We start from the raw sequence: 54,928 nt of genomic DNA, 5'->3' as shown, positions 1-54,928 counted from the left end.
TGGTGACCAGCAACGGTCGGTCGGCAAAAGGTCTTGTCATTGTCTGTTCGTCTCGCAGGGCTCGCGGAGCCACCGGACGCCTGGCGTCGGTGGGGAGCAATCGCGGATGAAGGGGAATGGGGTGACGTGACGGCGGTCGCGCCCCGGCGTCGGACCGGTCTCATCGACACGGTCGGACGGATCGACCAACCCGGTACCTCGACAGCGGCCGGAGCCCTCGGCGCAGCGTATGCAGGTCGCCTCATCGCTGTGCGCGGCGGCACTGGTCACCGGCGCATAAGCGCAAAGGTGACCGACTGCGTCAGGCCGTTGAGGACGACGGGAACGCCACGCGGCGGGTTTCGTTCATGAGACCCAACCGAGGGCGCGGGCGTTTTCGAGGTGCGGAATGGGCGACGGGGAAGTGGCGCCGTTGTTAAGCGGCGTGAGGAGGGGCGCGCACGGCTGGGCGAGTACCTGTCCGTGTCGGCTGGGCCTCGGTGGCGGCGCGACAGGGGAGGGCGGCACCGGGAACGCCGAAGGGCACGATCGGCCCGGCACTGGGCGCCATCGGGGCGGCCCCGTCTTCGGTCGGCAGGTCGCCGGTTGAGAACAGCAAATGGGCTTCGCTGACCACATCGTCGTCGGCGAGCAGTCGCCCGGCGTCCACTTCGCCCAGAGTGAACAGAGTGAGCGCGCCCAGCAGAACGGCCTGGAGCAGTTCCGGGATCAGACTTTTGGGACGACTGATGGCGCGACGGTTGGGCATAGTTGCACCATATCAGCTTATTTGCATCACAACAATCGGTTCCTGCCCGACGGTCCGTTCAAAAAAACGCGATCGCTGCATGGGACGCCACCTTTGCGGGATCGGGGCGAGCCGTCCCAAGGACCGGTTCAGGTCGATCGTGATGCGGACGGGGCTCTTGTTCCGACACGGGCTCTCAGCCCTGGGCGTTGACCTGATTCCTGGATTGTCTTCGATCAGACGTTAAGTCTGTTCCGGGGTTGGTCCCTCTCTGAGCGATCAAAGTGTTCCTGCGGTGTGAAGTCGCGGTTCGATAAGCCTTGAAGGCGGCGCAATGCCCGGCCTAGGGAAGGCGGCGTGGCCATCGTTTGGGAGGTTGAGCTTGTGGCGGCCGTCAGTTTGATCATCGGCGCTGCCCGGTCGGGCAAGAGCCGACATGCCGAGGCGAGTGTGCGCGCCATCGGCGGCCAGCCCATCTACGTGGCCACCGCGCGCGCCTATGACGATGAGATGCGCGCGCGTATCGTCCACCACCGGACCCAGCGCGGCGCCGGCTGGCGCACCGTCGAGGAGCCCATCGACTTGGTCGGCGCGCTGGATCGGAGCGACGGGCAGGGACCGCGGCTGGTGGAATGCCTGACCCTGTGGCTGTCGAACCTGCTGCTGGACGGGCGCGACTGGTGTGGGCCCGCCGACGCGCTGCTCGACGCGCTCGATCGCCAGCGCAGCCCGGTGGTTCTGGTCGCGAACGAAGTCGGTTGGGACCCAGTGCCCGACAACGCCCTTGCCCGCGCGTTCGTCGACGCCCAAGGCGCGGTGGCCCAGCGTATCGCGGCCCGGGCCGAAACCGTCGTCTATGTGGTCGCCGGGGTGGCCCTGCCGGTCAAAGGCCCGACCGCCGCCACGCCCGCTTGACAGATCGCGGCCGGCCCGGCACCAGGAGGGGAGCGCGTTCTGGTGCTCCCCACCCCTTGGGGAGTGAAAAGGGAAGCCGGTGCGAAACCGGCGCTGCCCCCGCAACTGTAAGCGGCGAGCCTCCGCCCGAAAGCCACTGGCCTTGCGCCGGGAAGGTGGGCGGCGCGGCCCCGACCCGCGAGCCAGGAGACCTGCCAGGACCGATGAACTGACCCCGGGCGGCGGGCCCGGAGGCTGGGGTGCACGCCGGCGGCTGCGACCGCCGCGTGCGGCCGTCGTCTCCGCCCATCAACCCCCCACGGTCGAAGGTCGAGCCCATACCCCCGCGTGTGGGCCGGCCACCCACGCCCCGGCGCGGGTCCGCGCGGTCATCTGCGCGCCGCCCCCGGGACCGGACCGGAGAGGAGTTGCCTGTGCAACCCAAGGACACGACCACCAACGATCGCTTCAAGGGCTTCACCAACACCGACTGCCCGTTCCTGCCCTGCCATCAAGGCGTCCAGCGCGAGTTCAACTGCCTGTTCTGTTATTGTCCGCTGATCGCCTATGAATGTCCCGGCCCCTATCAGACCTTCACCGACAAGAACGGCCTGACGCGCAAGGACTGTTCGGCCTGCACGCTGCCCCATGACGGCTATCTGAAATCGTGGAACTTCATCCAGCGCTGGTTGGAATACCCGGTTCCCTGGTCGGGCAAGCCGCAAACCGAGCCGCCGACCCGCCGCCCCAAGCCGTCCGGCCAAGCCGGCGATGATGGCGCCCCTGGCGACGACACCGCGGACCAGGGGTCATGAGCGGCCCCTAGCGCGCGATCGCCAGCAAGGCGTCCAGGTCGATATCGGCGGCCAGGTCGTCGGCGAAGGCGTCGAGCGCCCGGTCGAGCCGTTGGTCATGGTTCAACGCGCCGGCGGTGGCGCCTTGGTCGGCCAGCCAGTGGCGGCGAAACCCGTCCGAGGCGAACAGGCCGTGCACATAAGAGCCCATGACCCGGCCGTCGGCCGACACCGCGCCTTCGGGCTCGCCGTCGAGGCTCAGCCACGGCCGGTCGAGCCCGGCGCCCTCGCTGACGCCCATATGCATCTCGTAGCCGGTGACCCGCGCGCCGCTGCGCCGCTCTTCGGCGTCGACCTCGACCAGCCGCTTGGTCGCGGTGATCCGGGTGTCGATCGCCAACAGGGCGAGCCCCGGCGTTTCGCCCGCCGGTCCCTCGATGCCGCCGGGGTCGCGCACCGTTCGGCCGAGCATCTGGAAGCCGCCGCACAGGCCCACTACCCGGCCGCCGCGGCGCACATGGGCGGCGATGTCCACGTCCCAGCCCTCATCGGTGAGCGCCGCCATGGCCGCGCGCGTCGCCTTGGTGCCCAACAGCACCACCACGTCGGCCTCGGCGGGGATCGGCTGGCCCGGGCGCACCCAGCGCAGGTCGACGCCGGGCTCGCCGGCCAGCGGGTCCAGATCGTCGAAATTGGCCAGGCGCGGCAGTTCGGGCACCGCCACCACCAGCGCGCCGGCGCGCCCGCGCCGCCGGCCGATGCCGAGCGAATCCTCCTCGGGCAGGGCGCGCGCGGCTGCCGACCAACGCACCAGGGCAAGCACCGGCCAGCCGGTCTCGGCGGCGATGTCGGCGGCGGCCGGCGCGAACACCGCCGGGTCGCCGCGAAACTTGTTGACGATCACGCCGGCGACACGCGCGCGCTCGGCCTCGGTCCACAGCCGATGATGGCCGACCGCCGCCGCCGTGACGCCGCCGCGCGCCTCGTCGCCCACCAACACGGCGGGCAGGTCGGCGGCCTCGGCCAGGCCCATGTTGGAAATGTCCTGGCGGCGCAGATAGCGCTCGGCGCCGCTGCCCGCACCCTCGACCAGCACCAGGTCGGCCTCGCCCGCCAGCCGGTCGAGGCTGGCGCACACGCTGCCCAAAAGCGCGGGCTTGATCTGCTGATAGGCGGCCGCCGAATAGCGCCCATGCACCCGCCCGTGCACCACCAGTTGCGCGTCCACGTCGGTTTCGGGCTTGAGCAGCACCGGGTTCATATGCACCGACGGCGCCAGGCCGGCGGCGCGCGCCTGCAACGCCTGGGCGCGACCGATCTCGCCGCCGTCGGCGGTGACCGCGGCGTTGTTGGACATGTTCTGGGCCTTGAACGGCGCCACCTTGAGGCCGCGCCGGGCATAGGCGCGGGCGAGCCCGGCGACCAGCAGGCTCTTGCCCACGTCCGAGCCGGTGCCGAGCACCATCAACCGGCGGCCGGTCATCGGGCCAGGGCCAAGAGCGTGTCGAGGTCCAGGTCGGCCTCCAACTGGTCGGCGAGCGCGTCGAGGGCGTCGTCCACCTGGGCCTGATAGTCGAGCCCCGAGGCGCGCCCGCCCATGGCGCTCAGCCAATGGCGGCGGAAGGCGTCTGAGCCAAAGACGCCGTGCACATAGGAGCCCATGACCCGGCCGTCGGCCGACACCGCGCCTTCGCCCCGGCCGTCGAGGTGCAGCCATGGCCGGTCGAGCCCGGCGCCGTCGCTGACGCCCATATGCATCTCATAGCCGGTCAGGCGGGTTTGGCTCGCCGCATCGAGCGCGTCGATCTCCACCAGGCGCTTGGTCGCGGTGATCCGGGTGTCGATCGCCAACAGGCCGAGCCCCGGCGTTTCGCCCGCCGGGCCTTCGATGCCGAGCGGGTCGGACACGGTCCGGCCGAGCATCTGGAAGCCCGCGCACAAGCCCACCACCCGGCCGCCGCGGCGCACATGGGCGGCGATGTCCACGTCCCAGCCCTGGGCGTAGAGCGCGTCGAGGGCGGGGCGCGTGGTCTTGGCGCCGCACAGCAACACCACGTCGGCCTCGGCCGGGATCGGCTGGCCCGGGCGCACCCAGCGCAGGTCGACACCGGGCTCCGACGACAGGGGGTCGAGATCGTCGAAATTGGCCGCGCTGGGCAGCTGCGGCACCGCGACCACCAGCGCGGGCTCGGGCCCGGTGGCGCCGGCCGGCGGCCGTTCGAGCGCCAGCGCGTCCTCGGCCGGCAGGCGGGCGGCCAGGTCGAACCAGCGTGCGACGCCCAACAGCGGCCAGCCGGTGGTCTCGGTCACGGTCCGGCAGGCGGGTTCGTAAAGCGAGAAATAGCCGCGGAACTTGTTGATCAGATAGCCCTGGATGCGCGCGCGCTCGGCCTCGCTGTGCAGCAGCCAACTGCCGACCAGGGCGGCCATGGCGCCGCCCCGGTCGTTGTCGGTCAGCAGCACCACCGGCAGGTCGGCTGCGTCGGCCAGGCGCATGTTGGTGATGTCGCAATGGCGCAGATAGGTCTCGGTGCCCGCGCCCGCGCCCTCGACCAGCACCAGGTCGGCCTCGGCGGCGACGCGCGCATAGCTGTCCATGACCGCCGGCATCAACAGCGGCTTGAGATTGTGATAATGGCGCGCCGGCCAGTTGCCGAGCGCCCGGCCGCGCAGCACCACCTGCGACCCCACCAGCGCCTGCGGCTTGAGCAACACCGGATTCATATGGATCGACGGCGCCAGGCCGGCGGCGCGCGCCTGCAACGCCTGGGCGCGGCCGATCTCGCCGCGCGGCCGCCGGCCCGATGCGTCGGGCGGCAGGTCGCTGTCGACCGTGACCGCGGCATTGTTGGACATGTTCTGGGCCTTGAACGGCGCCACCTTGAGCCCGCGCCGGGTATAGGCACGGGCGAGCCCGGCGAGCAGCAGGCTTTTGCCCACGTCGGAACTGGTGCCCTGGATCATCAGCGACCGGCCCCGGCGCGGCGGGCACGGGTCGAGCAGCGGCACGTCGAGGGACGGCATCGGCGGCGGCGCGTCGTCGGCCGGCAGATCGGCGGGCGGGGTGACGGACGAGCGGGCGGAGGGGGCGTCGGTCATGGCAATCCTGGACAACGCGGAGGGCTACGGGAATGCCGCCGGCATGGGCGGCGGGGCGGTTGCTTGTCAAGCGCCATGCCCGGCTGGCCGCTGGGCGGGCTCGGGGGGGCAGGAGGGCCGAGCCAGGGACGGCGCTCAGCGCAGTGCGCGGGTGATCCGGGCGGCGGCGGGCAGGGCGCGGGCGACCGCCTCGTAGCGGTCGGTGGCCACCAGGGTCACGCCGTGGGTGATGCGGCGATAGAGCCGGTCGTCGCCGAGCATGCGGATGCGGTTGTCCCAGGAGCCGGTCCACATACCGAGGGTGGCGAAGGCCGATTTGACGCCGCGCTCGGCCAGGGCCGCATAGAGCCCGGGGCGCGGTATCTCGGTGCCGGTCCAGGCGAGCAGCCGGTGCGGCGCCACGCCGGCGGTCAACAGCGCGTCGAGATGGGCCATGTCCTCGATCGGGGCGGCGATGGTCGCCGGCGGTGCCCGGCGGGCCACGGCGATGGTGTCGTCCAGGTCGTAGGTGGCGAACAAGACCCGGTCGAAGGCGTCGCGGGCCGCCACGGCGTCGACCAGATCGGCCAGCGTCACCGGCGCCTTGGCGTCGAGCGCCAGCACCGTGCGCCCGGCACTCCAATCCAGCAGGTCGTCCAGGGTGGGGATGCGATAGGGCGTCGCCCGACCGTCATTGTCGACCAGGTGCAGCCGGCGCAGTTCCCGAAAGGTTCGTTCGGCCACCGGGCCCGAGCCGGTGGTGGTGCGGTCGAGGGTGTCGTCGTGCATCAGCACCAGCACCCCGTCGGCGCTGCGGGTCACGTCCACTTCCAGCATGGCGGGCAGGCGCGCGAGGGTGTTGCGGCAGGTCTCCAGCGCGTTCTCAGGATAGCCGGGCACCGCGCCGCCCCGGTGCGCGCAGACCAGCACCGCCCCCTGTCGATGCAGCCGGTCGAACAAACCGGGCAGGCCGGTGTCGGGCGGTGCAACCAGGGCGGCGCGGCTGGGCCAGCGTTGGCCCAGCGGCGACCGGCGCCAGGGAGAGCGAAACAGACTGGGGATCAAGAGGCGACCTGAGGTGGTGAGGCGATATCCTTGGCTAACCGCTTGGCGGGAGGCTTGGCAAGGTGTGGCTGGCCGGCGGACGCCGGGCGGGGTCGGCCTTGGGCTGGTTTGCGGGGGCTGCGGCGCGTTGGGCGGCCAGGGCTTCGACGGCGGCGGGGAACGCCGGGCCGCCGCACATGGTCAGGGCGCGCGACAGGTAGAGCCGGCGGTCGCGACCATAGAAGCGGTCCAGCGCGGGGTGGCCAAGGACGGCGCTGCCTTGGTCGCCTGCGCCGTCGTGCGGGCGGTCGGTGACGATATAGTCGGGGCCGAGCATCAGCAGCGTTTCGAGTGACACCCGGCCGAGCGACCGCCTGCCCGCCTCGCCAGCCAGGTTGCGCAGGCCGGCTTCGGCCATGATCGCCGACACCAGCGACCGCTCGCCCGACACGAAGCCCCGGCGTTGATAGTGCAGGGCGCTCGGGTGCGGGCTTGCCTCGGTGTTGGCGCGCACGGCGGCGAGGCGGCGGCGCACCTCGGCGACCAGCGCCCGGCCGCGTGCCGGGTGACCGATGGCGGCGGCGATCTTGTGCGTCTGGGTCGCGATGTCTTCGACGGTATGGACCCGGCCGAGCTTGAGGATCGGGTGACCGAACTGGCGCAAAAGCGCCTGGGTTTCGCGCCGCCGATAGGGGCTGGCGATCACCAGGTCGGGGGCCAGCCGGAGCAGTTCCTCGCCCGCACCGGCGCTCTGCGGATAGCGCTGGGCTGCGTCGGCGAAGAACGACAGGTCGGGGTCGGTGGCGTAGTGGGTCAAGGCGGCGATCTGGTCGGGATCGGCCAGCGCGATCAGATACTGGTCGGCGCACAGGTTGAGCGACACGATCCGGTGCGGTCGCGCGGGCTCGGTTTGGGGCGTGTCGGCCGCGCCCGTCGGCATCGCCAGGCCGGCATACACGGCCGCCAGCGAGATCCAGCGGCGCCACGCCGCTGTGCGTGTGACAGGGCGGCGCACCCGCCCCCCCATGCGCGCTCTTGCCTCGCTCGATCTGGCCACCTAACACTCCGCGTCGAGCTTCCGACCTGCGCCTGCCGCGACGGAAGCACCAAACCGCACAGACCTGGACGAGGTTTGCACACCATGTCAATCGTCGCACCGCCCACGGCGGCCGCGCGTCGGGCTTTGCACGCGCGGCGGATCGGGTTGTTGTGCGGTGCGCTGACCGTGCTGTCGTTCGTGTCGTTAGCGGTCGGTCCGGCGGCTATGGGCCCGGGCGAGGCACTGGCCGGGCTGGTCGGTGCTGGCGACGCGGTGACCAACACGATCGTGGCGGAGATCCGCCTGCCGCGGACATTGCTGGCCGGTCTGATCGGCGCCCAGTTGGGCATGGCCGGCGCGGCCTTGCAGGGTTTTTTGCGTAACCCGTTGGCCGAACCGGGACTTTTGGGGGCATCCAATGCCGCCGCTCTGGGCGCCGTTGTGGCGCTGTACTTCGGCCTGGCGGGCACCGTTTTCTTCGCCCTGCCGCTGTTGGCCGCCGGCGGTGCGGTGACCGCCATGCTGGGACTTGTGCTGCTGTCGCGGCTGTTGCCCCAGCAGCAACCGTTCGCCACGCTGACCCTGGTGCTGTGCGGTATCGCGGTGTCGTCGCTCGCCGGGGCGTTGATCTCCTTGCTGCTCAATCTGTCGCCAAATCCGTTCGCGGCCATGGAGATCAGCTTCTGGCTGCTCGGCTCGCTCGAAGACCGCAGCCTGGCCCATGTGGCGTTGGCGGCGCCCGCGATCGCCGTGGGCATGGCCGTGCTGGCGGTCAATGGCCGTGCGCTCGACGCCTTGTCGCTGGGCGAGGACGCGGCCGCCACGCTCGGCGTTGACCTGGCCGCGGTGCGCACCCGGCTGATTGTCGGGATCGCGGTGGGCGTCGGCGGTGCGGTCTCGGTGTCCGGCGCGATCGGCTTTCTGGGCCTGGTGACGCCGCACCTGGCGCGGCTGTGGTTCGGCGCCCAGCCGTCGCGCTTGTTGTGGCCCTCGGCGCTGTTGGGGGCGCTGATCCTGCTCGGGGCCGACATGGCGGTGCGCGTTGTGCCCACCAACAATGAACTCAAGCTCGGTGTCGTCACCGCGCTGATCGGCGCGCCGTTTCTCATTCACCTGATGATCCGCTTCCACCGCGCCTGATCTGCGTTGCCCGGTCGGGGGCTTGCATTCGCCTGACCCGGTGGCTATCGATGGCGATCAGATGGTGCCCGCCTGCAGAGGCGGGATAATAGGGAACGCAGTGCGCGCCCATGGCTTCGGCCGGCGCAAATCTGCGGCTGTACCCGCAACTGTGATTGGGGAGTTCGGTCACGATAGACCACTGGGGCTTGTCTGCCCCGGGAAGGTGTGGCCCGAACGACGATCCAAGAGCCAGGAGACCTGCCATCCCATCGCCCGCCCGCCGACCGGGAATAGTCGGAGGGAGCGGTTATCCGTAGCGGCGATACCACCTGAAACCGGGTGGAAACGGATGCGGGTAACACGTGCGGGCGGCGGCCATCGACGGTCGCCATCGCTTCTTTCCACATCGGTTTCCGCCCAAGGCGCGGCTTGCGGGCTTCTGGCCCATCGCAACGGATCTGATGTGATATGTGTGCTTTTTCCAATTCATCCTGGTCTTTTTACGTTACCGCCCTCGTCGCTGCGGCAGGGCCCGTGGCCTCTGCGACGGCCGCCGAGGCTGGGGCGTCCGGCACAACCATGGTCGAGGAGGTGGAGGAAGTGGTCGTCACGGCGACCCGAATTCCCACCACGCTCGGCCGGACCGGCGCCTCGATCAGCGTCATAGACGATGTGGCGATCGAGCGGATGCAGGCGCGGTTCGTGCTTGACGTGCTCGATATGACGCCCGGTCTGAGCGTGTCGCAGTTCGGCGCGCGGGGCACGGATTCGAGCGTCCGTCTGCGCGGCCAGGGGCCCGAGGGAACGCTCGTGCTGCTCGACGGCATCGAAGTCTCGGACCCCAGCCGCAGCCAGACCGCCTTCGACTTCTCGCAGTTGATGAGCGGCGGACTGGCCCGCATCGAGGTACTGCGCGGGTCGCAAAGCGTGCTTTACGGCGGCGACGCGGTCGGCGGCGTGGTCAATATCACCACCAAGCGCGGCAGCGGGCCGGCGACCGGCTCGTTGCTGGCCGAATATGGCAGCTTCGACACCTATCTGGCCGGTATGCAGGTACGCGGCGGCGTCGCCGACGACCGCTTCGGCTATTCGATCAACGCGCAGTATCTGAACACCGACGGTTTTTCCGCCGCCGACGAGGACCTGCCCGGCAACAGCGAGGGCGAGGACTACAACAATGTCTCGTCCAACGGCCGGTTCGATCTGCGGGTCGTCGACGGGGTCGATCTGCGTGCCGTGTACCGTATCGCCAATGGCACGCTCAATTATGACCGGTGCGGCGGCCCCAATTGCGACGACCCCGACCGGGGCGACGATTTCCTGCAGTATTCGGGGCGCTTTTCGGCCCATGTCTCGGCGCTCGACGACCGTCTGACCGCCGAGATGGGCGCCGCATACGCGCGCAACGAACGCGAAGGCTTCGACGACGGCGCCGACAGCTTTTTCTACTATGGCGACCGCACCAAATTCGACGCCAACGCCCGCTATGCGCTGGCACGGGACCACGACATCGTCGCCGGCGTCGATATCGAGAACGAAGCCTATCGCTCGGACGGCGACCCGGTCGGTGCCGATGTGAACATTCGCGGCTATTATGCGCTCTATCAGGGCACGTTTTTCGACCGGTTGACGATTTCGGGCGGCGTGCGCCTGGACGATCACGAGTTGTTCGGCACCTTCGACACCTATCGGGTCACCGGCGCCTATCGCCTTGGTCCGATCGGCACCAAGCTTAAGGGCAGCTATGCCACCGGGTTCCGGGCGCCGAGCCTGTTCGAGTTGTTCGGCACCTGTTGCGGTGATCCGCAACTGGGCAATCCCGATCTGGAGCCGGAGCAAAGCACCAGTTGGGACGTCGGCGTCGAACAGGCGCTGTTCGCCGACCGGCTGCGCCTGGAGGCGACCTATTTCCGCATCGAAACCGACCGCGAGATCATCTTTGGCGGCGCGCTCGGCAATCCCGAACCGAACTATTTCAACACCGGCACGCCGACCACGTCCAAGGGCGTCGAAATCAGTGTCGATTGGGCGGCCAGCGAGACGGTCGATCTGGGCGGCACCTACACCTACAACGACGCCACTCTGGAAACCGGCGAGCGGTTGCAAAACCGGCCGCGCCACACCGCCAGCGCCTATGTGAACTGGGCGTTTTTGCGCGGGCGGGGCAATGTCAACCTGTCCGCCAACCATTTCTCCGACAGCGTCGACAGCGATTTCAGCACCTATCCCACGACGCTGCGCTCGCTCAAGGCGGATGCGATCCTGCGCCTGGCCGCCAGCTTCGACCTGACCGAGCGCCTGCAGCTTTCGGCCCGGATCGAGAACCTGCTGGACGAGAATTATCAGAGCGAAGCCGGCTACGGCACCGCGCCGATCAGTGCCTATGGCGCGATCCGCTACCGCTTCTGACCCTTGCGCGCCCCCCCCCTGACCCATGAAGGAGACGTGACCCATGTCCACCACTGAACAGCCCTCTGCGCAAGCCCCGCGCCCGACCCCGATGGCGACGGTGACCGACCATGCCACCGGGCGTCAGGAGCATGTCTGGTCGTTGCCGGTCGACGAGGCGTTCCTCGATGGCTTTTTGCGCCACCTGTTCGAGACCCATCATGACAAGTTGACCTTCGGGCCGATGATCCAGGGCGCCGCCTATGAGATGAAGGCGCCGGGCAAGCCCAAGCGGATCACTCTGGGCGACGGCTATTGGACCGTCTTCTGGCACGGTGGCGGCCATTTCCACCTCTGCCTGGGCACCAATTACGGCACGCCCGACCATCCGACGCCGCCGGCGTTGATCGCCAAGCGGCGGCCGGGCCGGGCCGAGTTGTTCCGTGGCCTCGACCGCGCCGGCCACCCGGTGACCTGGGGCTTTCGCATGTTCAACGGCGACAAGGATCCCCAGATCACCATCTTCTTCCCCAACCCGTTCATCACCGACGAGGACGAGATCGCCGCGGCGCCGGACTGGTCGCGCTTGGCGCTGTGGCACGAGATTTTGGAACGCTATACCGGCCACGCGCCCGACGGCCTGGACACGACCGGGAAGGGTTTCGGTCATGGCTAGGCGGTTGTGTCGACGCGGCCGGCCGCCGTGGCGCGGGCTGGGCTCGGCGGTTGCGGGCCTGGCCGGCCTGGCGTTTCTGGCCGCGCCGGCGCTGGCCGGGGCGGCCGGGGCGGCGGCGCTGCCGCGCGTCGCCTCGGCCAGCGTTTGCGCCGACCAGTATGTGCTCGCGCTCGCCGACCCCGAGCAGATCGTTTCGGTGACCGAACGCGCCGCCGGGCCGCTGTCCTTCTATGCCGAGCGGGCGCAGGGATTGCCGACCAATCGCCGGGCGCTTGAGGAGTTTCTGGTGCTCGATGTGGACGTGGTCGTGCTCGACACCCATGACGTGCCGCAGTTGCGCCGCACCTTGCCGCGCTTTGGCGTGTCGGTGGTCGATCTCGCCACCAGCGCCGCGCACTTTGACGCCGTCTATGACGAGATCGCCAAGGTCGCGCGCGCGGTTGGCCAGCCGGCGCGCGGTGAGGCGCTGGTCGCCGACATCCGGCAACGCCTGGCCGTGCTGCGCGACCGGGCGGCCCAAGCGGTCGGGTCGGATCGGCGCCGGTTGGTCAGCTATTTTCGCCCCGACGGTGGCGGCGCCGGTCGCGGGACCTTCGTCCACACGGTCCTGGACGCGGCGGGCTTCGAGAATCTTCAGGCCCGACTCGGTTTCGACGGCTGGGGCGGCATTCCCATGGAGCAACTGGTCCTGACCCCGCCCGAGGCCGGGGTGACCAGTTTCTTCGATCTGCGCCCCAATGCGGTCGGCAACCGTTTCGGCTCGCACCCCTTTTACCGTCATCTGGCGCGCAACGATGCCTTGGTGCCGATTCCGGGCCGCCTGTGGCCGTGCGCCGGGCCGATGCTGATCGATGCCGCCGAGGCGCTGTTCGAGGCCCGTGACCGCTACACCCCGCTTGAGGAGGCGCGGCCATGAGCGTGTCGGTTTCGGCGTCAGCGTCGGCGGCGGCGCCCGCGGCGCGCCCGCTATGGCCGCTGCATCTGGGCCTTGGCGGGCTGATCCTGGTGTTGTTCGCCCTGTCGCTTCAGTTCGGCTATGTGGATGTGGCACCCGGTCGGGTGGTGGCGGCGGCGTTCGGCATCGGCGACGATAAACTGGTCACCATCGTGCAGGATCTGCGCCTGCCGCGCACCTTGCTGGCGTTGATGATCGGCGCCGCCATGGGCATGTCCGGGGCGGTGCTGCAAGGCTTGTTGCGCAACCCTCTGGCCGAGCCAGGCGTGCTCGGCGTCACGTCGGCGGCCGGTCTCGGTGCGATCGTGGCGATCTACTTCGGGCTTTCCAAGATGCTGCCCTATGCGGTGCCGGTGTCGGCCATGATCGGGGCCGGCGTGGCGACCGCGACCCTTTACGCCATCGTCGCCGCCGGTCGATCGGGCTTGACCCTGATCCTGGCCGGGGTCGCCATCTCGGGGCTTTGCGTCGCCCTGCAGTCGCTGGCGATGAACCTGTCGCCCAACCCCTGGGCGGTCAATGAGATGGTGTTTTGGCTGCTCGGTTCGGTGAAGGATCGCAGCTTCACCGATGTGGCCCTGGTGGCGCCGTTCATCGCTCTTGGCACCGTGGTTCTGGTCACCGCAGGGCGCGCGCTCAATGCCCTGACCTTGGGCGAGGATGCGGCGCTCAGCCTTGGGGTCAGCCTGTCGCGGGTGCGCTTGGCGGCGGTCGTCGGTACCAGTTTGGCCGTCGGGGCCAGCGTCGCGGTCGCCGGCGGGATCGGTTTCATCGGCTTGGTGGTGCCGCACCTCCTGCGCCCGGCGGTGGGCCATCTGCCGAGCCGCCTGTTGGTGCCGAGCGCGCTCGGCGGTGCCGCCTTGTTACTGGCCGCCGACATGGCTGTGCGGCTGATCCAAGAGGGGCCGGAATTGCACCTGGGGGTGGTGACCTCGCTGCTCGGTGCGCCGTTCTTCCTTTATTTGATCCTCAAAACCAAAACGGGGCTGTCATGACCGTCTTGCAGACCCAGGGCCTGGCGGCTCAGCTGGGCCAGAAGCGAATCCTCAGCGATGTGTCGGTGTCGTTTAGCGCCGGCCAGGTGACCGGGTTGATCGGCCCCAACGGAGCCGGCAAGTCGACGCTGATCAAGGCCTTGTGCCGGTTGATCGAGCCTGCGGCCGGCACCGTCCAGTTGGATGGTGCGCCGCTCGCCGGCTATGCCCGGCGCGATCTGGCGCGGCGGCTTGGCTATCTGCCCCAGGGCCATACCACGCACTGGCCGTTGTGCGTCGAGCAGGTGGTCACACTCGGTCGGCTGCCCCATCTGGGCCCGTTCGAGGCGGCGGCGCCGGAAGATGCCCGGATGGTCGAGGAGGCCATGGCCAAGACCGATGTGCTGGCGTTGCGCGATCGCCGTGTCGACACCTTGTCCGGCGGCGAACGCGCGCGGGTCATGCTGGCCCGGGTGTTGGCCTCGCAGACCCCGGTGTTGCTGGCCGACGAGCCGGTTGCCGCCCTTGACCCCTATCACCAGCTGCACCTGATGGATTTGCTCGGCCAGTTGGCCGCCGAGGGCCGGCTGGTGGTTTGCGTCCTGCACGATCTGGCGCTGGCGGCGCGCTTTTGCGACCGGTTGGTGCTCATGGACCGGGGCCGGGTGGTGGCGACGGGGCCTGCTGATCAGGTGCTGGCGCCGGGCCATCTGCGCGACACCTACCGGATCCGCGCCCTCTACGGCGCCGAGCAGGACGAACCCTATGTTTTACCCTGGCGCCGGGTCGCCGCCTCGGCGTCGTCCAACCGAGTTCGAACGGAGGTCTCCCCATGGTCACATTGAAACCCGCGGCCGAGGCGGCGGTGGTCGTCTGCCGGACGTGCAAATACGCCGCGGACAATCGCGAAGGCCCCGACGGCCGCACCGGCGGCGCCCACCTCGCCGAGGCGTTGCGCCAGGGGCGCGACCGGGCCGGCGACGACGCGCTGGCGATCGAGGAAACCGACTGCCTGTTCGCCTGTTCGCGCTTTTGCACCGTGCACCTGCGCGCGCCGGGCAAGGTGAGCTACGTGCTCGGCGGGTTCGAGCCGACGCCCGCCGCCGCCGACGCCATCCTCACATTCTTTCGTCACTATCTCGACAGCGACGGCGGCGCGGTGCCGTTCAAGCTGTGGCCCCAGGGCGTCAAGGGCCGGTTCATCACCCGCCAGCCACCGCCGGGCGCGGTGGTCGAGCGCTGACCGCGTCGCCACGCCATCACCCGATCATCGCCCAGACCAACAGACCAACAAACTACAGGAGGACACCCCATGCATATCGAACCGGGCATCGTTCACGGCGCCAAGATGGCGCTGGCCTATGGCACGGCCGCCGGCGCTGCGGGGCTGACCCTGCGCGCCGCCTGGCGCCTGGTGGCGGCCGAGGGCCTGGCCGCGCTGGCGCTGCGCTCGACAATCGCGGCCGTGGCCGTGCTGGCCTTCTTCCAACTGCTGCCGCACACCCAGGCCGGGATCTCGGAGGTGCACTTCATCTTCGGCACGTCCTTGTTGTTGATCCTGGGGGCTGCGCCGGCGGCGATCGGTCTGGCTGCCGGCTTGCTGGTTCAGGGACTGGCGTTCGCGCCCGCCGACCTGGCCATGTACGCGGTCAATGTGACGACGCTGCTGCTGCCGCTTTTTGCCATGGCGGAACTGGCACGGCGGTCGATCCCGGCGGGCCGGGCTTATGTGGATCTGGGCTATCTGGACGTGCTCAAGCTGTCGGCGGCCTATCAGGGCGGCGTGGTCGCTTGGGTGGCGTTCTGGGCCTTCTATGGCCAGGGGCTCGGCGCCGGCGTGCCGGCGGGCGTGGCCAGCTTCGCCCTTGGCTATTGGATCGTGTTGGCGGTCGAGCCGCTGGTGGACCTGGCCCTTCTGGCGCTCGCCAAGGCGCTGTCGGGTCGCTTGTCCCGGCCCTTGGTGGCGCCGCGTCTGTTGCAGGCGGCCTGACCGACTGCCGCCGCCGTCGCTTGGACCGAGCGGCGGCGGCGCTGCGACCGGATCGGCCGGGGGATTAGTACTCGACGCCCGGCTGGGCCTTCACGCCGGCGCGGAACGGGTGTTTGACCAGCGTCATCTCGGTGACCAGATCGGCGGCGTCGATCAGGGCGTCGGCGGCGTTGCGCCCGGTCAGCACCACATGGGTGTCGGCGGGCTTGTCGTGGGCCAGGAACGCCAGCACCGCGTCCAGGTCCAGATAGCCGTAGCGCAGCGCCACATTGATCTCGTCAAGCAGCACCATGCGCACCGCCGGGTCGCGGATCAGCCGCTTGGCGGTTTCCCAGCCGGCCTCGGCCATGGCCATGTCACGCGCCTTGTCCTGGGTGATCCAGGTAAAGCCCTCGCCCATGGTGTGAAACTGGCACAGGTCGCCGAACCGGTCCTCGATCAGCCGGCGTTCGCCGGTGTCCATGCCGCCCTTGATGAACTGCACCACCGCGCAGCCCATGCCATGGGCGATGCAGCGGAAGATCATCGTGAAAGCGGCCGAGCTTTTGCCCTTGCCCTTGCCGGTATGGACGATGATCAGGCCCTTTTCCTCGGTCTTGGTGGCCATGATCTTGTCGCGCGCGGCCGCCTTCTTGGCCATCTTGGCGGCGTGATCGGTACCGCGGCTTTGGGCATCGCTGGGCGTGTCAGGCATTGGAGCTCTCCTGGTTGGGGGCGGCGGCCTTGAGGCTGTCGAGCAGCGCCGGCACCGAGTTCGCCTTGGGGTGCCACAGGCCGCGCGCGATCGCTTCGTCGAAGCGCTCGGCCATCTCGCGCAGGGCATCGGGGTTGGTCTCGGCCAGAAACGCCCGGGTGTCGTCGTCTTGCAGATAAGCCTGGCACACCAGGTCGAAATGGTGATGGCGGACCGCGTGGGTGGTGGCGGCGAAGGCGAACAGATAGTCGACCGTGGCGGCCATCTCGGCGCCGCCCTTATAGCCGTGGCGTTTGACCCCGGCGATCCATTTGGGGTTGGCGGCGCGGGCGCGCACCACGCGGCCGATCTCTTCGTCCAGCGTCCGGATCACCGGGCGTTCGGGGCGCGAATGGTCGCTGTGGAAGACCTCGGGCGCGGTGCCGCTCAGATGCTCCACGGTGGCTGCCATCCCGCCCTCGAACTGGTAATAGTCGTCGCTGTCGAGCAGGTCGTGTTCGCGATTGTCCTGGTTTTGCACCACCGCTTCGACGCTCGCCAGCCGTTCGGCCAGTTGCGCGCGCGCCGGCCGGCCCTCGGCGCCGTCGCCATAGGCATAGCCGCCCCAGTCGAGGAAGCTCTGGGCCAGGTCGGCGCGGTCGCGCCACAGGCGTTCGTCGATCAGCGCCTGCAAGCCGGCGCCATAGGCCCCGGGCTTGGCGCCGAACACCCGATAGCCGGCCAGGGCTGCGGGGTCCTTGGCGCCGCTGGCGGCCAGGCGCGCGCGGTCGCGGGCGAAGCGCGCGGCGGCGGGGTTGTCGGCTTCCGGTTCGTCGAGCGCCATGACCGCGCGCGCGGCGCTGTCGATCAGGTCGATCTGGGCTGGGAAGGCGTCGCGGAAGAAGCCCGAGACGCGCAGGGTGACGTCGACGCGCGGCCGGCCGAGCACCGAGGCGGGCAGGATCTCGAAGCCGATCACCCGACGCGAGCCGGGGTCCCAGCGCGGCCGCACGCCCATCAGCGCCAGCGCCTGGGCGATGTCGTCGCCGCCGGTGCGCATATTGGCGGTGCCCCAGGCGGTCAGGGCCAGTCGGCGCGGCCAGTCGCCATGGTCCTGGGCGTAGCGCTCGACCAGCCGGCAGGCCGACTTCCAGCCGAGCGCCCAGGCCGCCTCGGTGGGCACCGAGCGGGTGTCGACGGAGAAGAAGTTGCGCCCGGTGGGCAGCACGTCGGGGCGCCCGCGGGTCGGCGCGCCGGCCGGTCCCGGGGCCACGAACCGGCCGTCGAGCCCGGCGAGCAGGCCGGCCATTTCCGCCCGCCCCGACGCCGCCACGGCGGGCCTGAGCCGGCCGTCGATGTCGTCGAGCACGGCGCGGGTGTGGGTCCAGGCGTCGGGCGCCGGGCGGCCCTCGATCAGGGCTGCGGCCAGTTGTTCCAGGCGCTCGACGGTATCGCCATGGCTGCGCCAGGTGCCGGCGTCGATCTCGGCCAGGGCGTGCGGGCGCGGGCCGGTCCAGGGATCGCCCAGGCGGCAGTCGAGCGGGTCGAAGGTTTCGTCCAAGAGCCCCAGGTCGCGGGCAAGGGCGCGGATCAGCGAGGCGCTGGCGCCGGCGTCGCGGCCGCGCGGCAGGCGGGCCAGGGCGGCGATCAGGTCGGTGGCCAGCCGTCCCTCGGGCGCCCGGCCGAACACGTGCAGGCCGTCGCGGATCTGGCTTTCCTTGAGCTCGCACAGATAGTCGTCGAGCTTGCGCAGGCGGCTGTCGGCGTCCTCGTCCGGCCCGAACCCGGCGTCCAGGTGCAGCCCGGCGCTTTCGCTGAGGTCGAGAATACGGTCGCGCAGATGGCCAAGCCGGCGCGCGTCGAGGCCGGCGGCCTCGTAATACTCGTCGACCAGGGCTTCCAGGTCGCGCAGCGGTCCATAGGTCTCGGCGCGGGTCAAGGGCGGCGTCAGATGGTCGACGATCACCGCCTGGGCGCGGCGCTTGGCCTGGGTGCCTTCGCCGGGATCGTTGACGATGAACGGATAGAGGTGCGGCAGCGGCCCCAGGGCGACCTCGGGAAAGCAGCGCTCGCTGACCGACACCGCCTTGCCCGGCAACCATTCCAGATTGCCGTGCTTGCCCAGATGGACCACGGCGTGGGCGCCGAACACGCGGCGCAGCCAGAAATAGACCGCCAGATAGCCGTGCGGCGGCACCAGGTCGGGGGCGTGATAGGTGGCCACCGGGTCGATCTGATAGCCGCGCGCGGGCTGGATGGCGACCACCGCATTGCCATAGACCACCACGCCCAGGCGAAACACCGCCCCGGCCACGAACGGGTCGTCCTCGGGCCGGCCCCAGCGCGCGGTCACCTGGGCCTGCACGGTCTGGGGCAACGCGGCGAAGGCGGTCTTGTAAGCGTCGAGCGGCCAGGCCACGCCGCCCTGACGCCCGCCCGGACCGTCGGCGGCGTTGGTCGGCCCGGCCAACAGGTCGGCGATGACGCCGGCGCCGTCCTCGGGCGCCCCGGCGACGCCATAGCCCGCGTCGGCCAGGGCGCTGAGCACATGGGCGCAGGCGGCCGGGGTGTCCAGGCCCACGCCATTGGCCAGCCGGCCGTTGCGGTTGGGGTAGTTGGCCAGGATCAGCGCGACCCGGCGCGCCGCCGGCGGCGTGGCGCGCAACTCGGCCCAGGCCGCGGCCAGTCGGGCGGTGAACGCCACCCGGTCGGGCACCGGGCGGTAGCCGAGGATCGGGCATTGGGTGGCGTCGTCGCGGGCCAGTTCGCCCTTGAAGCCGATGGCGCGGGCGAGCACCCGGCCGTCGACCTCGGGCAGGGCCACGTTCATGGCGATGTCGCGCGCCGACAGCCCCCGGTCGCCGGTCTCCCAGGCGTCGCGGGACATGGCCGACAAGACGATCTGCAACACCGGCGCGCCCGGCGCGTCGAGCACCGTCGCGGTCCGCGCCCCGGCCCCGGTTCCGACCCCGCCTCCGGCCCCGGCGGAGCCAGGGTCTTGCGGCTTGGCGATGGCGAAGCTGGTGGCGTTCAGCACCACGTCGGGCGGGGCGTCGGCGAACAAGCGCTCGACGATCGCGGCGGCCACCGGGTCCTTGAGCGACGTGACATAGATCGGCAGCGGGTTGAGACCCTGATCGGCCAGGGCTTGGGCCAGCGCGTCGATGGGCGCCAATCCAGCCCCCTGCAACAAGGCGCGGTAGAACACAATCGCCGCCACCGGTCGGCCGTCGACCCAGCGCGCCCGCAAGGCGGCCAGATCGCCCACGCCTTGGCCCGGCCGGTAGACCCCGGCGCGCAGCAGCGGCACCGCGTCGGCGGGGCGCGCGCCGCGGCCCAGCATGTGGCCGGCCAGGCGCAGGAAATTGGCGGCATTTTCCGGGCCGGCCTCGACCAGATAGCCCCACAGCGCGTGCCAGTGGGCCGGGTCCACCGACGAGTGGGCGGCCAGGTCGTCGTCCGCCTTGTCGTCGCCGGGCAGGGCGGCGAACGCCACGCCGGCGTCGGCCAGGCGCTCGACGCACTGTTCGAGCCCATAGGACCAATAGGCGCGCCCGCCCAGCAGCCGGGCGATCACCAGCCGCGACCGGGTCAGGGTGGCGTCCAGATAGAGGTCGATGCTGTAGGGGTGGGCCAGCCAGTCGGCGCGCGCCAGCCGCAGGCTCGGCGCGTCGGGTCCAAGCCGCGCGTGCGCCTCGGCCAGGGCGGCCAGTTCGCTGTCATTGGCCGAGATCACCACGATGTCGGCGGGGCTTTGGCCCGGGTCGACCGGTTCGGTGCCGTCGGTGATGTCGCCCTGTTGGGCCTGCAGCAGGTGCATCAGGCGGCCACGGCCTCGGCGCCGAGCGCGGCGGCCACGCCGGCGCGGTCGACGCCGGCTTGGGCGATCACCACCAGGCGCGTCTCGCGCGGTTCGTCGGCGCTGAACGGGCGGTCGAAATGGGTGGTCACCCGGGGCCCGACGCCCTGGACCACCAGGCGCAACGGCTTGCCCCGCACCGCCGCGAAGCCCTTGACCCGCAGCAGGCCATGGTCGGCGATGGTCGTCCGTACCCGGTCGCTCAGCGCCGCCGCGTCGTCGGCTTCGGGGGCGGCGACCACGAAGCTTTCGAAGGCGTCATGGTCATGGTCGTGGTCATGGTCGCCATGGTGGTCGTCTCCGGCGCCGTCATCGTCGTGATGGTGATGGACCGCGCGGCGGGCGTCCAGATCGGCCTCGGCCGCCCGGGTCAGGCCCAGCAGCACCGCCGGCGCGACCACGCCGTGGGCGCTGGCCATGACCCGCACGCCGGTGCGCGCTTCGGCGGTCAGGCGGTCGGTCAGCGCGCGCGCCGCCTCGGCGCCTAACAGGTCGGTCTTGTTGACCAGGATCAGGTCGGCGCAGGCGATCTGGTCGGCGAACAGCTCGGACAGCGGCGTCTCGTGGCTGAGATTGTCGTCGGCGGCGCGCTGGCGGTCGACCGCGGCCTCGTCGGCGGCGAAGCGTCCCTCCGACACGGCGAGCCCGTCGACCACCGTGACCACGCCGTCGACGGTCACCTCGGTGCGCACGTCGGGCCAGTTGAAGGCGCGCACCAGCGGTTGCGGCAGGGCCAGACCCGATGTTTCGATCACGATATGATCGGGCCGCGGGTTGCGCGCCAGGATCGTTTCGATGGCGGGCAGAAAGTCGTCGGCCACGGCGCAGCAGATACAGCCGTTGGACAGTTCGACCACCTCGTCGTCGCCGCAGCCTTCGATGCCGCAGCCCTTGAGGATCTCGCCGTCGACGCCCAGGTCGCCGAACTCGTTGACGATCAGGGCGATGCGCCGGCCGTCGGCATGGTCGATCAGGTGCCGGATCAGGGTCGTTTTGCCGACGCCGAGGAAACCGGTGATGATGGTGGCGGGGATCTTGGCGGTCATGGTCATGGGGGCGTGGCTCTTCCGCTGCGTCGTCCGGCCCAGGGGGCACGGCGCCGGGTGACAGGGCGGGCGGGAAGAGACGTGACGTCGACCGAACCGCCGGGCGAGGGTGCCCGGGCGACCGCAGACGGCACCGGCCTCCCCGCCGGTGACAGTCGTGCCCATCCGGCGCCGAGCAAGCGTCGACGCCGATGGGGGCGAGGCAGGTCTCCCGGCTCGCGGGTCTGGGCCTTGGTCTTTGCCTTCCCGAGCGCCCGAAGGCGCCAGTGGCATGGGGTCAAGACAAGGCTCGCCGCTGACGGTCGCGGGGGCGGCGCGGTCACCGATTGGCGCATGGAGATGCCAACCGGCCCGACTTCCCTTTTCAACGAACCGACCCTGGCGGCCGGCCCGTCACCATCGCAGCCGTGAGCATTCCATAGCCCGGGCAGGCGGGCAAGGACCGATCCCGCTCGGCGGCCGGGTGGGGCGGCCGGCGCCCGCCCTCGGGCCGCGGGTCATCGTCAAGCGCGCTTGACAGTCGCGGGTGTCAGTGTCTACCCACCAGGGCGTGCAACGGTTCCCCGGTCGGCGTCGCCATCCGGGGCTAAGAGGGAAGCCGGTGAGAGACCGGCGCCGCCCCCGCGACTGTAAGCGGTGAGCTTTCGTCCCCTTTCGGCCACTGCCGTCCCTTGGATGGTGGGAAGGCGGGGCAAAGCCCAGACCCGCGAGCCAGGAGACCTGCCGGCACCAATGTTCGTCCTCGGGCGGGGTGCCCCGGTGGATCGCCGACAACGCGCAGTCGCTCCGGGTCGCCCCATGTCGCTGCCGCCGCGTTTCGCGATGTGCTTCCCCCGCTCAGAGTGTGCAACCGGGCGGGGAAGCCTTGATGGCGACGCAGACGACGTCTTTACAGCCTGTCCGGCGCCGTGCCGCCGATCGTCCGCTCGTGCCCGGTGGCGCCGGGCTGTGGGACGTGGCGGTGATCGGCGGCGGCATGGCCGGGCTGTGCGCGGCCATCGAGGCGCGGTTGTCCGGCGCCTTTGCCGTGCTGGTGCTGGATGCCGCCCCTTGGGCGCTGCGCGGCGGCAATGCCCGCCATGCCCGCAATCTGCGCCTGGCCCAGGACGCGCCGAGCCCCTGGCAGCCCGATCGCTATCCGGTCGCCGAATTCGCCGCCGATCTGGCCCGGCTTGACGGCGCCGACCGGGCGTTGGCGGCGATGGTCGCGCAAGGGGCGTCGGCGCTCGGACCGTGGCTGGCCGATCAAGGCGTGGCGTTCGAGCCGCTGGCCGCCGGCGATCTGCCCTATTCGCGGCGCACCCGGTTTCTGCGCGGCGGCGGCCAGGCCTTGGTCAACGCGCTCTATGCCCGCAGCGGGGCGCTCGGCGTGCGGGTGGTCCAGGATATGCCGGTGCTGGGGGTGGCGCTGGGGGAGCCCGGCGACGGGGTGCGCCTGGATTTGGCCGGCGGCGGCGGGGTTCGGGCACAAAGCGTCGTGGTCGCCTGCGGGGGCTATGCCGCCGACCGGGCGGCGCTGGCCCGCTCGGCGGGCTCCGAGCCATCGGCGTTGGCCAATCGCGGCACCCCTTACAATCGCGGCGAGCCCCTGACGGCCTTGTGGGCCGCCGGTGCGCTGTCGGCCGGGCGGCCCGGCGACGGCCACTGGGTAGCGGTGGACGCGCGCGCGCCATGTGACGACGCCGGCATCGTGGCGCGCGCCGAGGGCATGGCGCTCGGCATCGTCGTCGACCGCTCGGGCCGGCGGTTTGCCGACGAACGCGCGGTGACCGGCCCGGCGCGTTACTCCCATTGGGGGCGCCTGTTGGCCGAGCGCGCCGACCCCGAAGCCTGGATCGTCCTCGGCGCCGAGGCGCTGGCGTCCTTGCCGCCGCTGGTCTACCCGCCGATCGTCGACGCGACGCCGTCGGGACTGGCGCGGCGCTGCGGCATCGCGGCGGCGGGCCTGGAGGCGACGCTGGCCAGCGATCCGGTGGCTGCCGAACGGTTGGGCCATGGCCGCGGTCCGTTCGCCGCGCTGCCGATCCGTCCCGGGATCACCTTCACCCGCCACGGGCTGGCGGTCGACGACGCCTGCCGGGTGCGTGTCGGCGACGGCGGCGCGGCCGAGGCGGTGTTCGCCGCCGGCGCGGCCATCGCCGGGGCGGTCATGGGGCAGGGCTATCTGTCGGGCCTGGGGCTGACCCTGGCCGGCGTGTCGGGCCGGGTGGCCGGGCGCGCGGCGGCGCGTCGGGTCACCCTCGCACCGGGGGCGAAGGCGCAATCCGCTGACGCCCAGACCGCCGCCGCCCCATTCGTCGCGTCAGTGGCCGCACCAGCCGTCGAGGCCATGCCCTCGGCGCCCGGCGGACCCGGCCGCGTCTCCCGGATGGCGTCGGCGACGGCGGCCACGACCGCTTCGGGGGTGGCCTTGGGCGGCGGGGCGGAGGACGACGCCCGGCGCACGCTCAATCTGTGCAATGTGTGCGGGTTCTGTACCGGCTTGTGCGATGTGTTCGCCGCCGCTCAGCGCCGCCCGGACCTGCGCGCCGCCGATCTGCGCCATCTGGCGCATCTGTGTCATGACTGCCGGTCCTGTTTCTACGATTGCCAGTATGCGCCGCCGCACCGGTTCGCCATCGGCGTGCCGGCGGCGCTGGCGCGGGTGCGCCTCGACCATTATGGCGACCCGCGTCTGGCCGGCGGCCTGTTCTGGGGCGCGGTGGTCGCCGTGCCGGCGGCCATGCTGCTGCTGGTCCCGGGCGCGCGCCTGTTTGCCGTCCACCAGGGCGCCGGCGCCTTCTATGCGGTGCTGCCGCACGCGGTCATGTCGGCGCTGGCGGCGACCGGCGTCGCCTTGGCCGGGCTTTGGCTGGCCGGGCGATTGGGGAGGTTCTGGCTGGCCAGCGCCGGGCCGCCGGTGCATTGGTCCTGGCGGGTTGTGGCGCGCGGCGTGGCCGATGCTGTGGTGCTGCGCAATCTGGGCGGCGGTCGCGGTCCTGGGTGTCACGACCGGCTGGGGCGCACCGACCGCTGGCGCCGGTGGAGCCACCATGCCGTGGTGACCGGGGTCGCGTTGACCGCCGCCGCCACCCTGGTGGCGGCGGTCTACCACGCCGGTCTGGGCCGTGTGGCGCCCTATCCGCTGACCAGTCCGCCGGTCTGGCTCGGCACCCTGGGCGGTGTGTTCATGCTGGGCGGGCTCGCCGGCCTCGCCCGTCGCCGCCGGCACCGGGACCAGGCGCCCGACCATGGCCCCATGGCGCGCGCCGACCGGGCGCTGCGCGGCCGTTTGGCCTGGGTCGCGGCCTCGGGACTGGTCTTGCTGGCGCTGCGCGACACCCCGGCCATGGGGCTGATGCTCGCGCTGCACCTGGGCAGTGTGCTGGGCCTGACCTTGACCGTGCCGATTTCCAAGCTCGCCCATGGCGCGTTCCGCACCGCCGCCTTGATCCGCGAGGCGGGCGAACGCGCCGCGCGGCAACGCGCGGCCCGCGCCGGGCAGGGCCGGGTGTCGAAGCTGGGCCGGGCGGAGGCAGGCGGCGCATGATCACCGGCCAGCCCAGCTTCGACCCGACCGCGCCGGCCGCCGATGTGATCCTGGTCGCCGACGACGATGCATTGTTGCGCCTGTGCGCGCGCGCCTGGCGCGCCGCCGCTGCCGAGCGCACCGACCTGCCGCGCTTGCGCTTGGCGCCGATGGCGGCGGTGACACTTGCGGGCGACCGGGCGGCGGGCGCGCCGCTCAGCCGCTGCCGGGCGCCGGCCTTGACCGCCGAGGCGGTGGCCGGTGCCCAGGGCGTCGCCGTGGTGGCGACCCGGCCCGACGCCGCCACCGACCGGGTGGTCGAGCGGCTGAGCCACTGGCGGGCCGGCGGCCCCTTGGCGGTCGTCGCCGATCCGGCCGATCCGGCCGGGGCGGGCGTGTCGGCCGGGCGCGCGGCGCCCGCGCCCCTGCCGGCGTCGACCGTGCAGCGATTGTGGCGCTTGCTGGCCGGCGGCGGTATCCCCGCCGCCCGCGCCGCCTTGGCGCAATTGGCGCTCGCCTTCGGGGTCTATGTGCCGCCGTCGGTGGGGCCGAAGCGCCTGGCCGCCATGGCGGCGTGGACGCCCGATGGGGGGGCGGCCTGCCCGGCCGCGCGGCTTTTGGCCGTCGACCGCGACCCGCGGCCGCGCGTGCTGCTCGCTGTGGATCGGCAGATGATCGCCAGCGCCGACACGGCGGGCGTGACGGCGCTGGTGGACGCCTTGGCGGCCCGTGGCCTCGACGTCTGGACGCTGTTTTCGCCCCCGGCCGGGGCGCCGGCCTGCGCGGCGCGCTGGCTCGCCCGGCAGGCGCGGCTGATCGGCGCTGGGGCGCTGGTCGACGCCCGCGCGCCCGGGGCGGCGCCGGTGCCGGCGGCGGGCGTGGCCGGCGTGCACCGGGCGAGCTTCGCGCCCGTCGGCCCGCCTTCGCCCCCGCCCCCGCCCCCGCCTTCGTCATCGCCTTCGCCCCGGTCTTCTCTATCGCCCGGTGCGACCGGGATCGTGGCGCTCGGCCGGCCGGTGCTGGCGCCGTTCGACGCCCGGCTCGGGCTCGCCTGGCCCGAAACCCATGGGCATGGCGCCGCTGTCGCTGCGTTGGCCGAGCGGGTCGCCGGGGCGATCCCGGCCGGTGCTCCGGCCCGCTTCCCGATGCCTCAAAGGCTCCAAGCGCCCTCCACGGTTCTTGAAAGCCGCGCCCACCATGGTCGCCATAGCAGCCCGGCGGTGTCCGCCGACCGGCCGGCTGGCGATGCGTTTTCCCTTCCAACTGGGTTTGTCGCCGATGTCTGATCCCTGTTCCCCGCCCGCGCGGCGTTATGACTATGAAACCGATGGCGCGGCCATCTATGCGCAATCGTTCGCCATCATCCGCGCCGAGGCGGCGCTCGACCGGTTCGACGCCGACGAAGAGCCGGTGGCGGTGCGCATGATCCACGCCGCCGGCATGGTCGACTTGGCGCCGCATATCCGCTTCTCCGCCGGCTTTGCCGGTGCCGCGCGCCGGGCGCTCGGCGGTGGGGCGCCGATCCTGTGCGACGCGCGCATGGTCTCGGAAGGCATCACGCGCCGGCGCCTGCCCGCCGACAATCCGGTGATCTGCACGCTGACCGACCCAAGCGTGCCGGCGCGCGCCGCCGCCATGGCCAATACCCGCTCGGCCGCCGCGCTTGAGCTGTGGCGGCCGCACCTGGCGGGGGCTGTGGTGGCGATCGGCAACGCGCCGACCGCCCTGTTTCACCTGCTGACCATGTTGGCCGAGCCCGATTGCCCGCGCCCCGCCGCGATCATCGGCTGTCCGGTGGGCTTTGTGGGGGCGGCGGAATCGAAGGACGCGCTTTGGGCCGCCCAGCCGGTGCCGTGCGCCATCGTCGCCGGCCGCCTGGGCGGCAGCGCGATCACCGTGGCGGCGGTCAACGCGCTCGCCAGTCGGGAGGAATAGGGGTATGGGCACGATCTATGGCCTGGGGCTCGGCCCCGGCGATCCTGACCTGATGACGGTGCGCGCGGCACGGCTGCTGGCCGCCGCCGGTCATGTGGCGTTCTTCCGCAAGGCCGGCCGGCCGGGGCGCGCGCGGACCATCGTCGAGGGGCTGCTGCCGCCCACCGCCGTCGAACTGGCCATGGAGTATCCGGTGACCACCGAGATCCCGGTCGACGACCCGCGCTATAACGCCCTGCTGTCGGGGTTCTACGCGCGGTGGGCCGGGCAGTTGGGCGCGCTGGTGGAGGCCGGCCGCGACGTGGTGGTCTTATGCGAGGGCGACCCGTTCTTCTACGGCTCGTTCATGCACCTGCACGCGCGCCTCAAGGACCGCTGCCGGGTCGAAGTGGTGCCCGGGATCACCGCCATGTCGGCGGCGTGGACCGCCAGCGGCCAGCCGGTGACCTGGGGCGACGATGTGCTGACCGTGCTGCCCGGCACGCTGGACGAGGAGCGGCTGACCGCCGGCATCGCCCAAGCCGACGCGGTGGTGGTGATGAAGCTCGGCTGCCATTTGGACCGGGTGCGCCGCGCCTTCGACCGCGCCGGCCGGGGCGACGACGCGTGGCTGGTCCAATGCGCCACGCTGCCCGAGCAGCGGGTGGTGCCGCTGCGCGCCTATGAGCGCCGAAGCACCCCCTATTTCTCGATTGTGGTCGCCCACGGCCGGGGGCGGCGGCCATGACCGGGTGGCTGGCGATCGCAGGCCTGGGACCGGGCGACCCCCGGTTGGTCACGCCCGAGGTGCAAGCGGCCCTCGACCACGCCACCGACCTGGTCGGCTATGCGCCTTATGTGGCGCGGGTGCCCGTGCGGGCGGGCGTGGCGCGCCATGGCTCCGACAACCGGGTCGAGGTGGAGCGCGCCGGCACCGCCCTCGCGCTCGCCGCCGAGGGGCGCCGGGTGGTCGTGGTGTCGTCGGGCGATCCGGGCGTGTTTGCCATGGCCTCGGCGGTGTTCGAGGCGGTGGAGGCGGGGCCCGAGGCGTGGGCGGCGCTCGACATCCGCGTCTTGCCCGGGATCACCGCCATGCTGGCGGCCGCCGCCCGGGCCGGCGCGCCCCTGGGCCATGATTTCTGCGCGATCAATTTGAGCGACAATCTCAAGCCCTGGTCGTTGATCGAGACCCGGCTGCGGCTGGCGGTCGAGGCCGATTTCGCCATCGCGCTGTACAATCCGCGCTCGCGCGCCCGCCCGCAAGGCTTCGCCCGCGCGCTGGCCCTGTTGACCGAGGCGTGCGGCGCCGACCGGGCGATCCTGTTCGCCCGCGCGGTGTCGACGCCCGACGAGCGGATCGAGGTCGTGCGCCTGGGCGCCGCGACGCCTGAGATGGCCGACATGCGCACGGTGGTGATCCTGGGGTCGAGCCGGACCCGGCTGATCGCCCGGCCGGGCGGCCGGCCGTTCGTCTACACGCCGAGGTCGGCTTGAGTATGGGCGAGCCAGTCGAACACCGCCGGCACCGAGGCCAGGTCGGTACGCGCCGGCAGCGCCGGCCTGTCGACCATCACCACCGGCAGGGACAGCGCCCGCGCCGCGTCGATCTTGGCCCGCGCGCCGGTGCCGCCGGCGTTTTTCGACACCACCAGGTCGATGCGGTGGTCGCGCATCAGCGCGCTGTCGCCGGCTTGGGTGAACGGCCCGCGCGACACCACCACATGGGCGTGGGGCAGCGGCAGCGGCGCTGCGGGCGGGTCGACCAGCCGCAACAGATAGAAATGCTGCGGCTGGGCGGCGAAGCGCTCCAGATGCATGCGGCCCACGGCGGCCATGACCCGGCGCGGCGGCCCGGCCAGGGCGGCCACCGCCGCGTCCATGTCGGCGACCCGGTGCCAGCGGTCGCCGGGGCCGGGCGTCCAGGGCGGCCGGGTCAGCGCGGCCAGCGGCACGCCCACGGCCGCGCACGCGGCGACCGCATGGGCGCTCATGGTCGCGGCGAAGGGGTGGGTGGCGTCGACCACATGGCTGATCCGGTTGGCGCGCAGATAGTCGACCAGCCCGGCGACGCCGCCGAAGCCGCCGACGCGCGTGGCGATAGGCTGCGGCTTGGGACGCGCCACCCGGCCGGCGAGCGACAACACCGCCGGTTGCCCGCGCTCGGCCATCGCTTGGGCCAGCGCCGTGGCCTCGGTGGTGCCGCCCAGGATGAGGATTGATGCGACCATGACCGACACTCCTTGGTTGAGCATTGTGGGCGTGGGCGAAAATGGCGCGGATGGGCTGTGTGGCGCAAGCCGTGCCGCACTCGATGCGGCGCAGTGGATCATCGGGCCGCCGCGCCATCTGGCGTTGATCGACGGGCTGGGAGCCAGGGCGGCCGAGCGGCTGGTCTGGCCGGCGCCGTTCGCCGACGGGCTCGCCTTGGTCGAGGCGCGGCGCGGCCGGCCCGGCGTGGTGCTGGCCTCGGGCGATCCGTTCTGGTTTGGCGCCGGCCGCAGCCTCGCCCGGCGGTTGGCGGCGGGGGAATGGCGCGCCTTGCCGGGGCCGTCGACTTTCTCGCTCGCCGCCGCGCGGCTTGGCTGGGGGCTGGAACAGACGCTGTGCCTGGGCCTGCACGCCGCACCGGTGACCCGGCTGCGGCCCCATCTGGCGCCCGGCGTGCGCGCGCTGGTGCTGGTCCGCGACGGCGCCGCGTTCGCCGATCTGGCGCAGTGGCTGTGCGATCGCGGGTTCGCCGCCACGCGGCTGTGGGCCATGGAAGCGCTGGGCGGGCCGCGCGAACGGGTCCGCGCGGCAACCGCCGAGGCGGTGGCGGGGCAGGCGGTCTGGGCCGCCGATCCGCCCGCCCATCCGGTGTGTGCGGCGCTCGACATGGCCTGCGACCCGGCGCCGGCGGGCGGCGGGGCAGAGAGGGTCGCCGGCGGGGGGGCGCTTCTGGTGCCGTGCGCCAGCGGCTGGCCCGACGCGCTGTTCGACCATGACGGCCAGATCACCAAGCGCCCGGTGCGCGCGCTGACCCTGTCGGCGCTGTGCCCGCGCGCGGGCGAGCATCTGTGGGATATCGGCAGCGGCTCGGGCTCGGTGGCCATCGAGTGGCTGGCCTGTCACGCCAGTTTGCGCGCCACCGCGGTCGAGGCCGACGCGACCCGCGCGCGCCGTCTGGCCGCCAATGCCTGCGCCTTGGGCGCCGACCGGTTGGCGGTCGTGCACGGCCGGGCGCCCGAGGCCCTGGCCGAGCTGCGCGCGCCCGACGACCGACCGGACGCGGTGTTCATCGGCGGCGGGCTGTCCGAGGCGCTGCTCGACGCCGTGTGGCAGCGTTTGGCGCCGGGCGGGCGCTTGGTCGCCAACGCGGTGACCCTGGAATCGGAGGCGTTGCTGGGCCGGTGGCAGCGCCATGTCGGTGGCACGCTGTTGCGCATCGCCTTGTCCGAGGCGCAGCCCCTGGGGCGCCGGCAAGCCTGGGCGGCGGCCTATCCCATCGTGCAGTGGAGCGTCAGCCGATGAGCGCGCAGCGCATCGCCGGCTTCGGGTTTCGGGCCGGGGCGGGGCTGGCCAGTCTTGAAGACGCCCTGATCCGCGCCGGCGGGGCTGCCGGGGTCAGCGCGCTGGCCGTGCCCGCCGACAAGGCCGACGCCGGGGCGGTGCGGCGGCTGGCCCGGCAGCTGGGCCTGACGCTCCATGCGGTGCCGCCGGGTCGGCTGTCGGCGGTGGCGACGCCGACCCGCTCGGCCCACAGCCTGGCCCACCGGGGCACCGGCAGCGTCGCCGAGGCCGCCGCCCTGGCCGCTGCGCGGGCGCTCGATCCGCGCGCCTGCCTGACCCGGACCCGCAGGATTTCGGGCGATCGCCAAGCCACTTGCGCCATCGCCACCGTTTTCGTTTCACGAGGTGCCCCATGACCGTTCACTTCATCGGCGCCGGCCCCGGTGCCGCCGACCTGTTGACCCTGCGCGCGCGCGACCTGATCGCCGCCTGCCCGGTCTGTCTTTATGCCGGCTCGTTGGTGCCCGAGGCGGTGCTGGCCCACGCCCCGGCGGGCGCGCGGCTGGTCAACACCGCGCCCCTCGACCTCGACGCCATCGTCGCCGAGTGTCGCGCGGCGCACGACGCCGGCCTGGACGTGGCGCGGCTGCACTCGGGCGACCTGTCGATCTGGTCGGCCATGGGCGAACAACTGCGCCGCCTGCGGGCGCTCTCTATCCCCGTGTCGGTGACCCCGGGGGTGCCCGCCTTTGCCGCCGCCGCCGCGGCGCTGGAAGCCGAATTGACCCTGCCGGGCGTGGCCCAGTCGGTGGTGCTGACGCGCACGCCGGGGCGGGCCTCGGCCATGCCCGAGGCCGAGAGTCTGGCCAATTTTGCGCGCACCGGGGCGACCCTGGCGGTGCACCTGTCGATCCACAATCTGGCCCGCGTGGTCGCCGACTTGCGCCCGCACTATGGCGCCGACTGTCCGGTGGCGGTGGTCTATCGCGCCAGTTGGCCCGACCAGGCGGTCGTGCGCGCCAGCCTGGCGACCATCGAAACGGCGATGGCCGAGCGCGCGGGCCATGTGGCGCGCACGGCGCTGATCCTGGTGGGCCCGGCGCTCGGTGGCGACGGCTTCGACGACAGCCGGCTCTACGCCGCCGACTATGATCGCCGGTTCCGCCCCGGTCAGGCCCATGGCGGCCCTGGCGCCCAGGCCGGCCCCGATGCGCCCGCCCCACAAGCGCCCCAAGGCGCGGCCGTGGCGGCGCCGGGCGGCGCTGTCGGCGGTGCGGTCGATGGCGCGGCTGGGCATAGCCGGAATGGGCACGGGGGGAATGGCCACGGCGGGGGCGGGCGGTGAGCGGGGTTCGGACGCTGCCGCCGGGGCTTCTGGTCTCGGCGCCGGGGTCGGGGCGCGGCAAGACCACGCTGACCCTGGGCTTGTTGCGCGCGTTCACCCGGGCCGGCGTCACCGTGCAGCCGTTCAAGACCGGGCCGGACTATATCGACCCGGCGTTCCACCGGGCGGCGGCGGGGCGGGCGTCGTTCAACCTCGACGGCTGGGCCATGGCGCCGCCGCTTCTCAACACCATCGCGGGCCAGGCACAGGGCGCCGACCTGATCGTCGCCGAGGGCGCCATGGGCCTGTTCGACGGTGCCGGCCACCAGGGCGTCAGCGACGGCGGCAGCAGTGCCGACATGGCGCAGCGGTTCGGCTGGCCGGTGGTGCTGGTGCTCGACGTCAGCGCCCAGGCGCAGTCGGCCGCCGCCACCGCCTGGGGGTTCGCCCATTGTCCGGGCGCGCCGCGCCTGGCCGGCGTGGTGCTCAACCGGGTTGCCGGGGCGCGCCACGAAGCGCTGGTGCGCGCCGGCCTCGACGCCATGGGGCTGCCGGTCCTGGGCGCCCTGCCGCGTCGCGCCGATCTGAGCCTGCCCGAACGCCATCTGGGGCTGGTCCAGGCGGGCGAGCGCGCCGACCTCGACGCCACGCTCGACCGGCTCGCCGATTTCGTCGCCGCCCATGTGGACCTGGACGCGGTGCGCGCCGCCGCCCGGGGTGAACCAGGCGAACCGGACGCGCCGGGCGTGGCTGGGGGCAGCACTGGGTCCGGCACTGGGGGCGAGCCGAGGTCGGCGGGCGCGCGGGCCGCCGGCTGGCCGCCGCCGCCGGCGGCGTGCATCGCGCTCGCCCGCGACGCGGCGTTTTCCTTCACCTATCCGCATCTGGTGGCCGCCTGGCGTGCTCAAGGCGCCGAGGTTCGACCGTTCTCGCCGCTCGCCGACGAGCCGCCGGCGGCCGATGCCGACCTGGTGTGGCTGCCCGGCGGCTATCCCGAACTGCACGCCGGCAGGTTGGCCGCTGCATCGCGCTTTCTCGACGGCCTGCGCGCCCACGCCCGGACCCGGCCGGTGCACGGCGAGTGCGGCGGCTACATGGTGTTGGGCCAGGGGCTGGTCGACGCCGACGGCCGCCGCCACGCCATGGCCGGGCTGTTGGGGCTGGTCACCAGTTTCGAGCAGCGCCGCCTGAGCCTGGGCTATCGCCGGGCGACCTTGCGGGCGGCCATGCCGGGCCATGGCGCCGGCGCCGTGCTGTCGGGCCACGAGTTTCACTATGCCACCATCGTCGACCAACCCGACCCGCCGCTTGCGCACGTCACCGGGGCTGCCGGCGTGGCCGTGGACGAGACCGGTTCGACCCGCGGCCGGGTGACCGGCAGCTTCTTTCACCTGATCGCGGAGATCCAGCCATGACCGATACGCCGAGCGGTTTCGTCAGTTTCGTCAGCGCCGGGCCGGGCGATCCAGGGTTGCTGACCTTGCACGCCGTCGACCGGTTGAAGCGGGCCGATGCGGTGCTGTTCGACGACCTGGCCTCGGGGCCGATCCTGGCCCATGCCCGGGCCGACGCCGACCTGATCGGGGTCGGCAAGCGCGCCGGCCGGCCGTCGCCGCGCCAGGACCATATCTCGCGCTTGCTGATCGACTATGCCGAACGGGGGTTGCGGGTGGTGCGTCTCAAGGCCGGCGACGCCGGCCTGTTTGGGCGCCTGGAAGAGGAAATCGTCGCGGTGCGCGGCGCCGGGCTGGGCTATGAGATCGTCCCCGGCGTCACCGCGGCCTGTGCCGCCGCTGCTGCCGCCGGGCTGCCGCTGACCCGGCGCCTGACCGCCCGGCGGGTGCAGTTCGTCACCGGCCACGACGCGCGCGGCGACCTGCCGGACGATCTGGATCTGGCGGCGCTGGCCGACCGCCACGCCACCACCGTGGTCTATATGGGCCGGCGCACCTTCTCGCGCCTGGCCGAGGCGCTGATGGCGCAGGGGCTGCCGGGCGACACGCCGGCGCTGTTGGCCGAAGCGGTCAGCACGCCGGCCGAGCACCTGACCCGCACCACCGTGCACGAACTGGCGCTCGCGGTAGCGACACCGCCGGCCGACCCGGCAGCGCCGGCCTTGATCCTGTTCGGCGCGCTCGCGGCGGCCGAGGCTGTCGGCGACCATCCGGTTCCCGCAACCGCGCCAGCATCGGCCCATCCACCGGCACCGGACGTCCGGCCCGGCGACCGCCGGTGCCGTGAGACACGCCATGGCTGAGGCGGCGGCGATCGGCGAATTGCTGTTGATCGGCATCGGCACTGGCAACCCCGATCATGTGACCGGCGAGGCGGCGCACGCGCTGCGCACGGCCGATCTGGTGCTGATCCCCCGCAAGGGCGCCGACAAGGCCGATCTGGCCGACTTGCGCCGCGATATCTGTGGGCGGATTCTGGGTGCCGACGGGCGGCTGGTCGAGTTCGACCTGCCGGTGCGCGACGCCTCGGGCGACTATCTGGCCGGGGTCGACGCCTGGCACGATGCTATCGCTGCGGCCTGGCGCGCGGCGGCTCAGCGGGCGGGGCGCGCGCTGCGCGGTGGCGCCGGGCCACGGGTGGCGCTGCTGGTTTGGGGCGACCCCTCGCTTTACGACAGTTCGCTGCGCATCGCCCGGCGGCTCGACCCCATGCCCCGGATCCGGGTGGTGCCGGGCATCACCGCTTTGCAGGCTCTGTGCGCGGCGCACGCGATCCCGTTCAACACCGTGGGCGCGCCGGTCATGGTGACCACCGGGCGCCGGTTGCGCGACCGGGGCTGGCCCGAGGGCGTCGATCGGGTGGCGGTGATGCTTGACGGCGGCGGGGCGTTCCAGGCGCTCGACCCGGCGGGGGTGGAGATCTGGTGGGGCGCCTATCTGGGCATGGACAATCAAGTGTTGATCCAGGGGCCGCTGGGGGAGGTCGGCGCCCGGATCCTGTCGACCCGCGCCGAGGCACGCCGTGCCCATGGCTGGATCATGGATGTTTACATTCTGCACCGGCACGGCGGCGACACGGGGGCGGCCCGGTGATCCCGGCAGAAGGCACTCATTGCCTTCGCTACTGGCCCCGGTCGCGCCAGGGCGGGGCGATACACAGGTCCCCGTTCTCTCCGGGCGGCCATGCCGTCCCGAGGCGTGGCCAGCCCTGACAAACACGCCGCCGAACGCCGGCATGGCCCCATGGCGCCGTTTCGTCGCCGGTCGGTATGACATCAACCAGCCTCCGGGGGGCTTCCTGGGGCATGCTCATGGGCCCTTGCCTTGATCATGCCAATTGATTAGATAGCTAACGAACAAACAATCGAGACTCAACGGCATGACCACCGACCCGCGCACCCGCGCCGAGGCGGCATTTGCGATTCACCTCATCTCGCTCGCCAAGGCCTACAAACACACCGTGAACGTCAGGCTGGAGCATCGCCGGATGTCGCACACCACGGCGCTGGTGGTGATGCATCTGAGCCGCTCGGACGGCTCGTGCATCCAGCGCCACCTGGCCGGGCTGTTGGATATGGCGCCGCCGTCGCTGGTGCCGATCCTGGTTCGCATGGAGCAGGAGGGCCTGGTCACCCGCACCCCGCAGCCTGCCGACAAGCGCGCCAACGAAGTGTCGCTGACCCCGGCGGGCTGGGACCTGGCGCGGCGCACCGAACGCGACCTGCAAGGCATCCGGCACGACCTGCTGGCAGAGGTGTCCACGGCCGACCTGCACGCCGCCCTGCGCGTGTTCACGGCCCTCGACGCCGCCCTGTCCCAAGACCCCAAAGACCCCCGATGACGCGACCCAAATTCGGCTTCCGGGAGTGGGTGTTTTCGCTCAACAGCTTCGCTGCCGCCCTGTCGGCGTTGTACCTGTCCCTGCTCAGCGACCTGGAATATCCCTATTGGGCGATGATGTCGGCCTATATCGCCAGCCAGCCCTTTTCGGGCGCGGTGCGCTCGAAGGCGGTGTTCCGGCTCATCGGCACGGTGCTGGGCGCGGCGATGACCGTGTTCTTGTTTCCGATCTTCGTCAACACGCCGGCGCTGTTGTCGCTGGCGCTGTCGTGCTGGATCGGCTTGTGCCTGTTCTTCTCGCTGCTCGACCGGACGCCGCGCTCTTATGTGTTCATGCTGGCCGGCTACACCACCACCTTCGTCGGCCTGACCGTGGTCGACCGGCCCGAGGTGATCTTCGATTTCGCCGTCGCGCGGGTCGAGGAAATCGGCATCGGCGTGCTGTGCGCGGCGTTCTTCCACTCGCTGTTCTTCCCCCGCCAGATCAGCGAGACGCTGAAAGCCAAGGCGCGCACCAGCATGGACGACCTGACCCGCTGGATCGCCGACGCCCTGCACCATGAAACGCCGGCGGTGATCCTGGCCGACCGCCACAAGCTGCTGCGCGACATGACCGACCTGCGGCTGATGGCCGGCCACATCCCCTACGACACCCACGAACCGCGCCAGAAGCAGGAATTGCTGACCGCCTTGCAGGACCAGATGATCCTGCTGTTCCCGGTTATCGTCACCTTGTCCGACCGGATCGCCCGGCTGGACAAGCGCGACGCCTTGAACAACCAGACCCTGGCGCTCCTGGCCCGGACCCGCGCCTGGCTCGACCTGCCGCTCGACCGGATGGCGCGCGACAAGGCCGACCTGCTCGCGGCGTGCGACCATTGCCAGCGCCACCAGGCCAAGACCTGGTCGGGCCTGCTGCGCGGCAACCTGGCGCGACGCCTGGCGGAGATGATCGAGATCGTGTTCGTCTGCCGCGAACTGTCCGACCGGCTGGCCGGCCGTGACGTGGTGCTGAGCCCGGGCGCGCGCCGGGCGCTGCGCGCGCGCCTCAGCCGGCCGCTGCACAAGGAATATGCCAGCGCCCTGCGCAGCGCCCTGGTGTCGGCGGGCGTGCTGTTCATGGGCTTTCTGATCTGGATCGGCACGGCTTGGGAATATGGCGGCTACGCGATCATGATGGCCAGCGTCACCTGTTCGCTGTTTGCCGCCATGCCCAACCCGATCCCGGCCCAGCAGGTGTTCTTCCGCTATACCTTCCTGGCCTCGATCGCCGCCGGCATCTACTTGTTCGCGGTGTTTCCCCATGTCCATTCGCTGCCGACGCTGGCGTTGACGCTGGCGCCGTTCCTGTTGCCCGCCGGCGCGGCCATGGCGGTCCCCGATCTCTACGGCAAGATGCTGCCGCTGATCGTGCCGTTCTGCGGCAATCTGACCATCACCAACACCAAGACCCCGGAGTTCCTGCTCTGGGCCAACATGAACATCGCCTATCTGATCGGCATCGCCAGCATCGTCTACGTCACCCGCGCCTTCTACGACCTCGACGGGCGCAAGAAGGTGGCGGGCATCCTGCGCACCATGTGGGACGAACTGGCCGACGTGGCCGAGGGCTCGCGGCGGCTGGTGATCGCCGACTGGAGCGGCCTGATGGTCGACCGCATCGGCATGATCGTGCCGCTGAAATCGGCCCAGCCGAAGGACGACCAGAACACCGAGACCACGCGCGCGCTGCGCTCGGGCCTCAACCTGATCGCCCTGCAACGGCTGAAAACCGCGCTCGACAAGCCCCGGGCCGCCTCGCTCGGCCGGCTGCTGACCGCCATGAGCGACCACTATCGGCTGCGCGCCCGGGGCTTTGCCAACACCACGCCGGTCGAACTGTTGGCCGCGCTCGAAGCCGAGATCGAGCGGGTGCGCGACTATGACCAGGGCCCGGTCACCGACAACCTGCTCAACGCGCTGATCGGCCTGCGGTGCAGCCTGTCGCCGCTCAACGCGCCGGTGGCCGAGGCACAGAAGGGGGCGTTCTATGATTGAGGACCTGATTATCGACGGCGTGTTCGTCAGCCCGTTTTTGGTCGCCCTGGTGCTCGCTGCGGTGGCCGCACGGCCGGTTGGGCTGTTGCTCAACCGGTTAGGGCTCTACCGGCTGGTCTGGAACCCCGGCGTGTTCGACGCCGCCTTGTTTTTCCTGCTCTATGCCGGCTTCTGCTGCCTGATGGTGCCAGACATTCTCGACATTTATCTGACCCGCTTTTTAACCGAGGGGATCCATGCGTTTTTATTCAGTCATTAAGGGGCTGATCACCGCACTGGCCGTGGCTGCTGCGGCGGCCTGTGTCTGGCTTTTGTGGCAGTATTACGAGTACGCACCGCGCACGCCCGACGGCCGGGTGCGCGCCGACGTGGTCCAGGTGGCGCCCGACGTGTCGGGGCTGGTCACGCAGGTGTTCGTGCACGAAAACCAGATCGTCGCGCCGGGCGAGCCGCTGTTCGAGATCGACGCCGAACGCTTCGCCATCGCCCGCGACCTGGCCCGGGCGACCCTGGCCGCGCGCCAGGCCGCCCTGGCCCACGCGCGCCGGGTGCACACCCGCAACCAGGGGCTTGGTGAGTTGGTCTCCGACGAGGTGCTGGAGGAAAGCCGCACCCGGGTCGACGAACTGACCGCCCTGGTGGCCCAGGACCGCGCCGACGTGGACCTGGCGCAGCTCAATCTCGACCGCACCCGGGTGGTCAGCACCGTGCACGGCAAGGTCACCAACTTCGCCCTGCAACCGGGCCAGTACGCCCGTGCCGGCCAGCCGGTGTTCGCGCTGGTCGATATGACCTCGTTCCGGGTCGAGGGCTATTTCGAGGAGACCAAACTGCGCCGCATCCAGGTGGGCGACCCCGCACGCATCACCTTGATGGGCCAGACCGGGGTGATCGAAGGCCATGTCCAGGGCATCGCCGGCGGCATCGAGGACAGCGAGCGGCGCACCGGCGGCAGCCTGCTGGCCGACGTCAAGCCGACCTTCAACTGGGTGCGACTGGCCCAGCGCATCCCGGTGCGCATCGCCCTCGACACGGTGCCCGACCATATCAGCCTGGTGATCGGCCAGACCGCCAGCGTCGCCATCGACCACCAGAACCGCCCGGCCGACGCAGCACCCACCAGCGCACCCGGCACAGCCGGCACGACCGGCACAGGCGGAGCGAGCGGCGCCGACCGGCCCAGGCAGGGGGATCGCCCCAGCCCCGATTCCGGCCCCAATTCTGGCCTTGAGTCTGGCGCCGATGCCGACACCGATGCCGCCTGGAAGGACGCCCGCGCATGACCCGCCCGCTGTTCGCGCACGCCATGCGGCGCGGCGCCGCCCTGGCGCTGGTGGCCGCGCTTGGTGCCTGTACGCTCGGCGCCGACCGGCCCGACCTGGACCACGCCCTGGTCAATCGCCCCGAGATCCAAGGCGACTTCGCCGAGGCCGGTGACGCCGGGCGCTTCGCCGACGCCCCGGTGCCCGAGCATTGGTGGCGTCTTTACGATGACCCGGTGCTCGACCGGCTGATCGAGCGCGCGCTGGCCGCCAACACCGATTTGCAGGTGGCGCGTGCCCATGTGCGCCAGGCGCAAGCGGTGCTCGACCAGGCCGAAGACGCCCGGCTGCCGCAGACCGAGATCAGCGGTGCCGCCGCCTATGGCCGGCTGTCGGCGCAGGAATTGATGCAGAGCGAGGCCATGGACGCCACCTATTTCTACGGCGTCCAGGGCGGGCTGTCCTACAAGCTCGACCTGTTCGGCCAGGTGGAACGCGCGATCCAGGCCGCCGAGGCCGACACCGCCGCCCGGCGCGCGGCCTATGACCAGGTCAAGATCAACATCATCGCCGCCACCACCCAGGCCTATCTGCAGGGCTGCGCGCTGGCCCGGCAGATCGCGGTGGAGGAAGCGCTGCACGACGCCCATGGCGCGATGACCGAGGCGATGGCCCGGCTCGAACACGCCGGCCGCACCGACCGCACGGCGGTCGAACGCGCCGAGGTGGCCGAGGCGCGCGCCCACGCGACCCTGCCGGTGCTCGCCGCGCGTCGGCAGGCAGCCCTCTACCGGCTGGCCGCCCTGCTCGGCGAAACGCCGGCCGCGCTGCCGGGAGAGGCCGCCCGCTGCACCGCACCGCCCCAGCCCACGCGGCTGGTGCCGGTGGGCGACGGCCGCGCGCTGCTCGCCCGGCGCCCCGACCTGCGCCAGGCCGAAGCCCGGCTCAACGCCGCCACCGCGCGCATCGGCGTCGCCAAGGCCGCACTTTATCCCGACATCCATCTGGGCGTGTCCGGCGGCAGTGTCGGGTTGATGCAGGATGCGCTGGCCTCGGAGACGCTGAAATTCTCGCTCGGCCCGTTGATCCGCTGGGAGTTCCCCAATCGTGGCCTGGCCCGGGCCCGCATCCGCGACGCCGAGGCGCGCGCCGACGCCGCCTATGCCGCCTTCGACGGCGCGGTGCTGATCGCGCTGCGCGACGTGGAGACGGCGCTCAACGCCTATGCCCGCGCGCTCGACCGGCACCGGACGCTGCGCGCGGCGCAGCGCCACGCCCACACCCTGCTCGCCGACCAACGGCGGCTCCAACAGGCCGGCCGCACCAATGCCGTCGACCTGCTGCGCGCCCGCCAGGCCAGCTTGCGCGCCGACATGGACGTGGCCCGCAGCGACGAGGCGGTGCTCGCCGCCCAGGTCAGGCTGTTCCTGACCCTTGGCGGCGGCTGGTCCTGACGGGTTCTACCGTCGGTCTGATGGCAGTGCTTCGGATACGATCGGCATCAATCACGATCCGGACCATGGGCATGGCGGTGCCAAGCCGCGTCGGTGGTGCCACCCGACGACGGTGCCGGGGCCGTGAGCCTGGTCTCGCCTGCGCAAACGCAAATGCTGGGCAGCCGCCCGGCTCAGCGAGGGGATCGTTCGGGCAACGGTGTTTGGGGCGGGCGCCCGATAGTTGCCGGGGGTGTCTCGCCAACGCCGCCCGCCTGGCCCCCGACCCTAAAGGCCGCCGTCTGGCGCGTTCGCCCGCGCCGTCATCAACGCGCGCATCCGTGACACCTTTTTCCCCCAAGTCACAAACCGTGTTGATGACGGGTGGATGATCGACGGGACCATCGCGATCACGCCGGCGCGGCGGGTGGTTGGCGCCGGGTGTAGGAGGAGGGGATGCCGAGCATGTCGCGATACTTGGCGACCGTGCGACGGGCCAACGGTATGCCCGCGCGGCGTGCGCGCTCGGCGATGGCCGCGTCGCTCAGCGGCCGGGCCGTGTCCTCAGCGTCGACGATCCGGCCGACCAGCGCGACGACCGCATCCTGCGACGGACCGTCCGTGCCGGCGCCGGGGGTGAAGGCGCGGACGAAGAAGCTACGCAAAGGCAGCGTGCCGTGCGGCGTGGCGATCAGCCTGTCGGCCACCGCGCGGCTGATCGTGGTCGGGTGCAGCGCCAATTCCCCGGCCAGATCGTGGGTGGTCAGCGGGCGCAGATGGTTCGGCCCCTGGTCGAGAAACGCCCGCTGGCGGCGCACCAGGGCGGCGGCGGTGCGCAGAAGCGTGTTTTGCCGCCGGTCGACCGTGCGTTTCAACCAGCGCGCCTGCGCGCGGGCGTGCGCCAGATGGGCCTGGGCCTCGGCGTCGCCCGCCGTCCGCGGTCCATCGACGATGGTGACGACCGGCAGGGTGGAGCGTTCGATGTCGACGACCCAACCCGCGTCGCCACGGCGCACGCTCAGGTCTGGCGGACGGGGCGGTGCCGGCTCGGCGGCGAAGGCCAGGCCCGGCTTGGGGTCGAGCGTCTGTATCAGCCCCGCCAAGGTGCGCACATCGTCCACCGTGCCGTCGCACAACGCCGCCAACTCGGCCAACCGCCCCTCGGCCAGCAGCGCCAGATTGTCGAGGATCACCGCCAGATCCCAGGTTAAAAAACCGCGGTCATCGGCCTGAAGACGTAAGCATTCGGCCAGGTCGCGGGCGAACAGCCCGGCCGGTTCCAGCCGTTGCAGGCGCGCCAGCATCGCACTTGCCCGACGCATCGAGATGCGCGCACCAGCCGCAATGGCGTCGAGCGGGCGGCCGAGCCAGCCGGTGGGCTCCAGCGCTTCGGCGAACAGCATCGCCAGCCGCCGATTGTCGGCGGTCTGAAAGGTCAGGGCCACCTGTCGCGCCACATGCTCGTAGAGGCTCGGCGGCGTGCTCTCCAGCCCGGCCACCGGGTCCCAATCGGGGTTGTGCGCGCCCATGGCCCCCTGGGGCCGCGCCGGCACCGGCTCGGGCCGGGTCACCTCCAGGCACGGGTTCGACAGCGCCTCCTCGGCCAGATGGTCGGCCAGGTCCAGATTGCTCATCTGGAGGATTCTCAACGACGCCTGCATGCGCGCGGTCATGACCAGACCCTGGCCCTGGGTCTGACGGTGCGCGGCGATCATGTCCATGGCGCGGTCTCCCCGACACATGCGCCGGGCGCGGACGATGGGCGGCGGTGTCCGGTGGCAGCATCGGTGCCACTGCCAGTCCTCGGGCCGCTCCCGGCGCGCGTTCTGGCGCCGGGGGCGGTTTTCGGGCGCGTGCGGCCGCAGACCGGCTTGGGGCTGAGGCGCAGGCCGCCGGCGTCGACCGGGCCGGCGCTGCTCTGGTCGGCGCAGATCCGGCCGGCGCGCAGGGTCAACACCCGGTCTGCCAGCCGGCGGATTTCCTCGGCAGCGTGGGAGATGAACACCATCGGCGTTTGCGCCTCGTCGCGCAGCCGTTCGATCAGCCGCATCGCCTCGGCGCGGCGCGCCTCGTCGAGCCCCGACAACGGTTCGTCGAGCAGCAGCAGCGCCGGGCGCGCCAGCACCGCCCGGCCGAGCGCCACACGCTGGCGTTCGCCGCCCGACAGGCCGCCCGGCCGGCGCCCCAACAGCGGGCCGAGGTCGAGGATATCCACCACCCGCGCCTCGAACGCCGGATCCCCCGGCCGCGCGCCATAGCGCAGATTGGCCCGCACGCTCAGATGCGGGAACAGCAACCCGTCTTGGAACACCACGCCGATGCCGCGCTCGGCCGGGCGCACATGGGTGTTGCGGCGATGGTCGAACAGGGGCCGACCGCGCACCGCAATCCGGCCGGTGTCGGGGCGGTCGTGACCGGCGAGGCACGCCACCAGCGTCGACTTGCCCGCGCCCGACGGCCCGACAAGCCCCAAGATGCCCGCCGCCGGTGCCGCGAACGCCACGTCGAGGGTAAAGCCCCCCTGGCGCTTGACGATGTCGACCTCGATCATCGCTCGCCCCCCGCTCATGGCCGCGCCTCGGCCCAGGAAAACCGCCGCGCCAGCCATTCCGAGCCCAACAGGGCGGCGCCGGCCAGGGCGAGCGACAGCAAACACAGGCGCAGCGCCTGGTCGTCGCCGCCGGGCGACTGGACGACGGTGAACAAGGCCAAGGGCAAGGTTTGGGTTTCGCCCGGGATATTGGCGGCGAAGGTGATCGTGGCGCCGAATTCGCCGAGCGCGCGGGCGAAGGCCAGGGTCATGCCGGCGACGATGCCGGGCGCCATCAAGGGCAGGGTCACGGTGGCGAACACCCGTGCCTCCGACGCGCCGAGCGACCGGGCCACCGCTTCGAGGCGCGGGTCGGCGGCCTCGGCCATCTGGCGGATCGCGCGCACCATCAGCGGGAACGACACCACCGCGCAGGCCAGCACCACACCGGCATGGGAAAACGCGAAGCGGATGCCGAACACCGCCTCCAGCGGCGCACCGAGCGCCCCGTGACGGCCGAACAGCATCAGCAACAGATAGCCCAGCACCACCGGCGGCAGCACCAGCGGCAGGTGCACCAGCGCGTTGACCAGCGCCCGCCCCGGAAACCGCCGCCGGGCCAGCAGCCAGCCGAGCGCGATCCCCGGCGGCAGCGACCACAGGACCGCCGCGCTCGACGCCTTGAGCGACAGCAGGAGCGCCTCGGTCTCGAACGGGGTCAGGGCGAGCGCGGACCCGGTCATGGTCAGTCCCGCCCCACGACCAGAAAGCCGTGCTCGGCGAAGATCGCTGCGGCTTGGTCGCTGGCCAGGAAGTCGAGGAACGCGGCGGCGCCCTCGGGGTCCTGGCCGGCGCCGGTGGCCGCGATCAGATAGCGGATCTCGGGCTGGGCGGCGGCGGGCACCGGCAGCACGACCTCGACCCCGTCGACGCCCAGGGCGTCGGACACATAGACCAGGCCCAGCACCGCCTCGCCGCTGGCCACGGCGGCGACCGTGGCGACCGTGTTGCGCGTCGGCACCAGCGCCGGGCCGAGCGTGTCCCACAGGCCCAGCGTTTCAAGCGCGCTTTGGCCGTAGCGGCCGATCGGCGCGGCGGCGGGGTTGGCCATGGCGAACCGGCCCGCCCCCAGCGCTGCGGCGACCTGGTCGACGCTGAACGGCGCCGTCCCCGCCGGTGCGATCAGCGCCAGCCGGTTCGACAAGATGGCCCGGGGCGCGTCGGCGGCGATCACCCCGGCGGTCACCAGATGCGCCATCCAGTCGGGATTGGCGGACAGGAACAGGTCGGCGGGCGCGCCGCGCTCGATCTGCCGTGCCAGGATGCCCGAGGCGGCATAAGACGGGGTCACGCCGCCGCCATAGGCCTCGATCGCCGCGTCCATCGCGCGCCCGGTGGACGCAGCGGAGAACAGCAACGGGTCGGCCGCTGCAGGCCCGGCGAGCCCCATGCTGAGCACCAGCAGCACCCGTCTCAGCCAGCCGGCCCGGCCCCGCCAGGCAGTAAAGACCCGCCAGGCAGTAAAGACCCGCCAACCGCTGCTCCCCGAGCGGGCGCGGCCGGCGCCCCCCCGCCGCGTTGCCACCGCGGCGCCGGTCATCGGGCAATCGGCCGAAGCCCCTCCAGCGGCAGCATGTTGCCGTGCGATTGGCTGAACACCTTCAACGCCTTTTGCTGGCGCGGGCTGGCGGTGACGAAGTCGTCATGGGCGCGTTGCAACGCCGCGCGCGCTTCGCGGAACACGCCGTCCTCGTCCAGTTGGTCGAGCGGCAGGCGGTCGAGATAGTCGCCCAGGCGCTTCATCACGTGCAGCCGGGCGCGGTTCAACACCGCTTCGTCATAGGGCAGGTCGAGCAAGGCGAACATGTCCTCGGCCGAGGACAGCGCGCGCATCCGGTCGAGCACGCCGGCGGGGGTCGGGTCGGTCATGACAAACTCCGTTCTGGTAAGGCACCGGGGTTCGTGTCCGCATCGGGGGCGGCCACCTCGGACCGGGCGACCAGCACGGCCAGGTCGGCGGCGGTCGCCGGGCGTTTCTGGTCGCCGGCCCAGGCGCGCAACAACGGCAGGAGCGCGCGCGCCGTCGCCGGGTCGCACGGCAGGCCGGCCTCGGCGAGCGCCGCCGTCAAGGCGGCCAGGCCCGAATGCTTGCCGACCACGATCCGGCGCGCCCGGCCGAAGCGCACCGGGCTGAGCGCGGCGGCTTCGTAGGTGGCCGGGTCCTTCATCAGCCCGTCCACATGGATGCCGGCTTCGTGCATGAAGGCGTTGCGGCCGACGATCGGGCGGCCGGGACACAGCGCCCGCCCCGACGCGCGCGCCACCAGGGCCGACAGGTCGCACAAGCGGTCGAGCCGCACGCCCGACGGCCGGCCCTGCACCGCCAGGGCTGCGGCCACCTGTTCGAGGGCGGCGTTGCCGGCGCGTTCGCCAAGGCCGTTGACCGTCACCGACAGGTGCGAGGCGCCGGCACGCGCCGCCGCCAGCGTGTTGGCGGTGGCCAGGCCCAGATCGTCATGGGCGTGAAACTCGATCGGCAACGGCCCGGCGGCGAGCGGCGCCACCAAGTCGGTGGTCGCCACCGGGTCCAGCAACCCCAAGGTGTCGGCAAGGCGTAGCCGGATCGCCCCGGCGCCGGCGGCGGCCTCGGCGATTTGCCTCAGATAGGCCGGGTCACCGCGCGACGCGTCCTCGGCGCCGACCGAGACCGCGAAACCGGCGGCCCGGGCGCGCCGGATCAGCCGGTCGACCTCGCCCAGCGCCCAGGCGCGGGTCCGGCCCAGCTTGCCGGTCAGGTGCCGGTCGGACCCGGGCACGGTCAGGTGCAGGCGGCGCAGGCCGGTTTGCCGCGCCGCCTCCAGGTCGCGCTCGCACAAGCGCCCCCAGGCGACGCCTTCGGCATGGTTCAGCCGGGCGGCGGCGGCGCGCATGGCGGCGATCTCGGCGGCCCCCATGGCCGGCACGCCCAGTTCGATCTCGTCGACGCCGGCGCCGTCCAGGGCGGCCGCGATCGCCACCTTTTCAGCGGCCGAAAAGGCGACCCCGGCGGCCTGTTCGCCGTCGCGCAGCGTGGTGTCGCAGATCAGCGGCGGCCCGAGCCTCGTGGTTCTCGTGGTCCTCATGGTCGTCGCGTCGGTCATCGGCCGTGCCCCGCGCGCACCGGTGCGGCATCGCCAGCGGGTGGCCGGGCCGCGGCACGAGCACCCACCGGGCCGGTGTCGAGCGCCGGCACCACGCGCACGGTGCGGCCCAGCGCCTCGGCCAGCCGGCGCTGCACGCCGCCGAGCGTCAGCGCCGCCAACTGACAGCCGGCGCAATTGCCGCTCAGCCGGATGTGCACCTTGGTGCCGTCGATGTCGATCAGCGCCACGTCGCCGCCATCGGCGCGGAAGCTGGGGCGCATCTGGGCCAGCACCGCCTCGGCGGCGGCGGTTTCCTCGGCCGGGGTCAGCGCCCGCGCCGCCTTCGCCCGAGGCGTCGCCGGCCGCAGCGGTGCGATGCCCAAGGCCTGGCGGAACGGCGGGCCCGCCGGCTGGTCGGCGTGTGGATCAGGGGCCCTTGGCCGGCCGGGGTCGCGCAGGGCCGCGGCCAAGGCCTCGGCCGCCACCCGCGCCGCCCCTCGCTCGCCCGCCGGCAAACCGCCGAGCAGCCGCTCGACCGTCTCGGCGGTGACCGCGCCAGCCTCGGCCAGGGTCTTACCGCTCACCCAGTCGGTCAGCGCCGAGCCGGCGGCGACCTCGGGCCCGGTGGCGCTGGTCTCGAACCGGGCGGCGACCACCAGCCCGGCCTCGACCCGCAGCATCACCCGCAGCGCGTCGCCGGTGCGCACCGAGCCGGCCTGGCCCCACGCATTGGCGATATCGAGCGGCCCGCGATTGCGCGGGTTGAGGGCGTGGTCGACCAGGGTCGCGGAATAGTCGTCCATGGCGCCACCGCCCTCAGCAGAACGACTTGCCACAGCCGCAGCCGGCGGTGGCGTTGGGGTTTTCGAACACGAAGCCCGAGACGTCGAGGCCGGTGACGAAGTCGATGGTGGTGCCGACCAGATGGGGCTGGCTTTCCGGGTCGATCAACACGGTCACGCCGTCGGCCTCGACCACCGCGTCGTCGTCGTCGCGGGTCAATTCCAGCGCCATGGCGTATTGCAGCCCGGCGCACCCGCCCGACTGGACCATCAGGCGCAGGCCCGCGATCGGTTGACCGGCCCCCTCGATGGCGGTGGCCATGGCTTGGCGGGCGGCTTCGGTGATCTGGATCATGGGCGGGCTCCGTTGCGTCTCGGCGGCAATATTCAGTGCACTAAGCAAAACCCGTACCAAGAAGCATAATGCTTAAAATGCAGGCACTTAACGGCCCCTCCCCGGCCTATTGTCGGCATTGTCGCGGGCGGTTTGGCGGCTTTGCGACAGGGGCTGTGCGGGCTTGCGCGAGGCCGGCCCCGGGCTCAGGCGTTGAGGGCGCCCCCGGCCGCCGCCAGGCCCGAGCGCAGGGCGCCCGCCACCGTGCGTGCGGCGTCCTTGCGCGCGTCGCCGAGGATCGCCGCTTGGGGGTGGGTCAGGGATCGGCCGTGCGGGTCGGTCGGGCACCAGCCGCTGGCGTCCACCAGCCCGGCGGTGCGCGCGATGGTGCCCGCCCCCTGGGTCTCGATGAAGTTGACCGCGTCGGCCACAAGCCGCCCGGCGGCGGTCTCGACCACCCCGCGCCGGGCGTCGACACCCACCACGGTGCCGCCTTGGCCGGCCGGGCGCCAGTCGACCGCTGTCGACCCGCCCTCGGCCGCCCGCAGGCTTTGCCAGCGCGCGGCGTCGTCGGTGGCGGTCGCGGCGTCGAGGACGGTCAACCGTGCGCCGGGTCGGGTGCGGTCCAACCGCCGCGCCAGATGGTGCGCGCGGTCGAGGACGGCGTGGCGCGGGCTCAACCCATCGGGCAGGCGCAGGATCACATGGGGGCGGTCGGGCAAGGCGGCCAACTGCGCGCTCAGGCGCCGCGCCTCGCGCGCGCTGCCCCAGGCGGCGGGCCACAGGTGGCGCGCCGCCGGGTCGAGACCGGGGATCGCCTCGGGCCGCGCGGCGGTGCCGGGGGCCAGGAACAGCCGGTCGAAGGCCAAGACCCGACCGCTGAACAGGGCCAGGCGCTGATCCGCCCAATGGACGCCCACCGCCTCGTCGAGGATCACCTCGACCCCGGCGCGGCGCAGCGCGGCGAGGCCGGGGCCGCCGCCCGGCCGGTCGAACGCCGACGCCCCGGCCCGGCCCAAGCCCTTGGGGTCGCGCTCGACCAGCAACACCGAGGCGGACGCGCGCTTGAGGGCAAGGGCTGCGGCGGCGCCGGCCGGACCGCCGCCGACCACCACAAGGCGCTCCCGGCCGGCGGACGGACGCGGCGCCCAGGCGGCCCCCGCGGTCAGCGCGGCAAGCGCGCCCAGATAGCCGGCGACCTGGCGGCGGGTGGGTGCGGACATGGCGGTCTCCTCTGCCTTAGCGCCTGGGGGTTCGGGTCGGGGTTCGGGCCAGGGGTTGGGTCGGGGGTTGGGTCGGGGTCATCGGCGGTCCAGAAGCTCGGCGTCGGGGTGGATCGGGCGGTAGACCTCGACCCGGTCGCCGGGCTTGACCGGCTTGTCGAGCTTGGCGAGCGCGCCGAAGATGCCGACCTTGTGGGTCGCCAGGTCGATTTCGGGGAACTGGTCGAGCAGGCCCGAGCGTTCGATCACCTCGCGCACGGTGGCGCCGTCGGGCACGTCGAGATTGCGCCACACCTGCACGGTGGGCTTGGCGAAGGCAGCGCTGACGATCATGGTGTCTCTCCGCTTTCGGGCGTCTGGCGGGTCAGCACGCCGGCGGCGGTGAACACCTTTTCCGGCGCCGCGCTGGCGGTTTCGTCGGGGCGGCTGCGGCGGTCGGCCAGCGCCTTGAGGGCGAGCAGAAAGCCCAGCGCGATGAACCCGCCGGGCGGCAGGATCATCAGCAAAAAGCCCTGATAGTCGGGGATCACCGTGCGTTCGAGAAAGCCGAAGCCGGGGCCGAGCAGCACGGCGGCGTCGGCGAACAGCGTGCCCGAGCCGAGGATCTCGCGCACGCCGCCCAAGGCCACCAGCGCGACGGTGAAGCCGATGCCCATCATCAACCCGTCGGCGGTGGCGGCCAGCGGTTCATAGCGCGAGGCGAACGCCTCGGCGCGGCCCAGGATCGCGCAATTGGTGACGATCAGCGGGATGAACAGCCCCAGCCCCTTGTGCAGATCGTGCAGCCAGGCGTTCAACGCCAGGTCGACCACGGTCACCAGGCAGGCGATCAACAACACGAAGGCGGGGATACGGATCTGCGGCGTGATCACCTTGCGCAGCACGGACACGGCGAGCCCGGCACCGACCATCACCGCCGTCGAGGCGAGCCCCATGCCGAGCCCGTTGGTGGCGGTGCCGGTGACCGCGAGCAGCGGACACAGCGCCAGAAGCTGGCCGAACACCACATTGTTGTCCCACAGCCCGTTGCGGGCGATCGCGGCATAGTCCATGGCCATCAGTCGGTCTCCCTGGTCTGTGGCGCTTGCTCAAGCGGGTCGGGGCGCAACAGCGCGTCGCGGTGACGGGCGAACAGGGCCAGACCGCGCTGGACGGTGGCGACCACGGCGCGCGGCGTGATCGTGGCGCCCGAGAACTGGTCGAAGACGCCGCCGTCCTTGCGCACCCGCCAGCCTTCAGGGCCCGGATCGCCGAGCGAGCGGCCGGTGAACCCCTCGATCCAGTCGTCCTTGGCGACCTCGATCTTGTCGCCGAGCCCCGGCGTTTCGCTGTGCGACAGCACCCGGACCCCTAGGATCGTGCCGTCGGGGGCGAGGCCGATCAGCACCCGGATGGCGCCCGAATAGCCCGAGCCGGTGAGCACGAAGGCGACCCCGGTCACCCGGCCCTCGGCGCGGGCCAGGAACACCGGCACCTCGCCCTCGGCGGCGTCGGCGAGCGTGCGCCGGTGGCTGAGCAGGTCATTGTCGTGGCGGTCGGCCGGGATCACCTGGGCGAGCGAGGCGCGCAGATCCTCGGCCGCGCGCCGGGCGATCGGCCCGCGGGTCAGCGCGTCCGACAGCGACAGGATCGCCGCGGTGGCGAGCGCGAACAGGCCCAGCAACAGCCCGTGCCACACCGGCGACCGGCGCAGCGCACCGGCCCAGCCGAGCTTGGCCGGCGGTCCCGGCGATCCCGGCGGTGCGGTCGGGGCGGCGGGCTCGTCGGTCATGGCCGGTCCCCCAGTTCCAGCGGCTTGCCGGCACGGGTGCGGCCGAAGATGCGCGGGCGGACATAATCGTCGATCAACGGCGTGCACGCGTTCATCAACAAGACCGCAAAGGCCACCCCCTCGGGGAACGCGCCCCAACTGCGGATGACGAAGATCAGCAGCCCGATGCCGACGCCGTACAGCATCTTGCCCAGCCCGGTGATCGGCGAGGTCACATAGTCGGTGGCGATGAAGAAGGCGCAGAACATCACCGCACCCGAGGCCAGGTGATAGTGCGGCGGCGGAAACCGGTCGGGCGCCAGCGCCCAGGCCGCCGCCGCCGCCAGATAGAGCGCGCCGATGACGCTGAGCGGAATGACCACGGTGATCACCCGCATCAAGATCAGCGCGACGCCGCCCAGCAACAGCAAAAGCGCGCTGGTTTCGCCCAGGGAACCGGGCACCAGGCCCAGAAACTGGTCCTGGAAACTGCCGATCCCGGCCAACACCTGGTCCATGGCCAGCCCGGCGTCCAATTGGCTCTGGATCTGGCTCAGCACCGAGGCGCCGCTGACCGCATCGACCGGCGCCCCGCCGCCGAAGGTGACGCCGAGCGCCTGGTCGAAACTGAGCGCCCCGGCCCGCGCCGGCCCCGGCGCCACCCAGGCGGTCATCTTTACCGGTAGCGCCACCAGCAGCATGGCGCGGGCGACCATGGCCGGGTTGAACAGGTTCTGCCCCAGGCCGCCGAACACATGCTTGCCGATCACGATGGCGATGCCGGCGCCGGCCACGCCGACCCACCAGGGCGCCCAAGGCGGCAGCGACAAGGCCAGTATCCAGCCGGTCAGCAGCGCCGACCCGTCGGTGGCGAAGCGCGCCACCGGCTGGCCGGCCAGCGCCAGGCACGCGATCTCCGCCGCCCACGCCGCCGCCACGGTGACGCCAAACAGCAGCACCGCCGGCCAGCCGAACTGATAAAGCCCGAACAGGGTCGCCGGGGTCAGGCACACCATCACCGCCAGCATGGTGCGCGAGACATTGAACCGGGAATGGGTGTGCGGCCCGCTGACCAGGCGCGGGGCGGTCATTCCACCGCCTCCCGGGCATCGGCCTTTGCGTCGGCCCTTGCCTCGACCTGGGCGCCGGCCTTGGCGTTGGCCAGGGCGCCGAGTTGGGCGCCGAGTTGGGCGTCGGGTTGGGCGCCGGGTTGGACGTCTGTGGGGGCGTCTGTGGGGGCGGCGGGCTGGACATCGGGCTGGGCGCCGGCCGGGGGCGCTTTAGGAGCCTCGGCCGAGGGCGCCGGCGGGATTGGCGCCTTGGCCGCCGTTTCGGTCGTCGCCTGCCCGGCGCGCTTCTTCTTGGCGGCCATTTCCGCCTTGCGCTGTGCCATGGCGGCGCGTTTGGCCTCGGCGATGGCGGCCAGCCGGGCGGTGCGCGCCGCCGCCAGCCGCTTGGCTTCTTCGCGCTGGTGCTGGGCGCTGTCGCGCTCGGCCAGCTTGCCCTTGGCATACTGGATCGTCTGCACCAGCGGCCGGTTCGACGGACAGGCGAAGGAACAGCAGCCGCACTGCAGGCAGTCGAGCAGCCCCACCCTGGCGGCGCCGTCCAGGTCGCCGGCGTCGATCCGCGCCTTCAATTCGAACGGCGTCAGCCCCATCGGGCAGACCTGCACGCACAGCCCGCAGCGGATGCACGGCATGACCCGCTGGTCGCGCGCTTCGCCGGCGGTCAAGGCCAGGATGCCGTTGGTGCCCTTGATGACCGGCACGCGCGGGTTCTGGATCGGCTGGCCCATCATCGGCCCGCCGAGCAACAAGCGCTCGGGCGTCGCGACCAGGCCGCCGCAATGGGCCAGAACGTCGGCCACCGGGGTGCCGATCGGCACGCGCAGATTGGCCGGCCGGGCGACGCCGCGCCCCGACACCGTCACTACCCGCGAGATCAGCGGTTCGCCGTAGCGCAGCGCCAGATGGACGGCATGGGCGGTCGCCGCATTGTGCACCACCACGCCCATCTCGGCGGTCAGCGCGCGCGCCGGGGTTTCCTTGCCGGTCAGCGTCTTGACCAGATGCTTCTCAGAGCCCATCGGGTATTGGCTGGGCACTGTCTTGATCTGCAAGACATGATCCAGCACGTGGCGATGGCGGGTCATCGCCTCGATCGCCAGGGGCTTGTTGGACTCGATCGCCACGATCACCCGCCGAACGCCCAAGGCGCGCGCCATGATGCCGGCGCCGTCGGCCACTTCGTCGGCGCGTTCGCGCATCAGCCGGTCGTCGCAGGTCAGATAGGGCTCGCACTCGGCGGCGTTGATGATCAGCGTGTCCAGGTCGTAGCGGGCGCGCAGGTTGAGCTTGACCGACGCGGGAAAGGTCGCCCCGCCCAGGCCGACGATCCCGGCCTCGGCGACCTGGGCGGCGAGCGTCTCGGGCGCGGCGGTGGCCACATGGGGCTTGGCCAGGCGCGGCCCCCACCGGTCGGCGCCGTCGGGGCGGATGGTGACCGTGGTCACCGGCAGCCCGGACGGGTGCGGCGCGGGGAACGGCCCCACGGCGATCACCTGGCCCGACGTGGGCGCGTGGACATTGGCCGAGATCGGCCCGCTCGCCTTGCCGATCAACTGCCCCTTCAGCACCGTGTCGCCGCGCGCCACCAGCGGCTCGGCCTCGGCGCCCACATGCTGCAACAGCGGCACCCGCAACAGGGCGGGCAACGGCATGTCCTCGATGGCGCGCTCGGCGCTCAGATGCTTGCGGGTCTCGGGGTGGACCCCGCCCTTGAACGAGAACAGCCGCGCCGGGTCGAACCGGCCGAAAAGCGGGACGGGGCTCATGGCGCGGGCCTTTCCACCGCCTCGCCGACGCGCGGGTCGGGGCGATCCCAGTACCAGTTGCGCAGGGTGCGCGGCTTGGGCCGGCGGATGATCGCTTCGGTCGGGCAGACCTCGACGCAGGCGTCGCAGCCGATGCAGGCGTCGGTGATCACCGTGTGGACCTGCTTGTTGGCGCCGACGATGGCGTCGGTCGGGCAGCGCTTGAAACACTTGGTGCAGCCGGTGCAGTGGTCTTCGAAGATGAAGGCGACCATGGCCTCGGCCTCGTCGCCACCGCTGAGCTCGCCGAGCGCGCCGGCGTCGCCGCCGATCAACGCGGCCAGCTCTCGGGCGACCGCGCGGCCGCCGGGCGGGCACAGCGTCACCGGCACGCTGCCGGCCGCCAGCGCCTCGGCGCCGGCGCGGCACCCGGGCAGCCCGCACTGGCCGCAATTGGTGCCCGGCAACAGCTCTTCGATGGCGTCGACGATCGGCGGCACCGGCACATGAAACCGGCGCGCCGCGACCCCCAGCATCAGCCCCAGGGTCAGCCCCATGGCGGTCATCACGGCAACGGCAGCGACCATCGGCTCAAGCCCCCCGCGCTCAGTTCGGCACCAGGCCCGCGAAGCCCATGAACGCCATGGACAGCAGACCGGCGGAGATGAAGGCGATGGGCGCGCCGGCGAAGGCCGCGGGCACATGGAGTTGGGCGAGCTTCTCGCGCATGCCGGCGAAGATCGCCAGCACGCCGGTGAAGCCCAGCGCCGAGCCGAAGCCGTAAAGCAGGCTTTGCGCGAACCCCTGGCCTTGTTGGATGTTCAGCAGCGCGACGCCCAAAACCGCGCAATTGGTGGTGATCAGCGGCAGATAGATGCCGAGCGCGCGATAGAGCCCGGGCACCGTCTTGCGCAACACGATCTCGGTGAACTGCACGATCGCCGCGATCACCAGGATAAAGCTCAGAATGCGCAGAAAACCGAGGTCGAGCGGCACCAGGATCAGGGTTTCGATCAGCCAACTGGCCGCCGCCGCCAGGGTCAGCACGAAGGTGGTCGCCAGCCCCATGCCGATGGCGGCGTCGATCTTTCGCGATACGCCCATGAACGGACACAGGCCGAGGAACTTGACCAACACCACATTGTTGACCAGCGCGGTGCCGAGCAGGATGACGACGAATTCCGGCATGTCTCGGGCTCCTTTCTCGGGCCTTGCCGCGGGCCAGGGCAACATGGTCGGGGCGGTCTGACGCAAAATCCGTGGCGCCCTTGCGCCCACGCCGCGCCGGGCGCCCGACACTGCGGGTTGGCCCTCAAGCCACTGCTAGCAGGCAGTGTGCCAAGTTCGCCCTAAGGAGCGTGGCGGGCGGCTCAGCCGCCGCTCTTGCAGTGGCGGCGGCCGGCGTGCGCCGCGCTGCCGCGGCGCGGCGATGTTGCGAACCCGACACTTTGTCGGACAGCCCTGTCGCGCCTTTATGCCCATCCGCTTGGCCGCCGGCCTCGCGCGCGCCGTCTCGCCCGGCCGAAAAACCGCCATTGCCCGCCTTTCGCGAGCCGGCCGTGGACCGATGGCGGCCAGTTGGCACGGTGTGTGCTGTTCGGTCATCGCGTCGTTGTTTGCGAGCGCCTGTCGCCCGAGACATCGACGCGTCAGGTCAGGCCCCACGAACACAGGATCCCGGACGTGACGCCAGAAGCCAGCGACCTGTGCGGATCGACCGACAGCCGCACGGAGACGATGTCCGCCGCCCCTGGGCCCGCCGCTTCAGAGGTCGCCGCTTCAGGGGCTGCCGTTCCTGGGGCGGTCACGCCGGCGACCGCGCAACTGGTGTTCGCCGATGTGGGGCTGGCGGTGACCGTCAAGGCCGGCACCCGGATCATCGAGATGTCGGAGAAGATCGGCTCGGCGATCACCTATGGCTGCCGCGCCGGCGAGTGCGGCACCTGCATCACCCGCATCGTCGACGGCATGGACCATCTGTCCGAGCCCTCGGCGCTCGAAACCCGGGTGCTCAAGGACAATCTGGCCGGCCGACATGATCGGCTGGCGTGCCAGTGCCAGGTGCTCGGCGGCGTGGTCACCGTGCGCCCGGGCTGAGCCGCCCTCAGGGGCACCCCGCCCCCCCAGCCATGCAAGCAAAGGAGACCGCCATGGCCATGAAGATCGACATCAATTTGTGCACCGCCTGCGGCGATTGCGAACCGGTCTGTCCGACCAGCGCGATCGTGCCCCACAAGGGCCTGTTCGCGATCAAGGCCGACACCTGCACCGAGTGCGAACCCGATTTCGACATGCCGCAATGCCTGGAAACCTGCATGGAAGACGGCTGCATCGTGCCGGCCGAATAGGCCG

53 protein-coding genes, 1 pseudogene and 4 riboswitches (1 of these 58 only partly in view) are annotated in these 54,928 nt (G+C 71.9%); of the genes and pseudogenes, 28 read left to right on the top strand and 26 right to left on the bottom strand.

What is annotated here, in order from left to right; all coding sequences use genetic code 11:
- Together EV659_RS08790 and EV659_RS08785 are read right to left on the bottom strand one after the other, a co-directional pair.
- On the bottom strand, nt 1-40 hold the beginning of the coding sequence (locus EV659_RS08790) for an efflux RND transporter periplasmic adaptor subunit (protein WP_132708495.1). The gene continues 1,067 nt to the left of window position 1, outside the view; the window shows 40 of its 1,107 coding nt (coding positions 1-40); its start codon is at nt 38-40; its stop codon lies off the left edge, out of view.
- A 375-nt stretch (nt 41-415) separates the two neighbouring features.
- Nucleotides 416-748: a hypothetical protein gene (locus EV659_RS08785; protein ID WP_132708494.1), complete on the bottom strand. Its 333-nt coding sequence runs from the start codon at nt 746-748 to the stop codon at nt 416-418.
- A 363-nt stretch (nt 749-1,111) separates the two neighbouring features.
- Here EV659_RS08785 and cobU point away from each other — a divergent pair, with 363 nt between their 5' ends.
- Both cobU and EV659_RS08775 read left to right on the top strand, forming a co-directional pair.
- Nucleotides 1,112-1,642 carry a bifunctional adenosylcobinamide kinase/adenosylcobinamide-phosphate guanylyltransferase gene (gene cobU, locus EV659_RS08780; protein ID WP_132708493.1) on the top strand — a complete coding sequence of 177 codons (531 nt, stop codon included), beginning with the start codon at nt 1,112-1,114 and terminating at the stop codon, nt 1,640-1,642.
- Nucleotides 1,643-1,665: 23 nt separating this feature from the next.
- A riboswitch (cobalamin riboswitch) is annotated at nt 1,666-1,855 on the top strand.
- A gap of 200 nt (nt 1,856-2,055) precedes the next feature.
- A complete protein-coding gene (locus EV659_RS08775; protein ID WP_132708492.1) occupies nt 2,056-2,436 on the top strand; it encodes a cysteine-rich small domain-containing protein in 381 nt (126 codons plus the stop codon).
- 7 nt (nt 2,437-2,443) lie between these two features.
- On the opposite strand, the gene EV659_RS08770 is transcribed toward EV659_RS08775, so the two are convergent.
- The 4 genes from EV659_RS08770 to EV659_RS08755 form a co-directional block, all read right to left on the bottom strand.
- Nucleotides 2,444-3,898 carry a cobyric acid synthase gene (locus EV659_RS08770; RefSeq protein WP_132708491.1) on the bottom strand — a complete coding sequence of 485 codons (1,455 nt, stop codon included), beginning with the start codon at nt 3,896-3,898 and terminating at the stop codon, nt 2,444-2,446.
- Nucleotides 3,895-5,439, bottom strand: a complete 1,545-nt coding sequence (locus EV659_RS08765) for a cobyric acid synthase (RefSeq protein ID WP_184409796.1) — start codon at nt 5,437-5,439, stop codon at nt 3,895-3,897. Before EV659_RS08765 ends, EV659_RS08770 begins: the two co-directional genes overlap by 4 nt.
- Nucleotides 5,440-5,649: 210 nt before the next feature.
- Nucleotides 5,650-6,558: a glycerophosphodiester phosphodiesterase family protein gene (locus tag EV659_RS08760; RefSeq protein WP_132708489.1), complete on the bottom strand. Its 909-nt coding sequence runs from the start codon at nt 6,556-6,558 to the stop codon at nt 5,650-5,652.
- 34 nt (nt 6,559-6,592) lie between these two features.
- Nucleotides 6,593-7,477, bottom strand: coding sequence for an ABC transporter substrate-binding protein (locus tag EV659_RS08755; protein ID WP_165878803.1), 885 nt, complete (start codon nt 7,475-7,477; stop codon nt 6,593-6,595).
- 201 nt (nt 7,478-7,678) lie between these two features.
- Between EV659_RS08755 and EV659_RS08750 the strand changes: the two genes are divergently transcribed.
- The 8 genes from EV659_RS08750 (at nt 7,679) to EV659_RS08715 (ending at nt 15,681) form a co-directional block, all read left to right on the top strand.
- Nucleotides 7,679-8,716 carry a FecCD family ABC transporter permease gene (locus tag EV659_RS08750; protein ID WP_132708487.1) on the top strand — a complete coding sequence of 346 codons (1,038 nt, stop codon included), beginning with the start codon at nt 7,679-7,681 and terminating at the stop codon, nt 8,714-8,716.
- Between the two features lie 45 nt (nt 8,717-8,761).
- Nucleotides 8,762-8,978, top strand: a riboswitch (cobalamin riboswitch).
- A 299-nt stretch (nt 8,979-9,277) separates the two neighbouring features.
- Nucleotides 9,278-11,107, top strand: coding sequence for a TonB-dependent receptor plug domain-containing protein (locus EV659_RS08745; protein ID WP_165878802.1), 1,830 nt, complete (start codon nt 9,278-9,280; stop codon nt 11,105-11,107).
- A gap of 43 nt (nt 11,108-11,150) precedes the next feature.
- A complete protein-coding gene (locus EV659_RS08740; RefSeq protein ID WP_132708485.1) occupies nt 11,151-11,762 on the top strand; it encodes a DUF7676 family protein in 612 nt (203 codons plus the stop codon).
- Nucleotides 11,755-12,678, top strand: a complete 924-nt coding sequence (locus EV659_RS08735; RefSeq protein ID WP_132708484.1) for an ABC transporter substrate-binding protein — start codon at nt 11,755-11,757, stop codon at nt 12,676-12,678. Before EV659_RS08740 ends, EV659_RS08735 begins: the two co-directional genes overlap by 8 nt.
- Nucleotides 12,675-13,712, top strand: coding sequence for a FecCD family ABC transporter permease (locus tag EV659_RS08730; protein WP_132708483.1), 1,038 nt, complete (start codon nt 12,675-12,677; stop codon nt 13,710-13,712). The genes EV659_RS08735 and EV659_RS08730 overlap by 4 nt, the downstream gene beginning before the upstream one ends.
- Nucleotides 13,709-14,536 (top strand): heme ABC transporter ATP-binding protein, encoded by an 828-nt coding sequence (locus EV659_RS08725; protein ID WP_132708482.1) that lies wholly within the window; start codon nt 13,709-13,711, stop codon nt 14,534-14,536. The genes EV659_RS08730 and EV659_RS08725 overlap by 4 nt, the downstream gene beginning before the upstream one ends.
- Nucleotides 14,524-14,934, top strand: coding sequence for a DUF1636 domain-containing protein (locus EV659_RS08720; RefSeq protein WP_132708481.1), 411 nt, complete (start codon nt 14,524-14,526; stop codon nt 14,932-14,934). Before EV659_RS08725 ends, EV659_RS08720 begins: the two co-directional genes overlap by 13 nt.
- Before the next feature lie 69 nt (nt 14,935-15,003).
- The gene (locus EV659_RS08715) at nt 15,004-15,681 is read left to right on the top strand and encodes an energy-coupling factor ABC transporter permease (RefSeq protein WP_132708480.1); all 678 of its coding nucleotides are present in this window, start codon (nt 15,004-15,006) and stop codon (nt 15,679-15,681) included.
- A gap of 64 nt (nt 15,682-15,745) precedes the next feature.
- On the opposite strand, the gene cobO is transcribed toward EV659_RS08715, so the two are convergent.
- The 3 genes from cobO to cobW are packed head-to-tail and all read right to left on the bottom strand — an operon-like array spanning nt 15,746 to nt 21,259.
- Nucleotides 15,746-16,375 (bottom strand): cob(I)yrinic acid a,c-diamide adenosyltransferase, encoded by a 630-nt coding sequence (gene cobO, locus EV659_RS08710; protein ID WP_132708479.1) that lies wholly within the window; start codon nt 16,373-16,375, stop codon nt 15,746-15,748.
- A complete protein-coding gene (gene cobN / locus EV659_RS08705) occupies nt 16,368-20,174 on the bottom strand; it encodes a cobaltochelatase subunit CobN (protein ID WP_132708478.1) in 3,807 nt (1,268 codons plus the stop codon). Before cobN ends, cobO begins: the two co-directional genes overlap by 8 nt.
- The gene (gene cobW / locus EV659_RS08700; protein WP_132708513.1) at nt 20,174-21,259 is read right to left on the bottom strand and encodes a cobalamin biosynthesis protein CobW; all 1,086 of its coding nucleotides are present in this window, start codon (nt 21,257-21,259) and stop codon (nt 20,174-20,176) included. The genes cobN and cobW overlap by 1 nt, the downstream gene beginning before the upstream one ends.
- Nucleotides 21,260-21,444: 185 nt before the next feature.
- A riboswitch (cobalamin riboswitch) is annotated at nt 21,445-21,675 on the bottom strand.
- A 123-nt stretch (nt 21,676-21,798) separates the two neighbouring features.
- Nucleotides 21,799-22,001, top strand: a riboswitch (cobalamin riboswitch).
- 126 nt (nt 22,002-22,127) lie between these two features.
- Here cobW and tcuA point away from each other — a divergent pair.
- Genes tcuA through cobJ form a run of 5 tightly spaced genes read left to right on the top strand, consistent with a single transcriptional unit; the run spans nt 22,128 to nt 28,175 of the window.
- Entirely contained in the window at nt 22,128-24,788 is a 2,661-nt protein-coding gene (gene tcuA / locus EV659_RS14855; RefSeq protein WP_200287960.1) for an FAD-dependent tricarballylate dehydrogenase TcuA, read from the top strand.
- On the top strand, nt 24,785-26,053 hold the full coding sequence (locus EV659_RS08685; protein WP_132708477.1) for a hypothetical protein: 1,269 nt from the start codon (nt 24,785-24,787) through the stop codon (nt 26,051-26,053). The genes tcuA and EV659_RS08685 overlap by 4 nt, the downstream gene beginning before the upstream one ends.
- Nucleotides 26,046-26,702, top strand: a complete 657-nt coding sequence (locus tag EV659_RS08680) for a precorrin-8X methylmutase (protein WP_132708476.1) — start codon at nt 26,046-26,048, stop codon at nt 26,700-26,702. The genes EV659_RS08685 and EV659_RS08680 overlap by 8 nt, the downstream gene beginning before the upstream one ends.
- 4 nt (nt 26,703-26,706) lie before the next feature.
- Nucleotides 26,707-27,429, top strand: a complete 723-nt coding sequence (locus tag EV659_RS08675; protein ID WP_132708475.1) for a precorrin-2 C(20)-methyltransferase — start codon at nt 26,707-26,709, stop codon at nt 27,427-27,429.
- Nucleotides 27,426-28,175 carry a precorrin-3B C(17)-methyltransferase gene (cobJ, locus tag EV659_RS08670; protein ID WP_132708474.1) on the top strand — a complete coding sequence of 250 codons (750 nt, stop codon included), beginning with the start codon at nt 27,426-27,428 and terminating at the stop codon, nt 28,173-28,175. The genes EV659_RS08675 and cobJ overlap by 4 nt, the downstream gene beginning before the upstream one ends.
- On the opposite strand, the gene EV659_RS08665 is transcribed toward cobJ, so the two are convergent.
- The gene (locus EV659_RS08665) at nt 28,154-28,909 is read right to left on the bottom strand and encodes a cobalt-precorrin-6A reductase (protein ID WP_132708473.1); all 756 of its coding nucleotides are present in this window, start codon (nt 28,907-28,909) and stop codon (nt 28,154-28,156) included. The two genes, cobJ and EV659_RS08665, sit on opposite strands and share 22 nt — an antisense overlap.
- Here EV659_RS08665 and cbiE point away from each other — a divergent pair.
- The 11 genes and pseudogenes from cbiE to EV659_RS08610 all read left to right on the top strand — a co-directional run bounded on the left by cbiE (nt 28,908) and on the right by EV659_RS08610 (nt 40,041).
- Entirely contained in the window at nt 28,908-30,191 is a 1,284-nt protein-coding gene (cbiE, locus tag EV659_RS08660) for a precorrin-6y C5,15-methyltransferase (decarboxylating) subunit CbiE (RefSeq protein ID WP_132708472.1), read from the top strand. The genes EV659_RS08665 and cbiE overlap by 2 nt on opposite strands.
- Nucleotides 30,188-30,586, top strand: a complete 399-nt coding sequence (locus EV659_RS08655) for a cobalamin biosynthesis protein (protein WP_132708471.1) — start codon at nt 30,188-30,190, stop codon at nt 30,584-30,586. The genes cbiE and EV659_RS08655 overlap by 4 nt, the downstream gene beginning before the upstream one ends.
- Nucleotides 30,583-31,347: pseudogene (gene cobM, locus EV659_RS08650) on the top strand (precorrin-4 C(11)-methyltransferase); the annotation flags it as partial. The gene EV659_RS08655 and the pseudogene cobM, both read left to right, overlap by 4 nt.
- A 164-nt stretch (nt 31,348-31,511) precedes the next feature.
- Nucleotides 31,512-32,909, top strand: coding sequence for a cobyrinic acid a,c-diamide synthase CobB (locus EV659_RS08645; RefSeq protein WP_207894069.1), 1,398 nt, complete (start codon nt 31,512-31,514; stop codon nt 32,907-32,909).
- The gene (cobA, locus tag EV659_RS08640; protein WP_132708469.1) at nt 32,906-33,751 is read left to right on the top strand and encodes a uroporphyrinogen-III C-methyltransferase; all 846 of its coding nucleotides are present in this window, start codon (nt 32,906-32,908) and stop codon (nt 33,749-33,751) included. Before EV659_RS08645 ends, cobA begins: the two co-directional genes overlap by 4 nt.
- 10 nt (nt 33,752-33,761) lie before the next feature.
- Complete coding sequence (gene cobF, locus EV659_RS08635; protein WP_132708510.1) at nt 33,762-34,541, top strand: precorrin-6A synthase (deacetylating); 780 nt, start codon at nt 33,762-33,764, stop codon at nt 34,539-34,541.
- 286 nt (nt 34,542-34,827) lie between these two features.
- Nucleotides 34,828-35,289, top strand: coding sequence for a MarR family winged helix-turn-helix transcriptional regulator (locus tag EV659_RS08630; RefSeq protein ID WP_132708468.1), 462 nt, complete (start codon nt 34,828-34,830; stop codon nt 35,287-35,289).
- Nucleotides 35,286-37,325: an FUSC family protein gene (locus EV659_RS08625; protein ID WP_132708467.1), complete on the top strand. Its 2,040-nt coding sequence runs from the start codon at nt 35,286-35,288 to the stop codon at nt 37,323-37,325. Before EV659_RS08630 ends, EV659_RS08625 begins: the two co-directional genes overlap by 4 nt.
- Nucleotides 37,318-37,584, top strand: coding sequence for a DUF1656 domain-containing protein (locus EV659_RS08620; protein WP_132708466.1), 267 nt, complete (start codon nt 37,318-37,320; stop codon nt 37,582-37,584). Before EV659_RS08625 ends, EV659_RS08620 begins: the two co-directional genes overlap by 8 nt.
- On the top strand, nt 37,562-38,608 hold the full coding sequence (locus tag EV659_RS08615; protein WP_132708465.1) for an efflux RND transporter periplasmic adaptor subunit: 1,047 nt from the start codon (nt 37,562-37,564) through the stop codon (nt 38,606-38,608). The genes EV659_RS08620 and EV659_RS08615 overlap by 23 nt, the downstream gene beginning before the upstream one ends.
- On the top strand, nt 38,605-40,041 hold the full coding sequence (locus EV659_RS08610; RefSeq protein WP_132708464.1) for an efflux transporter outer membrane subunit: 1,437 nt from the start codon (nt 38,605-38,607) through the stop codon (nt 40,039-40,041). Before EV659_RS08615 ends, EV659_RS08610 begins: the two co-directional genes overlap by 4 nt.
- Before the next feature lie 389 nt (nt 40,042-40,430).
- Here the strand turns inward: EV659_RS08610 and rpoN are convergent, their stop codons facing one another.
- The 16 genes from rpoN to rsxA form a co-directional block, all read right to left on the bottom strand.
- Nucleotides 40,431-41,741, bottom strand: a complete 1,311-nt coding sequence (gene rpoN, locus EV659_RS08605) for an RNA polymerase factor sigma-54 (protein ID WP_132708463.1) — start codon at nt 41,739-41,741, stop codon at nt 40,431-40,433.
- Nucleotides 41,732-42,571: an ATP-binding cassette domain-containing protein gene (locus EV659_RS08600; protein ID WP_165878801.1), complete on the bottom strand. Its 840-nt coding sequence runs from the start codon at nt 42,569-42,571 to the stop codon at nt 41,732-41,734. Before EV659_RS08600 ends, rpoN begins: the two co-directional genes overlap by 10 nt.
- 14 nt (nt 42,572-42,585) lie before the next feature.
- Nucleotides 42,586-43,293: a molybdate ABC transporter permease subunit gene (gene modB, locus EV659_RS08595; RefSeq protein ID WP_132708461.1), complete on the bottom strand. Its 708-nt coding sequence runs from the start codon at nt 43,291-43,293 to the stop codon at nt 42,586-42,588.
- Between the two features lie 2 nt (nt 43,294-43,295).
- Nucleotides 43,296-44,018, bottom strand: coding sequence for a molybdate ABC transporter substrate-binding protein (gene modA / locus EV659_RS08590; protein WP_165878800.1), 723 nt, complete (start codon nt 44,016-44,018; stop codon nt 43,296-43,298).
- A 128-nt stretch (nt 44,019-44,146) separates the two neighbouring features.
- A complete protein-coding gene (gene nifW / locus EV659_RS08585) occupies nt 44,147-44,479 on the bottom strand; it encodes a nitrogenase-stabilizing/protective protein NifW (RefSeq protein WP_132708459.1) in 333 nt (110 codons plus the stop codon).
- Nucleotides 44,476-45,672: a homocitrate synthase gene (gene nifV, locus EV659_RS08580; protein ID WP_200287996.1), complete on the bottom strand. Its 1,197-nt coding sequence runs from the start codon at nt 45,670-45,672 to the stop codon at nt 44,476-44,478. The genes nifW and nifV overlap by 4 nt, the downstream gene beginning before the upstream one ends.
- A gap of 14 nt (nt 45,673-45,686) precedes the next feature.
- Nucleotides 45,687-46,475: an iron-sulfur cluster assembly scaffold protein gene (locus tag EV659_RS08575; RefSeq protein ID WP_132708457.1), complete on the bottom strand. Its 789-nt coding sequence runs from the start codon at nt 46,473-46,475 to the stop codon at nt 45,687-45,689.
- A gap of 13 nt (nt 46,476-46,488) precedes the next feature.
- Entirely contained in the window at nt 46,489-46,809 is a 321-nt protein-coding gene (locus tag EV659_RS08570; protein WP_132708456.1) for a HesB/IscA family protein, read from the bottom strand.
- 185 nt (nt 46,810-46,994) lie between these two features.
- Nucleotides 46,995-48,011 (bottom strand): FAD-dependent oxidoreductase, encoded by a 1,017-nt coding sequence (locus tag EV659_RS08565; RefSeq protein ID WP_132708455.1) that lies wholly within the window; start codon nt 48,009-48,011, stop codon nt 46,995-46,997.
- 78 nt (nt 48,012-48,089) lie between these two features.
- Nucleotides 48,090-48,344 (bottom strand): RnfH family protein, encoded by a 255-nt coding sequence (locus EV659_RS08560; protein ID WP_132708454.1) that lies wholly within the window; start codon nt 48,342-48,344, stop codon nt 48,090-48,092.
- Nucleotides 48,341-49,069 carry an electron transport complex subunit E gene (locus EV659_RS08555; protein ID WP_132708453.1) on the bottom strand — a complete coding sequence of 243 codons (729 nt, stop codon included), beginning with the start codon at nt 49,067-49,069 and terminating at the stop codon, nt 48,341-48,343. Before EV659_RS08555 ends, EV659_RS08560 begins: the two co-directional genes overlap by 4 nt.
- Entirely contained in the window at nt 49,069-49,782 is a 714-nt protein-coding gene (gene rsxG / locus EV659_RS08550; RefSeq protein WP_132708452.1) for an electron transport complex subunit RsxG, read from the bottom strand. The genes EV659_RS08555 and rsxG overlap by 1 nt, the downstream gene beginning before the upstream one ends.
- Nucleotides 49,779-50,852, bottom strand: coding sequence for an RnfABCDGE type electron transport complex subunit D (locus EV659_RS08545; RefSeq protein WP_132708451.1), 1,074 nt, complete (start codon nt 50,850-50,852; stop codon nt 49,779-49,781). Before EV659_RS08545 ends, rsxG begins: the two co-directional genes overlap by 4 nt.
- Entirely contained in the window at nt 50,849-52,597 is a 1,749-nt protein-coding gene (rsxC, locus tag EV659_RS08540) for an electron transport complex subunit RsxC (protein ID WP_207894067.1), read from the bottom strand. Before rsxC ends, EV659_RS08545 begins: the two co-directional genes overlap by 4 nt.
- On the bottom strand, nt 52,594-53,163 hold the full coding sequence (locus EV659_RS08535) for an RnfABCDGE type electron transport complex subunit B (protein ID WP_132708450.1): 570 nt from the start codon (nt 53,161-53,163) through the stop codon (nt 52,594-52,596). Before EV659_RS08535 ends, rsxC begins: the two co-directional genes overlap by 4 nt.
- 19 nt (nt 53,164-53,182) lie before the next feature.
- Nucleotides 53,183-53,764 (bottom strand): electron transport complex subunit RsxA, encoded by a 582-nt coding sequence (gene rsxA / locus EV659_RS08530; protein WP_132708449.1) that lies wholly within the window; start codon nt 53,762-53,764, stop codon nt 53,183-53,185.
- A 636-nt stretch (nt 53,765-54,400) separates the two neighbouring features.
- Here rsxA and EV659_RS08525 point away from each other — a divergent pair.
- Nucleotides 54,401-54,673, top strand: coding sequence for a 2Fe-2S iron-sulfur cluster-binding protein (locus tag EV659_RS08525; protein ID WP_242463653.1), 273 nt, complete (start codon nt 54,401-54,403; stop codon nt 54,671-54,673).
- A 32-nt stretch (nt 54,674-54,705) separates the two neighbouring features.
- Nucleotides 54,706-54,924, top strand: a complete 219-nt coding sequence (locus tag EV659_RS08520) for a 4Fe-4S binding protein (protein ID WP_132708448.1) — start codon at nt 54,706-54,708, stop codon at nt 54,922-54,924.
- Nucleotides 54,925-54,928 lie beyond the last annotated feature (4 nt).

Source organism: Rhodothalassium salexigens DSM 2132, assembly GCF_004341375.1.
In the GTDB taxonomy this organism is placed as follows: Bacteria; Pseudomonadota; Alphaproteobacteria; order Sphingomonadales; family Rhodothalassiaceae; genus Rhodothalassium; species Rhodothalassium salexigens.
This window is presented reverse-complemented; position numbering and strand designations above follow the sequence as displayed.

What these genes read in the sequence shown, in the direction of transcription:
- EV659_RS08785 (WP_132708494.1), bottom strand. Translation starts at nt 748, where the DNA reads ATGCCCAACCGTCGCGCCATCAGTCGTCCCAAAAGTCTGATCCCGGAA.
- EV659_RS08770 (WP_132708491.1), bottom strand. Translation starts at nt 3,898, where the DNA reads ATGACCGGCCGCCGGTTGATGGTGCTCGGCACCGGCTCGGACGTGGGC.
- EV659_RS08765 (WP_184409796.1), bottom strand. Translation starts at nt 5,439, where the DNA reads ATGCCGTCCCTCGACGTGCCGCTGCTCGACCCGTGCCCGCCGCGCCGG.
- EV659_RS08755 (WP_165878803.1), bottom strand. Translation starts at nt 7,477, where the DNA reads ATGCCGACGGGCGCGGCCGACACGCCCCAAACCGAGCCCGCGCGACCG.
- EV659_RS08750 (WP_132708487.1), top strand. Translation starts at nt 7,679, where the DNA reads ATGTCAATCGTCGCACCGCCCACGGCGGCCGCGCGTCGGGCTTTGCAC.
- EV659_RS08745 (WP_165878802.1), top strand. Translation starts at nt 9,278, where the DNA reads ATGGTCGAGGAGGTGGAGGAAGTGGTCGTCACGGCGACCCGAATTCCC.
- EV659_RS08740 (WP_132708485.1), top strand. Translation starts at nt 11,151, where the DNA reads ATGTCCACCACTGAACAGCCCTCTGCGCAAGCCCCGCGCCCGACCCCG.
- EV659_RS08735 (WP_132708484.1), top strand. Translation starts at nt 11,755, where the DNA reads ATGGCTAGGCGGTTGTGTCGACGCGGCCGGCCGCCGTGGCGCGGGCTG.
- EV659_RS08730 (WP_132708483.1), top strand. Translation starts at nt 12,675, where the DNA reads ATGAGCGTGTCGGTTTCGGCGTCAGCGTCGGCGGCGGCGCCCGCGGCG.
- EV659_RS08725 (WP_132708482.1), top strand. Translation starts at nt 13,709, where the DNA reads ATGACCGTCTTGCAGACCCAGGGCCTGGCGGCTCAGCTGGGCCAGAAG.
- EV659_RS08720 (WP_132708481.1), top strand. Translation starts at nt 14,524, where the DNA reads ATGGTCACATTGAAACCCGCGGCCGAGGCGGCGGTGGTCGTCTGCCGG.
- EV659_RS08715 (WP_132708480.1), top strand. Translation starts at nt 15,004, where the DNA reads ATGCATATCGAACCGGGCATCGTTCACGGCGCCAAGATGGCGCTGGCC.
- cobO (WP_132708479.1), bottom strand. Translation starts at nt 16,375, where the DNA reads ATGCCTGACACGCCCAGCGATGCCCAAAGCCGCGGTACCGATCACGCC.
- cobN (WP_132708478.1), bottom strand. Translation starts at nt 20,174, where the DNA reads ATGCACCTGCTGCAGGCCCAACAGGGCGACATCACCGACGGCACCGAA.
- cobW (WP_132708513.1), bottom strand. Translation starts at nt 21,259, where the DNA reads ATGACCGCCAAGATCCCCGCCACCATCATCACCGGTTTCCTCGGCGTC.
- tcuA (WP_200287960.1), top strand. Translation starts at nt 22,128, where the DNA reads ATGGCGACGCAGACGACGTCTTTACAGCCTGTCCGGCGCCGTGCCGCC.
- EV659_RS08685 (WP_132708477.1), top strand. Translation starts at nt 24,785, where the DNA reads ATGATCACCGGCCAGCCCAGCTTCGACCCGACCGCGCCGGCCGCCGAT.
- EV659_RS08680 (WP_132708476.1), top strand. Translation starts at nt 26,046, where the DNA reads ATGTCTGATCCCTGTTCCCCGCCCGCGCGGCGTTATGACTATGAAACC.
- EV659_RS08675 (WP_132708475.1), top strand. Translation starts at nt 26,707, where the DNA reads ATGGGCACGATCTATGGCCTGGGGCTCGGCCCCGGCGATCCTGACCTG.
- cobJ (WP_132708474.1), top strand. Translation starts at nt 27,426, where the DNA reads ATGACCGGGTGGCTGGCGATCGCAGGCCTGGGACCGGGCGACCCCCGG.
- cbiE (WP_132708472.1), top strand. Translation starts at nt 28,908, where the DNA reads ATGACCGACACTCCTTGGTTGAGCATTGTGGGCGTGGGCGAAAATGGC.
- EV659_RS08665 (WP_132708473.1), bottom strand. Translation starts at nt 28,909, where the DNA reads ATGGTCGCATCAATCCTCATCCTGGGCGGCACCACCGAGGCCACGGCG.
- EV659_RS08655 (WP_132708471.1), top strand. Translation starts at nt 30,188, where the DNA reads ATGAGCGCGCAGCGCATCGCCGGCTTCGGGTTTCGGGCCGGGGCGGGG.
- cobA (WP_132708469.1), top strand. Translation starts at nt 32,906, where the DNA reads ATGACCGATACGCCGAGCGGTTTCGTCAGTTTCGTCAGCGCCGGGCCG.
- EV659_RS08630 (WP_132708468.1), top strand. Translation starts at nt 34,828, where the DNA reads ATGACCACCGACCCGCGCACCCGCGCCGAGGCGGCATTTGCGATTCAC.
- EV659_RS08625 (WP_132708467.1), top strand. Translation starts at nt 35,286, where the DNA reads ATGACGCGACCCAAATTCGGCTTCCGGGAGTGGGTGTTTTCGCTCAAC.
- EV659_RS08620 (WP_132708466.1), top strand. Translation starts at nt 37,318, where the DNA reads ATGATTGAGGACCTGATTATCGACGGCGTGTTCGTCAGCCCGTTTTTG.
- EV659_RS08615 (WP_132708465.1), top strand. Translation starts at nt 37,562, where the DNA reads ATGCGTTTTTATTCAGTCATTAAGGGGCTGATCACCGCACTGGCCGTG.
- EV659_RS08610 (WP_132708464.1), top strand. Translation starts at nt 38,605, where the DNA reads ATGACCCGCCCGCTGTTCGCGCACGCCATGCGGCGCGGCGCCGCCCTG.
- rpoN (WP_132708463.1), bottom strand. Translation starts at nt 41,741, where the DNA reads ATGGACATGATCGCCGCGCACCGTCAGACCCAGGGCCAGGGTCTGGTC.
- EV659_RS08600 (WP_165878801.1), bottom strand. Translation starts at nt 42,571, where the DNA reads ATGATCGAGGTCGACATCGTCAAGCGCCAGGGGGGCTTTACCCTCGAC.
- modB (WP_132708461.1), bottom strand. Translation starts at nt 43,293, where the DNA reads ATGACCGGGTCCGCGCTCGCCCTGACCCCGTTCGAGACCGAGGCGCTC.
- nifW (WP_132708459.1), bottom strand. Translation starts at nt 44,479, where the DNA reads ATGACCGACCCGACCCCCGCCGGCGTGCTCGACCGGATGCGCGCGCTG.
- nifV (WP_200287996.1), bottom strand. Translation starts at nt 45,672, where the DNA reads ATGAGGACCACGAGAACCACGAGGCTCGGGCCGCCGCTGATCTGCGAC.
- EV659_RS08575 (WP_132708457.1), bottom strand. Translation starts at nt 46,475, where the DNA reads ATGGACGACTATTCCGCGACCCTGGTCGACCACGCCCTCAACCCGCGC.
- EV659_RS08570 (WP_132708456.1), bottom strand. Translation starts at nt 46,809, where the DNA reads ATGATCCAGATCACCGAAGCCGCCCGCCAAGCCATGGCCACCGCCATC.
- EV659_RS08565 (WP_132708455.1), bottom strand. Translation starts at nt 48,011, where the DNA reads ATGTCCGCACCCACCCGCCGCCAGGTCGCCGGCTATCTGGGCGCGCTT.
- EV659_RS08560 (WP_132708454.1), bottom strand. Translation starts at nt 48,344, where the DNA reads ATGATCGTCAGCGCTGCCTTCGCCAAGCCCACCGTGCAGGTGTGGCGC.
- EV659_RS08555 (WP_132708453.1), bottom strand. Translation starts at nt 49,069, where the DNA reads ATGGCCATGGACTATGCCGCGATCGCCCGCAACGGGCTGTGGGACAAC.
- rsxG (WP_132708452.1), bottom strand. Translation starts at nt 49,782, where the DNA reads ATGACCGACGAGCCCGCCGCCCCGACCGCACCGCCGGGATCGCCGGGA.
- EV659_RS08545 (WP_132708451.1), bottom strand. Translation starts at nt 50,852, where the DNA reads ATGACCGCCCCGCGCCTGGTCAGCGGGCCGCACACCCATTCCCGGTTC.
- rsxC (WP_207894067.1), bottom strand. Translation starts at nt 52,597, where the DNA reads ATGAGCCCCGTCCCGCTTTTCGGCCGGTTCGACCCGGCGCGGCTGTTC.
- EV659_RS08535 (WP_132708450.1), bottom strand. Translation starts at nt 53,163, where the DNA reads ATGGTCGCTGCCGTTGCCGTGATGACCGCCATGGGGCTGACCCTGGGG.
- rsxA (WP_132708449.1), bottom strand. Translation starts at nt 53,764, where the DNA reads ATGCCGGAATTCGTCGTCATCCTGCTCGGCACCGCGCTGGTCAACAAT.
- EV659_RS08520 (WP_132708448.1), top strand. Translation starts at nt 54,706, where the DNA reads ATGCAAGCAAAGGAGACCGCCATGGCCATGAAGATCGACATCAATTTG.